This is a genomic window from Actinospineispora spinosispora DSM 44797 (genome assembly GCF_000429025.1).
Taxonomy (GTDB): domain Bacteria; phylum Actinomycetota; class Actinomycetes; order Mycobacteriales; family Pseudonocardiaceae; genus Pseudonocardia; species Pseudonocardia spinosispora.
This window is the reverse complement of sequence record NZ_KE386835.1, coordinates 400,151-457,821: the sequence shown is the minus strand read 5'-3', so window position 1 is coordinate 457,821 and position 57,671 is coordinate 400,151. Positions and strand designations below refer to the sequence as shown.

The following is a 57,671-nucleotide window of genomic DNA, read 5'->3' as shown; positions in this document are numbered from 1 at the left end:
TGTCGCAGATGCTGCAGTGTCTGCGACGCAGCATCAGAGTCTGCGAAGTGTCGCCGGTGCCGCTGCACGTAGGCTTCGCCGGTGTCTGATCGGATTCCCCGCGCTCGGCGTCGGTTGTTGTTGGTGCATTCCCATCCGGACGACGAGTCGATCACGACCGGCGGCACGATCGCGCGCTACTGCGCCGACCCTGACACCCACGTCACGCTCGTGACCTGCACCCTCGGCGAGCAGGGCGAGGTGATGGTGCCGGAGCTGGAGGGGCTGGTCGCGGAGCAGGCCGACCAGCTCGGCGGCTACCGGATCGGTGAGCTCAGAGCCGCTGCCGCCGCGCTCGGACTGTCGGACCAGCGTCTCCTCGGCGGTATCGGACAGTGGCGCGACAGCGGCATGGTGGTCGCCGACGGTGTGCACGCCGCCGCGCCGCCGCCCGAGTTGCTGCACCCGAGGGCACTGTCCTCCGCCGAGGCCCGCGATGCGCAGATCGCCGCGCTGGCGCGGATCATGGACGAGGTGCAACCGCAGGTCGTGGTCGGCTACGACCCGGGCGGCGGATACGGGCATCCTGATCACGTGCGGGCACACGAGATCACCATGGCCGCCTCGGCCGCGACGAGCAGTGTGCGCAAGATCTACTGGACGGTCACCCCGCACTCCGACATCCAACGCGGGCTCGACGAGCTGGTCGGCGCCGAGCAGGAGGGTCTGCCGTGGCGGCTGGCGAAGGCCGGTGAGCTGCCCAGCGTGCCGGACCAGACGATCAGCACCAGACTGGACGTCGAACCGTGGCTGCCGGCGAAGGTCGCGGCGCTGCGCGCGCACGCCACCCAGCTGACCGTGTGGCAGTCCGGTACCCGGCTGGCGTGGGCGTTGACGAACGAGATCGCCCAGCCGCTGCTCCGGAACGAATGTTTCACGCTCGTCGACACGGACGGTTCGCCCCGGCCGGTGACCGGTGAGACCGACCTCTTCGACGGAATCGAGGTGCGATGAACGCCCACGACACCCTGGACGACTGGGCGCCGCCGGACGAGCGGATCAACGACCTGATGATCCTGGGCCTGCTCGTCGTCGACGCGGTGCTGCTGGCCATCCTGGAGCTGGTCTTCGTCACGTTCATGATCGGTGCATACCCGGTTCCGATCAGCGCGCTGGTCGCGCTGGTCACCACCCCGTGGCTCATCCGCAGGGCCGGTGAGCTGTCCGAGGGCACCCTCGGCGCGAGCGGGCCGATCCTCGCCTGGGCGGTCACCATCTGTGTCCTAGGTCTCCTCGGGCCGGGCGGAGATGTGATGCTTCCCGGCACCTGGCCAGCATTGTTGCTGGTCATCGCCGGTTTGGTGCCTGGCGCCTACGTGCTGGGTCGAGTAATCAAGGAGAAGCAGGGCTAGCCTGCGGAGCGTGACTACACAGACGGACAGCCCGGTCGACTGGGTCGGCGAGCACATCAAGCGGTACGTCGAGTCAGACGGCGCCGAGGGCCACGACTGGCGCGGTTACCCCACGCTGTTGCTCACCACCACGGGTCGCAACACCGGCGCCCAGCGCCGCACCGCGCTGATCTACGGCACCGACGGTGACCGCTACCTCCTGGTCGCCTCGCACGGCGGCGCGCCGGAGCACCCGAACTGGTACCGCAACCTGCTGGCCAACCCCGAGGCGCAGCTGCAGGTCTGGGCGGAGAAGTTCACCGTGACCGCACGTACCGCGCGCCCGGAGGAGAAGCCCACCCTGTGGCGCAACATGATCGAGGTCTACCCGCCCTACGGCGAGTACCAGGGCAACACCGACCGCGACATCCCGGTCGTCATCCTCGAACGCGTCTGAACCCTCGTGAGTGTTGAGTGTGGCCATAGCCACACTCAACACTCACGAGGTCGGGGGGGCGTAGGTACTGGTAGCGGTGGTGGACGGTGAAGCCGAGCCGCCGGTAGAGCGCGATCGCGGGCTCGTTGTGCTCGGAGACCTGCAGTACGCACCACTCACCGCCCCGGGGGCGGGACCAGTGCGCGGCAGCGGCCATCAGCGCCGTGCCAAGGCCGCGCCGGCGGTACCGGTCGTCGACCTCGAGCCGGGAGATGAACAGGTGGTCCTCCAGCACGACGGCTCGGACGGCGCCCACCACCTCGCCGTTGGTCCGCGCCGTGCCGAACCCGGTGTGCGTGACGTCGGGTGCGAGTAGAACCTGACGCTGCGGCTCGCTGATCGGATGGTCACCGGACAGCTCCCACCAGCCGTCACCGGGCTCGTCGTCGATGCTCAGCGTCATTCTCGCGACGGACCCGTCCGGGAGTTCATCCAGCGGGGCGACCAGCACCGCGACGTTCGCGCCGGCCGGATGGTCGGCGTGCAGCACCCAGCCATGGCCGGTGATCGCGCGCTGCCACGGGGTGTCGATCGCCACCTGCACCAGCGGGCGCAGTTCGTGCGCATGCGCGAACTCGACGACCTGGGACAACGCGTCCGCGATCGGCACACCGGGATCACCGACGGCCAGCGCCGAATTCGCGCGACCGGTGAACCCACCGGCCGCCCGGAGCCGCCACCCGCCCAACTCGCGGACCAGCGGCGCGGGCCAGGCGTCGGCGCACAGGTACTCCAGCCGCGCGATCGCACCCAGCGACGCGCGTCGGGGTCGCGCCGGTGGAATCGCCCGGACCGCAACGACCGCATTCCGCTCGACCCGCACCACACCGCGCCGCGTGTGCACCAGCACCGCGACCGGCCCATCGTCGGTCAGCTCGCCGACCGAGTCGGTGAACAGCGGTCGGCCGTCGTCCGTGGCGACCCGGTGCCGCAGTGCGACCCGCCGCCCGATCAGTTCGTCCACGCTGGCCACCCGACAGATCTTGCCTCACCGACATCGTCTGAGTCACAGTGATTGAGGACCACCTCAGTGCACAAAGACTGATATGAACAGACATACTGACGCGTAGAACTGTGATGAGTGCGCAGCAACCCCACCGCATGGAGTAAACGCCGTGACCTATGTGATCGCCGAGCCGTGTGTCGACCTCCTCGACAAGGCGTGCATCGAGGAGTGTCCGGTCGACTGCATCTACGAGGGCGGGCGGATGCTCTACATCCACCCCGACGAGTGTGTCGACTGCGGAGCTTGCGAGCCGGTCTGTCCCGTGGAGGCCATCTACTACGAGGACGACGTGCCGGACCAGTGGAAGGACTACACGAAGGCGAACGTCGACTTCTTCGCCGAGCTGGGTTCGCCGGGTGGCGCGTCCAAGGTCGGCAAGATCGAGCGCGACGTCTCGCCCGCCGCCGAGCTTCCCCCGCAGGAGCACGACGAGTGAGCCACGAGTGACGGAAGCCCGACGACTGCCGGACTTCCCCTGGGACTCGCTCACCGACGCAAAGGCTCGAGCCGCCGCCCACCCGGGCGGCATCGTGGATCTGTCCGTCGGTACCCCGGTCGACGAGGTACCGACGGTCATCACCTCGGCAGCCGCCTCGCAGCCCGCGCAAGCTCCGGGATACCCCGCCACCTGGGGGACCCCGGAGCTCCGGTCGGCGGTCACCGATGCGATGCACCGCCGCTACGAGGTGTCCGGGCTCGACCCGGACGCGGTGTTGCCGACCATCGGGTCCAAGGAGATGGTGGCCTGGCTGCCGACCCTGCTGGGGCTGCGCCCCGGCGACGTGGTCGGAGTGCCCGAACTGGCCTACCCGACCTATGAGGTGGGCGCACGCCTTGCCGGCGCGGACGTGATCCGTGCCGATTCGACGTTCGCCCTGGGTCCGGGACCGGTCCGGTTGCTCTGGCTGAACTCCCCGTCCAACCCGACCGGCCGGGTGCTGCCCGCCGAGCACCTGCGCAAGGTCGTGGACTGGGCGCGGGAGCGCGGCACGATCGTGGCGTCCGACGAGTGCTACCTGGCGCTGTCCGATCCCGGTGACGGTGCCGTGTCGGTGCTGCACGAGTCGGTGAGCGGCGGTGACCCGACGGGCCTGCTCGCGGTGCATTCGCTGTCCAAGTCGTCGAACCTCGCGGGTTACCGCGCCGGGTACGTCACCGGTGACCCCGCGCTGGTCGCACAGCTGCTGGAGGTGCGCAAGCACGCCGGCATGATCGTGCCGAGGCCGGTGCAGACCGCGATGGTCGCCGCGTTGACCGACGACGACCACGTGCACCGGCAGTGGCAGCGCTACCGCTCCCGCCGGGAGCGGCTGCGTGCCGCGCTCGTCGGGTTCGGGCTGAAGATCGAGCACTCCGAGGCCGGGCTGTACCTGTGGGCGACCGCCGGTGAGCAATGTCGGTTGACCGTGGGCCGTCTCGCGGAGCACGGTGTCCTGGTGGCACCTGGAGAGTTCTACGGCCCCGCCGGAGCGGAACATGTCAGGGTGGCGGCGACCGCCACCGACGAACGGATCGACGAGGCGGTACGCCGGCTGCAGCCGCCGGAGTGACCGGGCTCGACGAGCGCCCCACGAGTCAGGCGGGGCGACCGCCGGTCCGCGCCGCGATGGTGCTGCTCGGGATTCTGCTTCTCGCGGTCAACCTGCGCGCCGGGTTGTCCGCCTATCCGCCGCTGCTCGAAACGGTCCGCGACGCCCTCGGTATCTCGGCGGGCGCCGCCGGGCTGGTGCAGTCCAGCGCGCTCGTGATGATGGGTGTGGGTTCGTTCGTCGCGCCGTGGCTCGGCCACCGGCTCGGCTGGGAACGTGCGCTCGGTGCGTCGGTGGGGGTCGTGGCCCTCGGGAGCCTGCTGCGGATCGTCCCCGCGCTCTGGTCGCTGCTCGCCGGCAGTCTGCTCGTCGGGCTGGGTATCGGTCTCGCCGGTGTGCTGCTCGCGGGTGTGGTGAAGCACCACATGGCCGACCGGGCGGGCACGGTGACCGGCGCCTACTCGGTGTCGATGCTGATCGGCGCGACCGTGTCCGGTGCGGCCGCGGTCCCGTTGGCCGTGGGACTGGGCGGTTGGTCGGTCTCCATGGCGGTCTGGGCGGCGCCCGCCGCGTTGGCGACTGGGCTGTGGTGGCCGCTCGCCCGCAGGTTCCGCCGCACGACGGAGGAACGTTCGGCAGGTTCGCGGCTGCCGTGGCGCAACCGGTTCGCGCTGCTGGCGACGCTGTACATGGCGATGAGCTCCAGCCAGTTCTACGGCTGGCTCACCTGGCTCTCGCCGTACTACGAGGCCCTCGGCTGGACGAACCAGCGGGCCGCGCTGCTGCAGGCACTGTGGACCATCGTGCAGCTCCCGGTCGCGTTCGTGGTGTCCGCGCTCGCCGAACGACGGCGCCGCTGGGTGTTCTGGGTGTCTTCGACGCTGATCTGCGGGCTGGTCGGCCTCGTCGGCGCGCTGGTGTTCCCGCAACCGCCGATCATCGGCGCGTGGGGTTGGGTCGTGCTCAACGGCATCGGCGCCGGTGCCAGCTTCGCACTGGGCCTGTCGATCATCTCCTGGCGGAGCCGGGACGCGGCGAGCGCCGGTGCGGTGACCGGGCTGGCGCTCGGCATCGGCTATCTGACGGCGGCCGCGGCGCCGCTGGTGATGGGCCTGCTGCTCGACCTGACCGGCGGTTTCAAGGTGCCGTTGGGTCTGCTGGTCGCGGCGGCCCTGCTGCAGCTGCTGGCCACGGTGCTGATCGGCAACCCGCCCCGCTCGGTCCCAGACGAACCAGCGGCGCCGCCCTGCTGCTAGCTGTGCGTCCGGCGCATCTCCGATGACTTCGCACACCGTGGTGTCGCGTCGCACACGTCCGGACATGTGCGACGCGACACGACGGTGTGCGAAGTGCGCCTGCCGGCGTCAGCCCGCCGCGGTGTGCGTGGCCGCGGCCCAGGCTTCGAGCGTGGCGCGGGCCGCGCCGCTGTCCACCGCTCGGGACGCGACCGCGAGCGCCGCCCGGAAGCGCTCCAAGAGCGGCTGCTGGAACCGGGTGGGTTCAGCGGACAGCTCGGCCGCGACGATCCCGGCCGCCGCGTTCAACAGCACGACGTCCCGCACCGCGCCGCTGTCGCCGTCCAGGACCGTGCGCGCCACCGCCGCGTTGTACTCGGGCCCCTCGCCCAGGAGAGCCTCGATCGGGACCAGGCCGATACCGAGGTCGCGCGGATCGAGATCGTGTTCCCTGATCGCGCCCTGGCTGACCTCCCACAGGTGGCTGTGTCCCGTGGTGGTGAGCTTGTCGATGCCGTCGTCGCCCCGGAAGACCAGCGCGGTCGCGCCCCGGGTCTGGAACACACCGGCGATGAGCGGCGCCCGGTCGGCATTGGCAACACCCACGGCCGACGCCTCCGGACGTGCCGGGTTGCACAGCGGCCCGATCACGTTGAACAGGGTGGACACGCCCATCTCCCGGCGAATACCGCTGACGTGGCGGAACCCGGGATGCAGCAGCCCGGCGTTGGCGAAGGTGATGCCGACGGTGTGGAACACCTCGGCAGCCTGCGCCGCACTGAGATCGGTGCGGACACCGAGCGCGGAAAGGAAGTCCGAGGCGCCGGAGGAGGAGCTGGCCTTGCGGTTGCCGTGCTTGACGACCGGCACACCGGTCGCCGCCGCGACGATCGAGGCGACCGAGGAGATGTTGAGCACCGCGCCGTACGGGTCACCGCCGGTACCGACGATGTCCAGTACCGAGGACGGTACGTCCAGCCGCTCGGCGGCACTCAGCACGGCGTCGCGGAACCCGACGATCTCGTCGACCGTCTCGCCCTTGACCCGCAGGCCCATCAGGAACGCCGCGATCTGCGCCGGCGTCGCGTCACCCGCGATGATCTGCCCCATCGCCCAGGTGGACCACTGGATGGACAGATGCGAGCCGGTCGCCAGCGTCTCGAGAACGCGGGGCCAGCTGATCTCGGAAGCCACTCCTCAGAGCTCTTCGGCCCGCTCCACGACCTTCAGCCAGGCGTCCCACCACAGCGTGCGCAGGTGCTCCGCGCGCGTGTACTCGCGTTCGATCATGCGACCGGCGACGAGTGCGACCGAGGGGGTGATGTCGGTGTGCAAGCGCGCGACGATGTCGCGGACCCGGTCCTGCGCCACACAGGCGTCCTGGTGGTCGCCCAGCACCTCCTGCAGCCCGGCGGTCGCCGACAGCAGCCTGCGCACCGGACGGCCGAGCGCCGGTTCGGCCAGCTCACCGGTGTAGCGCAGCCGCTTGCCCTTGATCCGCAGCGCGTGCAGCACCGCGTCCGGCGGGTTCTCGCCCGCCTTACGGACCGCCTTGGCCAGCGACCGGTACTCGGCGCGCACCAACTCGACCAGCTCCGGACGGTTCTCGGTGGCCGACCGGCTGGGCAGCGGCAGGCGGATCGCATCCGCGAGCTGCTCCAGCAACGTCGTGTAGCGGGGTGCGTTGAGCGCCGTGAGCATGTCGCGGCGGGCGAGCATGTACTCCTCGTCCAACGCGCCGATCAGCGTCTCGGCCGCCGCGGGATCGTCGCCGGGCAGATCGGCGGCCAAACCACGCAGCCGGGGCAGAAGTACGTCCAGGTCACGCACCGGACCGAGGGACCGGCCCAGCCACCCCAGCTCGGCGCGCAGCCCGTCGGACCACTCGGCATCCAGCAGCGGACGCGCGGCCTTCAGCGCGGCACGCATGCGACGCACCGAGACACGCATCTGGTGCACGTCCTCGACGTCGGCGCCGATGCGGGCCCCGGGGTCGTGGGACAGCAGAGCGCGCAGCCGGGTGTCCAGCGCGACCCTGACGTGATGCACGGGGGAGTCGGAGGGCGCCGCGGTGAGCGGCTCGGGCAGCCGCAGCAGGGCGTCCAGCGACGTTGCGCGATGACCGAGGCGCGAGGTGCGCAGCGGGATCGGCGGGATGCGGGTCGGTGACATCACCGTTCCAGAGTAGGAGGGATGAAGAATCAGTCGTTGGCGTGCAGCGTCGCGTTGAGCTCGACGGTCTGCCCGGCGCGTGGACGGACCTCGACCGCGCCGGTCAGCGAGTTGCGCAGGTACAGCAGACCGGACTCACCGGACAACTCCGAGGCCTTGACCGCCGAACCATCCGGAAGAGTGATCTTGGTGCCGGCGGTGACGTACAGACCGGCCTCGACGACGCAGTCGTCGCCGAGGGAGATGCCGACACCGGCGTTTGCGCCGATCAGGCAGCGGTCGCCGACCGAGATGACCTCTTTGCCGCCGCCGGACAACGTGCCCATGATCGATGCGCCGCCGCCGACGTCCGAGCCGTCACCGACCACGACCCCGGCGGAGATCCGCCCCTCGACCATCGAATGGCCGACGGTGCCGGCGTTGAAGTTGACGAAGCCCTCGTGCATGACCGTCGTACCCGACGCCAGGTGCGCGCCCAGCCGCACGCGGTCGGCGTCAGCGATCCGCACGCCGGACGGCACGACGTAGTCGACCATCCTCGGGAACTTGTCGACGCTGTAGACGGTGACCGGACCACGGGCTCGCAACGCGGCCCTGACCAGCTCGAAGCCGGCGACGGCGCACGGCCCGTGGTTCGTCCACACGACGTTGGCGAGCAGGCCGAACTGGCCGTCCAGGTTGACCGTGTGCGGTTGCACGATGCGGTGGCTCAGCAGGTGCAGCCGCAGGTAGACGTCCTGGGCGTCGGCGGGCGGCTGGGCGAGCGAGTCGATCGAGGTGCGTGCCTCGACCAGCTCGACGTCCCTGGCCTCGTCCCGGCCGAGCAGCGCCCGCAGGGCGGCCGGGAGCTCCGGCGCGGGGCCGTCGCCCAGTTCCGGATTCGGGTACCAGGTGTCCAGGACGGTGCCGTCCGAGGCCAGTGTGGCGATACCGGCGCCGTGCGCGCCTTCCGTGAGATGCACGGAAGGCACGCTATCTCAGCGACGTCGGCGCGCGGTCGACCGGTCAGCTCTGTGAGCTGGCCAACTCCGCTTTGACCTCGGCGAACGACGGGTTGGTCGCGGTCCGTCCGCTCGGGTACAGCAGCGTCGGGACGGTCTGGTTGCCGCCGTTGACCTTCTCGACGAAGTCGGCGGCCTCGGCGTCGCGCTCGATGTTGATCTCCCGGTAGGTGATGCCCGCCTCGTCCAGCTGAAGCTTGAGCCTGCGGCAGTAGCCGCACCAGGTGGTCGAGTACATCGTCAGTTCGCTCATACAACCTCCAACGTCGGAGCCCGCGCGGAGCTTCCCGAACGCGAGCGGAGCCACAACCTGCCGCTACTGAGCCTTCCAGTCCGCGTTCGCGCCGCAGATCACCAGGCAGGGCATCCCGCCCGGGACCTGTCCGGCCAGCCAGGCGGCCAGCGGCGCGGCGGCCGCTGGCTCGACCGCGATGCGGAGCTCCTCCCACAGCCGGTCCCGCGCCGACAGCAGCTGCTCGTCGCTGACCAGCAGCGACTCCACGTCGTGGCCGCGCAGAACGGCCAGCGGCAACTCACCGATCCGGCTGGCGCCCAAGGCCGACGCGGCGATCGAGTCGACCGGGGAGTCGACCGGGGTGCCGGCGGCCAGCCCGTCGTGCACGGCGCGGCAGTTCGTGGGCTCGACCGTGACCGTCGTGCGGTCGCCGATCGCCAGCGCGGTGCCGGCGGCCAACCCACCGCCACCTGCCGCGACCACGACCGAGTCGACCTCGGGGGCGTCCTCGACGATCTCGACGCCCAGGGTGCCCTGGCCCGCGACCACGGCCGCGTCGTCGTAGGGGTGGACGAACCGGTGCCCGGGCTGGGCGGCGAACTCCGAGGCGGCCTCGGCGGCTTCGGCGACGGTGCTGCCGTGGCGGATCAGCCGGGCGCCGGCCGCCTCGATGTACCGGGCCTTCATCGCGGGCACCGACTCGGGGACGAAGACCGTCGCGGCCATGTCCAGCAGCGCGGCCGCGGTGGCGACACCGAGGCCGTGGTTGCCACCGGACGCGGCCACCACGTGATCGGTGGGCGAGCCGGTGAGCAGGCCGTTCAGGGCGCCGCGCAGCTTGAACGAACCACTGCGCTGGAGGTACTCGAGCTTGAGCACGAGTGCGCGGCCGTCGATCTCGGTGTGCATCACAGGTGTCCGTCGTGCGTAGCGCCCGATTCGCTGGGCTGCGGCGTGGACGTCGGTTGATGTCAGTACCGGAGCGACAGTGGTCATGAACTCCATGATGGTCCGCGTCAGCAATAACCAAAAGCGAGTACATTTGACCAGCCATTAGCAGTGCTTAATGCTGGACGCATGGAGCTGGATGCCGCCAGGCTGCGCGTTCTCGTCGAGGTCGCGCACGCCGGTTCGATCGCGGAGGCGGCCCGGCGGCTGAGCTTCACCCCGTCCGCGCTGTCCCAGCAGATCGCCAAGCTGGAGAAGGAGCTCGACACCCGGTTGCTGGAGCGCCGGGCGACCGGGGTCCGGCCCACGCCGGTCGGCGCGATCCTCGTCGAGCACGGCGAGCGGGTGCTCGGCGAGCTGCGCGCTGCCGACGCCGCCGTGCGCGCGGCCAGGGAGGACCTTCCGCAGCGGCTCGCGCTCGGTGCGTTCGCCACAGCGGGCAAGGTCCTGGTGCCCGCCGCGCTGGCCGCACTCGAACAGCGCTACCCGCGCGCCGAGCTGTCGCTGCTGGACCTCGAACCGCCGGACGGATACGGCCTGGTGACATCGGGCGACCTCGACGCACTGATCACCCACCGCTATCCGGGGGTGGCGCCGGTACCGCACCCCGGCCTGGACCGGTCGCTGCTGCTCGGCGATCCGCTGCGGGTCGCCCTGCCCGCCGGCCATCGGTTGCGTGACGCCGGGGAGATCGACCTGGCGCGGCTGCAGACCGACAGCTGGATCTCCGGTGCCGTCGGAGTGGCCAGCCGTACCGCGCTACGGACGTTGACCAGGGCGCTGTCGATCGAACCGAGGGTCGCCTACGAGACCGCCGACTACCACGTGACGTTGGCGCTGGTCGGCGCCGGACTGGGTGTTGCGCTGGTGCCGGCGAGCATGCTGGGTGACGTCGATCTCCGGCGCGTCTCGATCCACCGGTTGCGTGGCCGCACCCCGGTGCGCGAGGTCAGCATCGTGCACCGGCGCCGCCCGCCCGCGCTCGTCCAGGAGCTCGTGTCGCTGCTGCGCGCCTCGGCGGACGACGTGAGCCGGGCCGCCGAACGGCTGTAGGACCGCCTTTCTGAGAAATTATTATATTACGTATGTCACTGCTGTCACTCTCGCTACAGTTGCTGACGTTCGGGCGCCCCGACGAATCCGTTCGAAGAACGAACCGGTACGAGGGGAAGAACATGGCTGAAGAATTTGCCGCGCCGTGGTGGGGGCTGACGAAGTTCTGTGATCCTCTGCGGATTCCACAGGCGATCAAAGTGCACTCATGGGGGAATCAGGATGACCTCGTCATCAGGATGGTGCGCCAAGAGGTGAAATTGCATTCGCAGTTGCCGTCGAGTGCGGTCTGGGCTTACGAGGGGCAATTTCCCGGGCCGACGATCGACGTGAGATCCGGCGAGCGCCTGCGTGTGCGCTGGACCAACGACATCGAGGGAACGGTCCCGCTCGTCGGAGTGAAGGGGCCGCTGGACAGCGGCCCGACGAGCCGCCCGGGGCAAGAGCGTGACAAAGCCGGTTACGAGGTCATCGAGGCGCTGCCGAAGCTCCCCGGCTGGACCGTGACCCATCTGCACGGGGCGCATACCAATGGCGGCAACGACGGTTGGGCGCACAACGCGGGCTTGCGGGGCAGCTCGCAGCTGGTCGAGTATCCGAATCACCAGCGTTCGATGGCGCTCTGGTACCACGACCATGCGATGGCGGTCACCCGGTTCAACGTGCTTGCCGGGCTGGCGGGCATGTACCTGGTGCGGGACGACGAGGAGGAAGCACTCGACCTGCCGAGTGGCGACTACGAGATCCCGCTGGTGCTGTGCGACCGCAACCTCGACACGGATCCGACGACCGGTGCACTCACCGGACGACTTCTGTTCAAGGTTCCGATCGCTCCGCCGATCACAGCGGGCGATCCAGAGGTGCTGATCCCATTCGATGGACCGTTCAACCTCGTCAACGGCTGCATCTGGCCCTATCTGGAGGTAGAGCCACGCTGGTATCGGTTCCGCCTGCTCAACGCATCGAACTCGCGGATCTACCGGCTGAGGCTCGTCGGCGACGCCGGCGCGCCAGCGAAGGATGCAGCATGGCTGATCGGTACGGACGGCGGCCTGCTCCCGGCGCCGGTGCCGTTGTCCGACGATGGGCTGTTGGTCGCCCCGGCCGAGCGATTCGATCTGCTGATCGACTTCAGTGGTTTCCAAGGGCAGGCTCTGCGGCTCACGAACGCGGATGCCGGCGACGTCGAGCCCGACCTCATGCAGTTCCGGGTAACTCAGGAGGAGGTGCACGACCGTTTCGAGCTGCCCGAGACGATCTCGGCTTCGTACACCTCATTGGCCTCCGGTACGGCTCTGCCGTCCGATCACGACGAGGTGTGGGTCGCGCTGCTGGAGAACAGGATCGGCCACCCGGAGATGTGGGATCTCGCGGAGGTGCCGGCGCATGAGCGAGTCCCTGAGGGGCCCGGGATCATCCAGGTCGAGGACTCGAACATGACACCACCGATGGTGCGCACCTTTCGCATGATCGGCAGGATGTTCGACGACACGGTCGGAGTGCGTATCGATCATGGCCGGTGGGCGGTGTGGAACATCGTTCACGTCGGCGCAAACGTGACTCATCCGATCCACATTCATCTGACCGAATTCCAGATTCTTCATCGCCGAACCATTAAGTCGTACTTCGATGTGGCGGCCGAGCGGACGACCAAGCCGGTGACGGTGGTGAACGAGGTTCCGCTGGAGAAGTACGAAGCGGGGTGGAAGGACACGATCATCGTCAATCCCGGACAGTGGGTGAGCGTCGCTGGCCAATTCGAAGGTGGAACCGGCGAGTTCATGTTTCACTGCCATATTCTCGACCATGAGGACGAGGGAATGATGCGACCGTTTGTCGTGCGGCCGCGCGAGGTTACCGATCTCGATCCGATGGGGCACATGATGTAGTCACTCAGCTGTGCAGCCGGGCGCCCTTGACCGCCTTGTCGACGGCGTTGCGGGGGCCGTGCAGTGCGATGCCGACCAGGTCGAGCTGGTCCGTCGGCACCGCGCGCACGGCCGCCCGGTTGTCGCGGTCGTTACCGGTGCTGAACAGGTCCGAGGTGAACACCGACATCAGGTAGCCACGCTGCAACCACCGGCCGTGTGCCGAGGTCAGCGTCTCTTTGCCGCCCTCGAACACGAGCACGGGCTGACGGAACATCGGCAGGTAGAGGGTGTTGTCCGCGTCCTCGTACGGCTCGCCGATCAGCTCGGGGTTCTTCGCCGCGATGCCGCTGACCAGGAACGCGGTCACGTTCAGGCGCTGCCAGGTCGCCAGGTCGTCGCGCAGCAGGACGGCGATCTTCGTATCGAAGCGGATGGGTTGTTCGTCGGTCATGCCCTCACGATGCTCCGCGAGGAGCGCCCGGTCTTGTACGTTCTTTGCTTGTAGACGGAGCGGAGCGGGTGAGCGCGTGGCGTCCGGACGTGCCGGGTGTCGCGGAGGTGTTCCACGCCCGTTTCATCGACCACGCCTACCCGCTGCACACCCACGACGCCTGGTCGCTGCTGATCATCGACGACGGTGCGGTCCGCTACGACCTCGATCGCCACGAGCACGGGGCGCTGACCTCGCTGGTGACCCTCCTGCCGCCGCACGTGGTGCACGACGGACGGGCCGCGACACCTGCCGGGTTCCGCAAGCGCGTGCTGTACCTGGAGTCGGACGTGCTCGGCGAGCACCTGATCGGTCGTGCCGTCGACCGGCCGGGCTGGAGCGATCCGGTGCTGCGGCAGCGCATCCACCAGCTGCACCTGGTGCTGGCCCAGCCGGGGGAGGACTTCCAGGCGCAGGCCAGGCTGGCGTTGATCCGCGAACGGCTCGGTCAGCAGCTGCGCGGCCAGGTTCCCGACTGGCGGCCGCCGCACCGCGACCCCGGGCTCGCCGAGCGGCTGAGGCAGCTCCTCGACGAACGGGTCACGACCGGCCTGACGCTCGACGAGGCCGCCGCCGCGCTGCACAGCCATCCCACTCACCTGGTCAGAGCGTTCACGAAGGCGCACGGAGTCCCGCCGCACCGCTACCTGACCGGCAGACGGATCGACCTCGCGCGCAGACTCCTGCTGGACGGAAGACGCCCCGTCGAGGTCGCCACGGCGTCGGGTTTCTACGACCAGGCCCACCTGACCCGCCACTTCAAGTCGATGCTCGGCACGACCCCGGCCCTGTTCGCCACCCGCTCCCCCCGATGACACGAATGTGGCTTTAGGGACGTTGAGCGTCCCTAAAGCCACATTCGTGCCGTCCGGGGCGCGCCCGGGTGGCGGGTGGTCGGTGGTTCGGGGGAGGGCTTGAGAGGATGGGGGCATGTCGGCCTCCGTTGTGTCCCTGTCCCAGCACACGCCGGAACTGGACGACGAGCAGCAGGCCGCCGTGAATGCGCCGCGCGGGCCGGTGTGCGTGCTCGCCGGAGCGGGGACCGGCAAGACCAGGACCATCACCCGGCGCATCGCGCACCTCGTCGACGACGGACACGTCGCGCCAGGTCAGGTGCTTGCGGTCACCTTCACCGCACGCGCCGCCGGTGAGCTGCGCACCCGGCTGAGGGCACTCGGTGTCGGCGGTGTCCAGGCCCGCACGTTCCACGCCGCCGCGCTGCGCCAGCTGCGCTACTTCTGGCCCCGGGTGATCAGCCAGGACCCGTGGCAGCTCATCGAGGGCAAGCTGCGGGTCGTCGGACAGGCGGCGCACCGGGTCGGCGCGGACACCAACTCCGAGTCGCTGCGAGACCTGGCGGGTGAGATCGAGTGGGCGAAGGCCAGCCTGATCACCCCGGAGCGCTACCCGGCCGAGGTCGCCAGGGTCCGCAGGGACGTTCCGACGGACGCCACGCTGGTGGCCAAGGTGTTCGCCGGCTACGAGGCGCTCAAGACCAGCCAGCAACTGCTCGACTTCGACGACCTGCTGCTGCAGACCGCAGCGGTGCTGGAGGCCCGCGAGGACGTGGCGCGGGAGTTCCACGAGCGGTACCGCTGCTTCGTGGTCGACGAGTACCAGGACGTCACCCCGCTGCAGCAGCGTCTGCTCGACGCGTGGCTCGGCGAGCGCGACGACCTGACCGTCGTGGGTGACGCGAACCAGACGATCTACACGTTCGCCGGCGCCACCCCGCGCTATCTGCTCGACTTCGCCCGCCGGTTCCCGGAGGCGACCGTCGTCCGGTTGCAGCGCGACTACCGTTCGACGCCGCAGGTGGTCTCCGCGGCGAACACGGTCATCGCCGCCGCGCGCGGCCAGGCCGCGGGCACGCGGCTGCGGCTGATCGGCCAGCAGCCCTCGGGACCCGAGCCGACGTTCGCCGAGTACGACGACGAGAGCGCCGAGGCCGCCGCCGTCGCCGCGAAGATCAAACGGATGATCACCGACGGCATCCCGGCCAGCGAGATCGCGGTGCTGTTCCGGGTGAACGCCCAGTCCGAGGTGTACGAACGCGCACTCGACGAGGTGGGTGTGCCGTTCCAGGTGCGCGGGGGCGAGCGCTTCTTCGCGCGACCCGAGGTGCGGCAGGCCATGCTCGCGCTGCGTTCGGCGGCCCAGTCCCCTGAGCAGCTGCCGCCGGACGCGGTGACCCTGCGAGACCAGGTCCGCGCGGTGCTCGTGCCGCTCGGCCTGACCGATGAGCCAGCGGCGGGTACCGCGGGGCGCCAGCGCTGGGAGTCGCTGCGCGGCCTGGTCGGGCTCGCCGAGGAGATGGCGCAGGTCCACCCGGAGACCGACCTCGGGCGGTTCTCCGCCGAGCTGACCAGCAGAGCGGACGCCTCGCACCCGCCGACCGTGCAGGGCGTCACCCTGGCGTCGCTGCACGCGGCGAAGGGGCTGGAGTGGGACGCCGTGTTCCTCGTCGGCCTCGCCGACGGCACGCTGCCGATCCAGCACGCCGACGGCGACGAGGCCAAGATCGAGGAGGAGCGCAGGCTGCTCTACGTCGGGGTGACCAGAGCGCGCCGGCACCTGTCGATGTCCTGGGCGCTCGCCCGGTCGAACGGTGGACGCCGTCGGCGGCGCAGCCGGTTCCTCTACGGGCTGATCCCTGAAGGCCACCCCACCGCGCGCGTCGCGTCCGGAAAGGGCGGCGCCAAGCCGAGATGCCGAGTGTGTGGTACATCACTCTCCGGCGCTGAGGCGTTGAGTCTGCGCCGGTGCCCGGACTGTCCGTCCGATGTGGACATCGACCTGCTCGACCGGCTCAAGAGCTGGCGCAGCGCAGCGGCCAAGAAACAGCAGGTCCCGCTCTATGTGGTGTTCACCGACGCGACCCTCACCGCGATCGCCGAACACCGCCCGTGCGACAACGCGGGGCTCGTCTCGATCCCCGGAATCGGCGCCGCGAAACTGGAGCGCTACGGCCCGGATGTGCTCTCGCTGGTGGTCTCGGACGACGTCTGAGGGCGTCCGGGAGAACTTTTTCCCCAGAAAGCCCGAAACTCGGTTGCTTGCACGACACAGGTACTTCTAAGGTCGATCTCGACAGTTCCCGACGCCCTCTGGGCGTCGACGTGATTCGGGAGGGGGTAGCCGCAGTGATGACGAATCTCCTGCACGGCGCCTACAGGCTCCCGGTCATCGAAGGTCCCTCCGTCAGCGGTCCCGGCAACGGCACCGGTGTGAGCGGCGCGGCTTTCAGCGCCACCGGTCTGTTCGCGGCACTGCCGAAGCTGCGCAACCCGCGCATGTCCGCGGCTGCCGACCCGCGCCAGTTGACCCACATCAAGGCTGAGAAGCCGCCATACGTGTCCGCTCCGGAGCGATGCCCTTGACCTGCTCAAGGCGCTCTACCTCGGTTCAACCGAAGGCCGCGGACCCGTACTGGGACCGCGGCCTTTTTGTTTTGCCAGGTCACAAGAACACAAGTTTCCCCGAAGTTTCACCGCACAACGCAGAAGGAGGAGTCGTCGTGCTAGTGCGGAACGTTCCGTTGGACGGCGGAGCGCTGAGAGAGAACCAGCCGTCGGCAACTGACGGAGACCCCGTCGCCGGCCTGGGTGGATTGCTGGACGCCGCACCCGGCGTCGATCTGTCACTGCCCTGTAGGGAAGCCGAGGACGCGGACCTGTGGTTCGCCGACACCCCGGCCGAGCTCGAGCGGGCCAAGAGCCTGTGCGCGGGGTGCCCGTTCAAGGTCGAGTGCCTGGACGGTGCCCTGAGCAGGGGCGAGCCCTGGGGTGTCTGGGGTGGCGAGATCATCCAGCGGGGCAGTGTCATCGCTCGGAAGAGGCCACGGGGCCGGCCGAGCAAGGCCGCGCTGGCACGGGACAGGGCGCTGGCGGCAGCCGGCGCGCCGCTGTAGAGCACAGCGGCCAGGAAAGGAGTTCTCCGATGAAGACAACCGATTTCGTCATGCAGTCAGAGGTACAGAGCCAGGTCTGCACGACCGGCAAGCCGACGGGAGTCCGTGAGATGTTGCTGTACGAAGCCCTGGCCAGAGTGCGAATGCGCGAGGCCGAGGAGACAGCCCGCCGCGACCGGATGGCAAGGAATCTGGTCGCGGTGCGCCGGTGGACGTGGCTGGCCCGGTACGCAACCCAGCGTGCCGAGCGGCTGTCTCGTTAGGCTGGATTGCTTTGGCCTGTTTCGCGCGCGGTATTTTTCTGTGACCACCCCGGCTCGCGTAAACGCTCGCTGGGGTGCTCCCAGAAAAGAAGGCTCGAGGGCTCGCCCGGGCGCGCGCTTGGGGGAACCCCAAGTGCAGCCCTGGCAGCTGGGTGGGTGGTTGCGGACATTCACTGCCCGGCCTTCGCCGGAACTCCTTCGGAGACTCGCGGAGCCGGCTTTACAGATGCAGGTACATCCGCAGCTGGTTAAGGACCCGTGAGTGTTTTGGGCTGCCCTGGCAGCCCAAAACACTCACGGCTCCTCGTTGCCTGCGCGGGTGTGCGTCGTGGGTTGCGCATCACGCCCGCAGCCCCCAGCTTGCACCGGGAATGTGGCGAGGCACGGTGCATGGTGGCCCCGCGCAGGTGCCCGGAGGGGTTCCGCCGAAGGCGGGTAGTGCATGAGTGGCGGCTCCCAGGCCGGGGCACGAAGCGCGCGCGTCGCCGAAGGCGACATTTTTCCGAGTGGGCCCCCGAAGGGGGTCCGCGAGGAAAAACCCCAGGCAGCGAGCCGTTAGGCGAGCCGCCTGGATCGTTCCCGGTCGGCCCGAAGGGCCTTCCGGGAACGATGGCGCGCGAGTACAGGCCTAGGATTCAGTGATGGTCGGCTGCCAGCGGCCGACGATGCCGCGCAGCGGGACTTCCGCGCCGAGCTGGCACATGACTGCCAGCGTGCCGAACGTGACCCGGTGGACCAGTAGGTGCTGCGGCGGCAGGTTCAGTGCACGGCCGGTCTTGAAGTCGGGGCTGCGCAGGTCACCGACACGTTCGGCCTGGCCCTGCAGCCAGCCCCGGCTGAACTTGAAGCTGTCGGTCAGCAGTGGCTCCGCGAACGGAGCCAGGTAGGCGAGCACGTCATCGGGGTCCAGGCGCATGCCCTCGCGGACGAAACCTTCGGTGCGCAGCAGTTCCATCAGCTCGGTCGACTCGCCGCGCAGCGCCATCCTGGTCATCCGCTGCAGCACGATCGGCGAGCCTTCGGGCAGCCGGGCGACCGCACCGAAGTCGATGACCGCGAGCCTGCCGTCCGGCATGAGCTGGAAGTTGCCGGGGTGCGGGTCGGCGTGCAGCAGACCCGCGCGGGGCGGCGACGCGTAGTGGAACTCCGACAGCAACCGGCCCGCCGAGTTCCTGGTTTCCTGGTCACCGTCACGGATGATCACGGACAGCGGGGTACCGGTGATCCATTCGCTGACCACGGTCTTCGGCGCGGACGCGATGACCCTGGGCACCCGGATCTCCGGGTCGTCCGCGAACGCCTTGGCGAACGCGCGCTGGTTGTCGGCCTCGTCGCGGTAGTCGAGCTCCTCCGCCATCCGGTCGCGCAGCTCCGCGATCAGCGGCTTGATCTCCATCCCGGGTACGAGCGGCTGCAGCAGCCGGCTGAACCGTCCCAGCTGGCGCAGATCGGCCAGCAGCGCCTCGTCCGCGCCCGGGTACTGGACCTTGACCGCGACATCGCGGCCGTCGTGCCACACCGCGCGGTGGACCTGTCCGATGCTCGCGGACGCGGCGGGCTCGTCGTCGAAGTCGGCGAACCGCTCGCGCCAGCCCCGGCCGAGCTGCTCGGACAGGACCCGGTGGACGTCGGTGGCCGGCATCGGCGGGGCCGAGCTCTGCAGCTTGGTCAGTGCCTCGCGGTAGGGCCCGGCCAGTTCGTCGGGTACCGCCGCCTCGAAGATGCTCAGCGCCTGGCCGAACTTCATCGCGCCGCCCTTGAGCTCGCCGAGCACGGTGAACAACTGCTCGGCGCTGCGGGCGGACATCGTGGCGGAGATTTGCTCGCCGTCTCCGCCGATCAAGCGCCGGCCCCATCCGGCTGCCGCGCGTCCGGCGGCTCCGAGTGGCAGGCTGGCCAGCTTGGCGGTGCGTTGCACACCGCTACGGGGGATCTCGCTCACGCCCATGATTGTCTACCTCTCAGCCGCGGTCACGCACGTTGCGGGTGTCCCGACGGGTTGGTCTTCGCCGAGAAGTCGCCCCCCATCGCTGGTCGAACCGTCGCTGTCCCCTTTCGTGTGACCTGCGCCGCACCCGCAGCGCGGATGGGGCTCCCACGCGCGCCGGCGGATGTCTCCGCGCCGCATGTCGAGCTCGAGGACGGCGTCGAGAACCGGTGGGGGCTCGCTCGCGGACACCGTCGAGTCCAGTGCGAGCAGTGCCTGTTCGACCGCCAGCGCCGCCGTCGCGGCTATGGTCGCGGGGCTGCCCGAGCCCGACCGGTCGACCAGCGTCGCCGCCACCGACGGCCAGGCGGCGTCCCGGGCGGAGTGCTGCAGGTCCAGGCAGCGCAGGCACGCGGTCCGGCCCGGCAGGACCAGCGGCCCGACGAGCCCGAGCCCGTCGGACGCCCGGACGACCAGCTGGGTGACCCCGTCGGCGAGCAGATCCTGGTGCCGCGCCGGGCGGGGCCGCAGGAGGTCGGTGAACACGACCAGGTCGGGCCGGGTCGGCGACGGCTCGGTGTGCACGACCGTGCGCGGCGCGACCCTGCCGATCGCCTCGGCCGTCGCCTCGCCGCGCGGGAGGCCCAGCTCCGAGATCGAGAGCGTGCCCAGGTCCTCGACCGACACAGCACCGCGTGTGCGCAGCTCGAGTGTGCCCACCCCATCGACGGCGAGCCCGACGGCCACCGGCGCGAACAGCGGACCCGACCCTTCGACCACCACGCGGGCGGCGCGGCGTGCGATGACCAGCCGCCGCGCCAGGTCCGCGTCGAGCAGCGCACCTTGCCGGAACAGCTCCTGGAGCAGCACCAGTGACTCCTCGGGCGTGCAGCCGTCCGCGACCGCGCGCTGGACCAGGTCGAACGGTGTCACGGGTTCGCCCGGTGTCAGCGATCGCACGAACCGCAGCAGCTCGGGGCTCAGCCCGGCCGCCTCGACGCCCTGGTGCTGTCCCAGGCCGAACTGCACGGCGTCGGAGGCCCGCTGCAGCAGCGGATGGTGCGGCCGAAGGACTACCGAACTCGGCAGCACCGTCCCGGCGTCAGTTGCCATCCGCCGATGGTCCCAGCGACGCTCCTGCCCCACGTCCGTTCCGCCGAAGCCGTGTGCACTAGCGAACGCACACCGCGCACCTCGCTGCCACACTGCGCCATGTGCACAGTGCGCGGCGTGACGGGGAGGTGCGCGGTGTCGGCGGAGGTTACTTCTCGGCCGGCGGGTCCTCGTCCTTCGACTCGGGCTCGGCGAGCTTGTCCTCGCTGGGGGTCTGCTTGCCGGCGGCCTTCTCGGCGGCCTCGGCACGGGCGATCTCGGCGATCGGGTCGGTGTCGTCGCTGATCAGCGTGCTGGCGAGGTAGTCCTCGGGGCTGTCCAGATCCTCTTCGGTGGGCAGGAAGTCCCAGTGCGACCAGATCTCGTCGCGCCTCTCCTGGCCGCGCTCCTCGGTGATCCGCCGCCACAGGTGCGCCGCGGACTGCAGCTGACGCGGACGCAGCTCCAGCCCGACCAGCGTGGCGAAGGTCTGTTCGGCCGGCCCGCCCGAGGCGCGACGGCGGCGCAGCGTCTCGCGCAATGCCTCCGCACCGGGCAGCCGATCGCCCAGCGCGTCGCTGACCACGACGTCCACCCAGCCTTCGATCAGCGCGAGCAGCGCTTCGAGCTTGCCGAGCGCGGTGAACTGCTCCTGCGTCTTCGGCGGCTCGAACAACCCGGACTGCATCGCGCCCTCGATCGACTGCGGGTCGTTCGGGTCGATCTGCCTGGCGATCTCCTCGATGCGCGAGGTGTCGACCTTGATGCCCCGCGCGTACTCCTCGACCGCGCTGACCACCCGGGCGGTCAACCAGGGTGCGTGCGCGAAGAGCCGCAGGTGCGCGGCCTCGCGCGCGGCCAGGAAGACCATCACCTCGCTGGACGGCCGGTCGAGGCCGGTGGTGAACGCCTCCACAGCGGCGGGCAGCAGCGCGGCCGTGCCGGTCGGGCCGAGTGGGATGCCCACGTCGGTCGAGCTGAGCATCTCGGTGCCGAGCTGGGCGAGACCGGCGCCGAGCTGGCTGCCGAACGTCAGGCCGCCCATCTGACCGAGCATCGCCAGCATCGGTCCCGCCGCCTGCTTGGCCTCGTCCGGGAGCCCTTCGAGCCACGCGCCGGAGACCCGCTGGGCCACCGGGTCGCACAGCTTCTGCCAGATCGGCATGCTGGCCTCGACCCAGTCCTTCGGCGACCACACGGTGACCGTGCGGGTGCCGGTGGGGAACGCCGTGACCGGGTCGAGCCACAGCTCGGCGAGCGAGAACGCGTCCTCGACGGCCTTGCGCTGCTCGGCGGTCGGGCGCGAGGACGAGGTGAGCTGCTGCACCGCGATCTGCTTGGCCAGGTCGTAGTTGACCGGGCCGCTCGACGTGCCCGCCTGGCTCAGCATCTGCCCGAGCTGGCTGAACATCTGGCCGAGCTGGCCCATGTCGAAGTTCCCGCCTCCCGGGCCGCCCGGCATCCCGGGCATGGGGAACCCGCCCGGCATGCCGGGGATCCCGCCCATGCCGAAACCGAACGGGTCGGCCGGCCCTTCAGAAGAGCCGCCGCTGCCCGATTCTCGGTCCTTGCGGTCCCGATCCTTGTCTCGGTCCTTATCCCGGTCCGCCGGGCCGAATCCGAACGGCGTGTCGCTCATACCACCACCGTACGCGGCGGTGCCGACGAAACCTCAGGAGATCAGCCGTAGGCTAAACCGGTGAGTCGTCGCACGTTAACCATGATGGTCGGCCTGGTTCTGTTACTGGTGGTCTGCGTCATCGGTGTGACGGTGCCGGTGCCGTTGGTGGCCATGGGCCCCGGGCCGAGCATCGACACGCTGGGTCAGGTCGACGGCAAGTCCGTCGTCTCGCTGAACGGCAGGCAGTCCTATCCGACCACCGGGCACCTCAACATGACCACGGTGACCGTCACCGACGGTCTGACCGCGGTGAACGCCGTCCAGTTCTGGCTGTCCAGCCAGCATCAGGTCATCCCGAGGGCGCTCATCTATCCGCCGGGGCTGACCGAGGCGCAGGTGACCCAGTCGAACAACGAGCAGTTCTCCAGCTCGGAGAACCTCGCGCAGGCCGCCGCGCTCAAGTTCCTGAAGGAGCCGGTCAAGGTGACGGTCAGCGAGCTGACGACCGACGCGCCCGCCGGCACGGTGCTGAAGACCGGGGACCGGCTGATCACGGTCAACGGCCAGACCGTCACGTCGGCTGGTCAGGTCAGGGAGATCCTGGCCAAGACGCGGCCCGGTGACCAGGTCCCGATCACCTACCAGCGTGGCGCGGCACCTCCCGCGAACGGCACGGTGACCGTCGGCCTGCGCCCCGGCTCGCCACCGGAGCGGCCGCAGGGCTTCTTCGGCATCGTCCCGCAGGCCGAACCGCTCGCCCCGTACCAGATCAACGTCGCGCTCGATGACGTCGGCGGCCCGTCAGCAGGCTTGATGTTCACGCTGGCGATCATCGACAAGATGACACCGGACGACCTGACCGGCGGCAAGTTCGTCGCCGGCACCGGCACGATCGACGAGTCGGGCGCGGTCGGCGAGATCAACGGCATCCCGTTCAAGATGATCGGCGCGAAGGAGGCGGGCGCGACGGTCTTCCTGGTGCCCGCCAACAACTGCGCCGAGGCGAAGAGCGCCGTGCCGGACGGCATGCAGCTGATCAAGGTGGCCACGCTGACCGACGCGGTCAACGGCCTCGAGGCGTTGAAGGCGGGCAAGCCGGTACCGGGCTGCTGACGCGACCGATACTGTGCCTCCTGTGGGTGCGACGACGGAACGACTGGCCCGGCACCTCCGGCGCGCGGAGGCGGCCCAGGTGACCTATCCCGACCTGGAGGGCACCCGCCGGGCAGTCCTGCCGGACGGCTACCACCACGTCGAGCGGCGGGTGCGTGTCGGGCACGGGGACGAGGTCTTCCACGATGCGCGCACCACGGTGTTCACCTGGGGCATGCAGCGCCGCGCCGGCCTGACCGTCTTCCCCGCCGACATCCCGCCCAAGCCCGAACACACCGTCCTGGTCGTCACCGGGCTCGGTCCGATCAAGATCGTCGCCCCGTGCCGGATCATCTACACGGTCGACGAGTCGGACCGGACCGGCTTCGGCTACGGGACCCTTCCCGGTCACCCCGAGTCCGGCGAGGAGGCCTTCCTCGTCGAGCGCGACCAGCAGGGTGATGTGTGGGCGGTGGTGCGGGCCTTCTCCCGCCCGGCGACCTGGTACTCCCGCCTCGGCTCCCCGGTGGCCCGCCTGGTCCAGCGCAAGGTCACCAACGACTACCTGCGCGCCTTCGAGTAGCCACCCGTGTTCAGGCGTCGATGTCCAGGGTCCTGAGTAGCGCGTTGACCATGTTGGGGGCCAGGTCGGGGTGCTCCACCAGCTCGTCCGGAGTGTCGCCGGTGCCCTTCAGGCGCAGCAGGCAGCAGTACTGACCCGAGCGCAGCACGCCGACCACCAGGCGGGCGTCGCGGCGGTCGGGATGTTGCTGGGCGACCCGGACGGCGACCTGGTTCAGCTCGTCGGCGTCCACGTCGGCGACCGCCTTGTCCAGCTCCGCCTCCGCCTCGGGCGGGAGTACGACGATCTCCTGCGCGAGCGCGCAGCCGATCACCTCATCGGGCCAAAAAATTCCGGCCAGTGTCTCGGCGAGATCGTCGTCGGTGAGCGGTTCCTGGGCGATCGGGGTCAACCCCTCCGCGGCGGGTAGACGCTCGGCGAGGTCGGGCTCGGCCGCGACCAGCTCAATCGTGGGTACCAGGGCAAACAGCTGAGTGGGCTGGTCCCAGCCGGCCTCGGAGAGGAAGTCCTCGACCTCGCGCGTGGCCGCCGGGAGCCACGCGGACCAATCAGACGGGGTGTTCTCACCGATTTCCATTGGCGACATCCTCCCATCCGCCTCGGGAACTGAAACGACCATCTCTAGAGTTGGGAGGACAACTGACATGTGATCCGTGCCCAACGCGAGGCGATTGGCGCCAACACGGCTGCGCGGCACAGCAGGACAACCGAAACTCTGGAGCGTGCGTTGTGGCGATGTCGCCCCCGACTGGGGCTCCCGCGCTGTCCCGGCGAACTCGATTGCTGCTCATCGTCGGCGGGGTGGTGCTGGTAGCGCTTCTCGCCGGCTCGCGACTGCTCGACTTCTACGTCTATTGGCTGTGGTTCGGGGAGGTGGGTTATCGAGAGGTGCTGAGCACCATCGTGCTCACCCGGATCGCGCAGTTCGTCGTAGTGGCCGCTGTGTTTGCGGGATTGACAGCGGCGACGCTCGCGGTGGCATTCCGATCCCGGCCGGTGTTCGTTCCGGTCAGTGGTCCGGAGGACCCGGTCGCCCGATACCGAACCGTCATCATCCAACGCCTGCGGGTCTTCGCGATCGGCGTTCCGCTGGTCATCGCGATCATCGCCGGCCTCGCGGCTCAGGGTGACTGGCAGACCACGCAGACCTTCCTGCACAGCACCTCGTTCGGTGTCGCCGACCCGGTGTTCGGTGCCGACGTCAGTTTCTACGCGTTCCAGCTGCCGTTCTACCGCTGGGCGCTGAACCTGCTGTTCGTCGCGGTGGCGCTGTGCTTCGTGCTGGCTCTCATCACCCACTACATCTTCGGTGGTATCCGGCTGACCGGCCGGGCCGGCCAGGTCGCGGTGGCCGCGCGGGCCCAGCTCGCGGTGCTCGCCGGGATCTTCGTGCTGCTCAAGGCGGTCGCGTACTGGTTCGACCGCTACGGCCTGCTGCTCCACCCCTCCGGCGACGGACGGGTGTTCGCGGGTGCCAGCTACACGGACCTGAACGCCGTGCTCCCCGCGAAGATCATCTTGTTGTTCATCTCGTTGATCTGTGCCGCCGCGTTCTTCGCCGCCGTGTTCCGCCACAACCTGCAGCTCCCCTCGATCTCGATCGCGCTGCTGGTGCTGTCGAGCGTGCTGGTCGGCGCCGCATGGCCGGCCGTGCTCGAGCAGTTCGTGGTCAAGCCGAACGCGAACGTGCGTGAGGCACTGCCGATCCAGCGCAACATCACGGCGACCCAGCAGGCCTACGGGCTGATCCCGGGCGAGCAGGTCAAGTACGAGCCCTACACGGGCATCTCGACCAAACCGCCCGCCGAGGTCCGGCAGGACTCCGACACGATCCCGAACCTGCGGGTGCTGGACCCGAGCCTGCTGTCCAAGACCTTCACGCAGCTGCAGCAGCGCAAGAACTTCTACGGATTCCCGGAGAAGCTGGACATCGACCGTTACTCGTTCAACGGTCAGACCCAGGACTACATCGTGGGCGCGCGCGAGCTGAATCCGAGTCAGCTCGCCGGTAACCAGACCGACTGGATCAACCAGCACATGGTCTACACCCACGGAAACGGTTTCGTCGCCGCTCCCGCGAACAAGGTGAACTCGCCGCTCGACGAGGGCGGCGGCCAGGGCGGTTATCCGGACTTCATGGTGACCGACACGAGCGGCACCATCGGCCCGATCAAGGCCGATCAGCCTCGCATCTACTACGGCGAGCTGATGGGCAACAACTATTCCATCGTCGGCTCACCGCAGGGTGTTCCGCCGCGTGAATACGATTCCGACACCAGCGCTTCCACCTATACCGGTAAGGGCGGCGTGTCGATCGGCAGCCTGTTCAACCGGTTGGTGTTCTCGTTGTCCTACGGCGAGCGGAACATTCTGTTCAACGGCTCGATCAACGAGGACTCGAAGATTCTGTTCGTCCGTGATCCGAGCAAGCGGGTCGAGCAGGTCGCACCGTGGCTCACCCTGGACGGGGACCCGTACCCGGCTGTGGTGGACGGCAAGATCCAGTGGATCGTCGACGGCTACACCACGCTGGACGACTATCCGTACGCGGAGCAGACCTCGCTCGGGGACGCGACCCAGGACACGCTGCCCGGGGTCCGGCGCCAGCCCGACCGCACGGTCAGCTACCTGCGCAACTCGGTCAAGGCCACCGTGGACGCCTACGACGGCACCGTGACGCTGTACGCCTTCGACGAGAAGGACCCGGTGCTCAAGACGTGGGAGAAGGTGTTCCCGGGCACGGTGAAGCCGGCGTCGGAGATCAGCAAGGACCTGCGGGACCACTTCCGGTACCCGGAGGACCAGTTCAAGGTGCAGCGTCAGCTGCTCGCCAAGTACCACGTGGCGGACCCGGGTGAGTTCTTCACCACGACCTCGTTCTGGGACGTCCCGAACGACCCGACCGAGGCGAGTCCGTCGCCGAACACGGCGGAGCCACAGCCGCCGTACTACGTGCTGGCGGGTTTGCCGGGTCAGGAAGGCGCCAGTTTCCAGCTGACCAGCGCGATGGTCGGTCTGCGGAGACAGATCTTGGCGTCCTACATCTCGGTGAGCTCCGATCCGGCGTCCTACGGCAAGATCACCGTGCTGCAGCTGCCGGCTGACACACAGACGAGAGGCCCGCAGCAGGTCCAGCAGCAGCTGGTCTCGTCGCCGACCGTCAGTACCGCGATCAACCTGCTGAAACAGGGGCAGACGCAGACCTCGTACGGCAACCTGCTGACCTTGCCGATCACCGGTGGCGGTCTGTTGTACTTCGAGCCGATCTACATCGAGAGAGCGGGGCAGGCGGAGACGTCCTATCCGCAGCTGGCCCGGGTGCTGATCGCGTACGGCGATCGCATCGGCTTCCAGCCGACGGTGAGTGCCGCGCTCGACGAGGTGTTCGGCGCGGGAGCCACCGCGTCGGCGCCGAAGCCGAACCCGGGTAGTTCGCCGGTGATCGGTGGGACCGGCGGGGCGGCGTCCGCGGGGATGCAGGCGGCGGTCTCGGACATCAACAACGCGCTGAGCAAGCTGCGCGCCGCTCAGCAGTCCGGTGACTTCCAGGGTCAGGGCACGGCGCTGTCGGACCTGGACAAGGCGGTCAAGGAGTTCAACCAGGCCAGCTCGAGCCAGCCGGCCGCTCCGGCCGCCGGTCAGCCCGCACCCGCGCAGCCCGCCCCGGCCGCGCCGGCTGCTCCGGCGCCGGTCCCGGGGAGCTGATCGGACAGGTGACCCACCCCGCGTTGCCCGATTGCCGGTGTGTAGGCTGGTAATTGCAACGCGGGGTGGAGCAGCTCGGTAGCTCGCTGGGCTCATAACCCAGAGGTCACAGGTTCGAATCCTGTCCCCGCTACCACTCGAATCGGCCCCTGGCGATAACTCGCCGGGGGCCGATTTGCGTTATGCGGAAATATCGATCACGACCGACGCATAGCGGGGGTGGTCGATGTCGACCATTGGTCGGTGTGTAGGCTGGTAATTGCAACGCGGGGTGGAGCAGCTCGGTAGCTCGCTGGGCTCATAACCCAGAGGTCACAGGTTCGAATCCTGTCCCCGCTACTACCCGAATCGGCCCCTGGCGATAACTCGCCGGGGGCCGATTTGCTGTGTCGGGATTTGCTCGCGACACCTGCTCGTGGGGGCCCGTGCACGGCCCGTTGGTCGGTGTGTAAACTAGTAATCGCATCGCGGGGTGGAGCAGCTCGGTAGCTCGCTGGGCTCATAACCCAGAGGTCACAGGTTCGAATCCTGTCCCCGCTACTACAGCAAAATGGCCCCCGGCATCACGCCGGGGGCCATTTTGCTGTGCGCGAGTGGTCAGCCGCGCGGGTCCGGCAGACCGAGCACCAGGACGGCCAGCGCCGCGGCGACCAACGCCTGCACGCCGCTCACGACGAGCAGAGCGTGCTGAAACCCGAGTGCGTCCGGAGCACTGAGCCCGACGAACAGGCTCCCGAGCAACGCCACCCCGAGAGCCAGAGCCGTCTGCTGGGTGGTGGTCAGCATCCCGCTGCCCACGCCCGCGCTCCCGGCCGGAACCTGCGACAGGACCAGCCGGAACAGCGTCGGTGCGATCAGCCCCTGCCCGACCCCGAACAGCACCGTGCCGGGCATCAGCTCCAGCACACCGAGTCCTGGCCAGCCGACCAGCGCGGTCCCGGCCAGGATCACGAGCGACACGACCAGCAGCAGAGCACCCGCGACCAGCACCCGGCGGCCGTAGCGGTGCACCAACCGGCTGGTGACCAACGTCGCGGCCAGGAACGCCACCGCGAGCGGGGTGAGCGCCAGCCCGGAGCGCAGCGGTCCCAGGTGCAGCCCGTTCTGCAGTACCAGCGCGTAGACGAACATGAAGCCGCCGAAGCCGGCGAAGAACGGCAGCGCGATGACCAGCCCGCGCCGCATCGTCGGGACGCGCAGCACCGAGGGCGGCAGCAGCGGCACCCGGCCCCTGCGCTCCACCCGGAGCTCGACCGCGACGAACAGCGCGAACACGAACGGCGACGCCGAGAGCAGGACCCAGCACCAGACGGGCCAACCGAGTCCCTGGCCCTCCATCAGCGGCACCAGCAGGGTCAGCAGCGAGACGCCGAACAGCCCGGTGCCGAGCAGGTCCACGCCGATCGGGTCGCTCGCGCGGGTCTCCGGCAGGGTCCGCTGGGCCAGCACCATCGCGACCAACCCGATCGGCACGTTCACCAGGAAGATCGGCCGCCACCCCAGGCCGGCCACGTCCGCCGAGACCAGGACACCGCCGAGCAGCTGGCCGATGACCATCGACAGGCCTCCGGTCGCGCCGTAGTACCCGAGCGTCCTGGCCCGTCGTTCGCCGTGGGTGGTCGCCTGGATGATCGACAACACCTGGGGCACCAACAACGCGGCCGCCGCACCCTGTGCCGCCCTGGCGAGCACCAGGACGAGCGCGTTCGGGGCCAGACCGCAGGCGAGCGAGGTCACGGTGAACGCGGCCAGCCCGACCGTGAACAGCCGGCGCCTGCCGAACGCGTCGCCGAGCCGGCCACCGATCACCAGCAGCAGCGCGAACCCGATGCCGTACCCGGCGACGACCCATTCCAGGGTCGCAGGGGATGCCCGCACATCGGCCTGGATCGTGGGCAGCGCGACGTTGACGATGAACAGATCGATCGGCGCGAGTGCGGCGCCGAGCAGCAGGGTGAACAACCCCGGGCCGGTGAGCGAAGTGGCTGAGGTCGTGGGATCGCCCGACCCGATGTGCAGTGCGGGACGCGTGGTTGGAATCGTCACGACTACTACGTTCCGACTGATCCGACACGGGTACCAGGTGCGCTTTATCCAGGTATCCGGTGATACCTGGCTTCCGGCGCGCGGACCGCTGCGCGGTCCGCGCGGACCGCTGCGCGGTGACGCCGCGCACCCAGCGTGCACTTCACACACGTCCCGACCTGTGCGAAGTGCACGCTGGGGTGTGCGAAGTCGGCCCCGAGGGTGTGCGGTGCCAGGTATCAGGTGGTACCTGGTTATCGGGGGGAGGTGGTGTGACAGTGGAGGACGTGGACAGCGCGGTGGTGAGCCCTCGGGTGAATGGACCGGACGTGCGCGGGCCCGGCGCGATCCGGCGTGCCGAGCTCGCGGGATTCCTGCGCAGCAGACGCGAACGGATCAGCCCGGAGGAAGTGGGGCTGCCGCTCGCCGGTCGACGGCGCACCCCGGGGCTGCGCCGTGAGGAGGTCGCGCAGCTCGCCGGTGTCGGGGTCACCTGGTACACCTGGCTCGAGCAGGGGCGTGACATCAGGGCGTCGGAACAGGTGCTCAGGGCGATCGCCGGCACACTGCGGCTGGACCCGTACGAATGCAGCCACCTGTTCGCGCTGGCCGGAGCACCCGAGCCCGCCGCCTACCAGGAATGCGCTGCCGTGTCCCCGGCGATCCACGCCATTCTGGCGAAGCTCGCGCCGATGCCCGCCGTGGTGCAGAACGCGCGCACCGACATCCTGGCGTACAACCGCTCCTACAACTGGCTGATGGAGATCGACGACCTGCCGTTCTCCGAGCGCAACTCGTTGCTGCAGTGCTTCACGAACCCGGCGTGGCGTGCCCGGCTGCACAACTGGGAGCAGCGCATGCCGGTCGCCGTCGCGGAGTTCCGGGCCCAGATGACCGAACACGTCGCCGAGCCGAGCTGGAAGGCACTGGTCAAACGGCTGCGCGAGGCGTCCAGCGAGTTCGAGGTGCTGTGGACCCAACACGAGGTGCAGCCGATGCGCAACCACGCCAAGCAGTTCCGGCACCGGGACGCCGGGCTGCTCAGTTTCGACTTCACCCATCTCTGGCTGGGACAGCGTTCGCAGCTTCGTCTGACCACGTACACCCCGGCCGACACCGCGACGGCCTCGGCGTTGGAGGCATGCGCATTCCCCGAGTGAGACCTCGCAGAGCTACGTGTCGCGTCGCAGACACTGCAGCATTTGCGACGCGACATGAACTTCTGCGAAGTGGCGTCGTCTAGTCGCCGCCTACCAGGCTCAGGAAGCGGTTGATCACCTCGGCGCCGCGTGCCGGGTCCTGCAGCATCCACCAGTGGCCGAGGCCCTCCAGCACCTCGGTGCTGGCGCCCGCCCGTGCGGCGGCGCGGCGGCGAAGCTCGTCCGAGCCGACGTAGTGGTCCTCGGTCGCCAGGATGTTGAGCCCGGGGCGGGAGGCGGCAGCGGGCAGGTTCTCGCGGAACGGCTTCAGGTGCGGCGCGGTCGCCGAGCGGTACAGCGTCAGGATGCAGCGGCCCATGTCGTCGTTCTGCCAGTCGGCCATCTGGCGCGCGGCATCCGCCGGCATGCCCAGCGCGCCGAACCGTTCGACCTTCTCCTCGACGGTCGCGTTCATCATCGTGTCGACGAGCCGTTCCCCGGCCTCGGGCGTCTGCCACACCTGGGCGAGGTCGTGCCAGACGTACTCCTCGTCGTACAGCCCGACGACGTCGACGATCCAGCTGCGGATCAGGTCGGGGCGGCTCAGCACGACGTTCATGACGTGCCCGCCGCCCCAGTCGTGCCCGATCAGGTGCACCGGCTCGCCGAGCTTCTCCAGCTCACCGGCCAGCCAGTCGCGGTACTCCAGCATCGTGGCGCCGAACCCGTCCGGCACGGGGGCGCCGAATCCGGGCGGTGACAGGCAGATGACGTCATCGCGGCCCAGCTCCTTGATCAGCGGGCCCCAGATCGCCTCGGTCTCCGGGTTGCCATGTACCAGCACGACTGTCATGTCGTCGATCTTGGCATGTCACGAGCCGTGGTGGGTCCCTCGATCGTGGCCATGATGGGCCAGTTCGTCGTGCGCCTCCGCCGCTCGGCTGGCCGGCTCGACGTGGACGGTCGCCGACGCCAGCCGGGGGACCGCGTGCACCAGAGCGTGCTCGACCCGGTGCGCGATGCGGTGGGCGTTCTCGACGGACTCGTCCGGCCGGACCGCCACCGCCAGCTCGGCGTGCAGCCGGTGCCCGATCCACCGCATGCGCAGCCGGCCGGAGCCGAGCACCCCGGGCACGTCGGCCGCGGTCCTGGTGGCCAGCGCGACCGAGTGCGGGTCGACCGCGTCCATCAGACGGTGCAGCACGTCACGCGCCGCGTCCTTGGCGACGAACAGGATCATCACCGAGATGAGCAGGCCGATCACCGGGTCCGCGAGTGGCAGGCCGAGCGCGACACCGGCCGCGCCGAGCACGACGGCGAGTGAGGTGAAGCCGTCGGTCCTGGCGTGGATGCCGTCGGCGACCAGAGCAGCCGACCCGATCCGTCTGCCGACCCGGATGCGTAGCCGAGCCACGACCTCGTTGCCCACGAACCCGACCAGGCCGGCCAGCGCGACTGCCCAGAGATGGGTGATCGGCTGTGGGTGCAGCAGCCGATGGATCGCCTGGTAGCCGGCCAGCGCGGCGGAGGCCGCGACCACCAGCACCACGATCACCCCGGCCAGGTCCTCCGAGCGGCCCAGACCGTAGGTGTAGCGGCTGGTCGCCGGACGCCGCCCGAGCAGGAACGCGACCGCGAGCGGCACAGCGGTCAGCGCGTCCGCGATGTTGTGGATCGTGTCGCCGAGCAGCGCGACCGAACCGGTCACCGCGACCACGACGAGCTGCAGTGCGGCGGTCAGCGCGAGCACGCCGAACGACCAGCCGACCGTGCGCAGCCCCAGCGAGCTGGTGCGCAGAGCGTCGTCGACGCGGTCGGCGCTGTCGTGGCTGTGCGCGCCGAGAACGTCCCGGACGCGGGCCCATCGACCGTGCCCATGGCCGTGTCCATGAGAGTGCCCGTGGCCGTGGTGTTCGCTCATACTTGCGATAGTCCGCTGCTCAAGGCCAATATGCAACCATGCGCGCGCACAACGACATGGCAACGGCAAGTGCTGTGCGACAGCCCGATGACGGCAGTGACGGCGAGGTGCTCGCAGTCGCCGCTCAGGTGCTCACACATCTCGCCGACCCCACCAGGCTGAGCTTGATCCGGCTGCTTGCCGGCGGCGAGCAGGATGTCGGTACCTTGACCGCGCAGGTCGCGGCATCCCGGTCGTCGGTCTCCCAGCACCTGGGGCGGCTACGACTGGCCGGCCTGGTGAGTTCGCATCGGGAGGGACGTCGAATGCTCTATCGGGTTACCAGCGGTCACCTGGTGGCACTGGCCGATCAGGCATTCGGGTATGCCGAGCACCTGGTCAGAGCAGTGCCCGACCATCATCGTCACCCTTCCGTGTGAGTCGAGTAACTCATACCTAAGTCAGTCGTTAACATGGGTAAGTACCCTCACACGAGTGGAGCAAGTTGTGCTGCGTTCCTTTGGGGTGGTAGGCGCGCTCGCCGCCGCGGCCCTCGCGCTGGTCATCGGCATCATCGCGTTCAATGCCCACTCCAACGACTCGAAGAACCGGCCGTTCGCCGGTGGTCCGCAGTCCGGTGTGGCCGACCACCCGGTCGCGGTGTCCATGCAGGACCCCCGGGACCCGAACCAGTACCGCTACACCAACGCGCTGCCCGCTGACAACGGCGGCCAGGGCGGCATCTCCGCTCAGCGTGGCGGCAGCGGCCCCGGTGGCGCGGTCACGACGTCCTTCGGTGGAGCATCCGCGCAGGCACCGCAGGCGACTCCGAACCGCAGCTGCGGCGTGGTCTCCGGTCTGCTGGCGACGCTGGGTGGTCTGCTCGGCGGCAGCGGTACCTGCTAACCGGACACATCCGTCAGCCGTGAGTGTTCCGAGTTGCCCCGGCAGCCCGGAACACTCACGGCTTTGGTGTGTCCGGGGCGGATAGGCTGCCGGCTGTGCAGGCCTGCCCGCCGCCCGATCCGAGCATTCAGCCGATCCGGCCGATGCTCGCCGCCGACGGTGCGATGCCGGCCGGGTCGGCGTGGGCGTTCGAGTTCTACTGGGACGGCCTGCGCACGATCGCCTATCTGACGCCCGGACGGGCCCGGTTGCTGAGCGGTTCGGACCGGTCGATCACCGCCGGCTACCCGGACCTGGCCCCTCTCGCGCTGCTCGCCGACCGGCACGGCCCGCTGGTGCTGGACGGGAAGATCGTCGCGCTCGACCGGCTCCAGCGGCCGAGCACCGCGCTGCTGCGGCAGCGGACCGCCGCGTCGAAGCCGTCACCGGCGCTGCTGGGCAAGGTCCCGGTCGCGTTCTATCTGACCGACCTCCTCTACGCCGACGGGCAGTCCACGCTCGACCTGCCGTTCCGCCGTCGCCGCGAGCTGCTGGGGGAGCTGAACCTCGACGGTCTCCCCGCGCAGCTGCCGCCGTTCTTCGTCGACACCGACGGTCAGACGGTGCTGCACGCGGCGCAGCTGCACGGCCTGTCCGGGGTGCTCGCCAAACGGCTCGACTCGCGCTACCAGCCGGGCAGGCGGACCCGGGCGTGGGTGCAGACCCTGCCCCGGCAGAACCAGGACGTCGTGCTGGGCGGCTGGATCCCGAAAGCACACGGCGCCGAACCGGGCGCCCTGCTGGTCGGCGTGCCGGGAGCGTCCGGGCTGCGTTACGCGGGCCGCGTGGGGACCGGGCTCGACCGCTGGGCCCGCGCGGAGCTGAGTGAACGGCTGGCCGGGCTGGGCAGCGCCGACTGCCCGTTCGTCGATCCGCCCGCCGACGTGGTGGACGTGCGCTGGGTGACTCCGGCGCTGGTCGGCGAGGTGTCCTACCGGCGGCGCGGGATCGACGGGCGGCTGCGGAACGCGAGCTGGCTGGGTCTGCTTGCCGACGCGCACCCGGCCAGCGTGAGCGGCCCATGGGTGCTCGGCGAGGCGACGTCCGACGCCGAGGCTCGGTCGGGTGCCGGTGACCTGGCCGCGCTGGACGAGGCGGTCCGGCTGGCGCAGGCCGAGGTGCGGGCGCTGCGGGCCCAGATCTCACCGCACTTCGTCTACAACACGCTCACCACGATCGCCTCCTACATCCGCACCGACCCGAACCGGGCGCGCGAGCTGCTGCATGAGTTCGCCGCCTACACCCGCTACTCGTTCCGGGCCGGCGGTGAGGCGACGACACTCGGCGCCGAGCTCGCAAACGTCGATCGTTACCTCGCGGTCGAGGGCGCCCGGTTCGGTGATCGGCTGCACGTGGTGCGCCGGGTCGACCCCGAGCTGCTCGATGTGCCGCTGCCCTTCCTCGCGGTGCAGCAGCTGGTGGAGAACGCGGTGCGGCACGGCATCGAGGGCACGCCGAGCGGCGGCACGGTGTCCATCACGGCCCAGGCCGGCCGGAAGGGGTGCGTCGTGACGGTCGCCGACGACGTGGGAATGGACCGGGAACGCCTGGCCGACACCGTCGCCGACGTCCGGGAACGGCTGGCCGCCGCACCCGGGCCGCCCGCCGCGCTGGAGGTGCGCACCACCCCAGGGGACGGGACCACGATCACACTGCGACTGCCTCGATAGCGGGGGAGACTGGCCCGGTGACGGAACAGCGCTGGGTGCGGCTCGAAGGTGTGGAGAACGTCAGGGACCTCGGCGGTCTGCCACTGACCGGGGGCGGCCACACGCGGTTCGGGCAGGTGCTGCGCAGCGCGCGGCTGCACGAGCTGACCGAGTCGGACGTCGAGTTCCTGGTCGAGAAGTTCGGCATCCGCACGGTCATCGACCTGCGTTCGCCGAAGGAGGTCGACCGAGACGGACCGACCCCGATGGAACGCGCCGGAGTGCGCACCGAGCACCTGACCGTGCTGCCGACCGGGCAGCGGCCGATCCCGAGGGACGACGAGGACCCGAAGCTGTTCAACTACCGCGGCTACCTCGCGGACCGTCCGGAGAACATGCTGGCCGCCGTGCGGCTGCTCACCGAGCCGGACGCCGGTCCCGCCCTGGTGCACTGCGCGGCGGGCAAGGACCGGACCGGGGTGTTCTGCGCGCTCGTGGAGGACGCCGTCGGGGTGCGCAGGGAAGCGGTCATCGAGGACTACGCGCTGTCCAACGAGGCCCTCGAAGCAGTGCTGCGCCGAGGCGTCGGCACCGAGTACCAGATCGACCCGGCCGACATCGACCTCTACCGCTGCCCGCCCCAGGTCATGACGGCTCTGCTGGCCGACCTGGACCCGGACGGCGCCGCCGAGGGCTGGCTGCTGCGCCACGGCATGCCGTCGGACGAGCTCGCCACCCTGCGGGCGCGTCTGACCGAGTGACGCTCAGCGACTGGCCAGCCAGGCCGCGCTGACCGTGATGGCTTCCTTGAACCGCGCGGAGAGCCGCCCGGTGAGCACCGCCTGGACCGGGCTGTCGTCGGACCTGGTGAACTGGGTGACGCCGTCGCGGCGGCCCAGGCTGATGTTCTGCCACACGTAGCGGATCCGGATCGGCTTCGACCGGTGGCCCGCGTGGGTCCTGGCGATCTCGGCCGCGGCGTACCGGCCCATCGGCAGGCCCGTCTGGCAGGACATCCGAGTCTCCCGGCCATCCGGTGTCGGTGCGGCCGCCGCGTCCCCGACCCCGTACACGTTCCGATGCGACGTCGAGCGCAGCCGGTCGTCCACGAGCAGCCGGCCGCGTCGATCGGTGGCCAGCCCGGCCGCCGTGGCCAGCCCGGATACCGCGAAGCCCGCCGTCCACACGACGACGTCCGAGGGCACCCGCCTCGTGTCGTCGAGCACCACGCCGTCCCCGCCCACCCGCGTGACGCGGCTGTCCCGCAGCACCTCGATGCCCATCCGGTCGAACACCCGGCGCACGTGGCGACGCGCCCGTTCGGAGAGCCACCCGCAGAACTGGCCGGAACAGACCAGCGTGACGCGCAGGTCCGGCCGGGCCTCGGCGATCTCGGTGGCCGTCTCCAGACCGGTGAGACCGCCGCCGACGACCAGGACGGTGCCGTTCGGGTCGAGCGCGGACAGACGCGCCCGCAGCCGTTGCGCACCGTCGAGATCGCCGACGGTGAACGCGTGGGTGCCGACCCCCGGCACATCGTCGACAGCGGTGCCGCTGCCCAACGCGTACACGAGCGTGTCGTAGCGCAGGTCCCGGCCGTCCAACCGCACCTCTCCGGCGCCCGGGTCGATGCCGACGACCGGGGCGACCACGAGACGGACCCCGGTCCCGGCGAGAACGGCGCTCAGCGGCCGGTCGGGTAGCGGCTGCCCGGTGGCCAGCTGGTGCAGTCGGACCCGTTCGACGAACCGATCCGTGCGGTTCACCAGGGTCAGCTCGACGTCGGCGGGCCGCAGCAGCCGGGCCGCGCGGGTGGCTGCGCCCAGACCTGCGTACCCGGCGCCGAGGATGACGATGCGATGGGTCATGAACAGGGAACCGGGGACAGGCTCAAACCGTGACAGCCGGGCGAGTGACGGTGGTCACTCCAGCTGAGCGGTCAGGTACCTGAGCTTGGCGGGATTGAGGACCAGACGGATGCGGCTGACCAGTCCCGCGCTGATCTCGGGAACCAGAACCGCCAGCACCGTGCCGTCCAGCCGGGGCAGCACGGCGGTGCCGCCGTTGATCTCCGCGATCTCGACCGTGACCCGGACGGCCTCCGGCCGGTGCGCTATCCCCAGCAGGTAGCGCAGCACCGCGGGCCTGCCGGTGATCGGGCGACGGGCCGCCGTGGTCGCCCCGCCGCCGTCGGCCCAGGACACCACGTCCTCGGCGAGGAGCTGTTCGAGCGTGGCCACGTCGCCGTGCAGGGCCGCGTCGAAGAACCGCCGCACGAGCGCCTGGTGCCGCTCTGGGTCGTTCTCGAACCGCACCCGCTCGGCGGCCACGTGCTGACGTGCCCGGTGGTGCAGCTGACGGGAATGGTCCTCGGCGATGCCCAGTACGTCGGCGATCTCCCGATGACGGTGCCCGAAGGCGTCGCGCAGCACCAGCACCGCCCGCTCCAGCGGGCTGAGTCGTTCCAGCAGGAGCAGCACGCCCATCGAGACGGACTCGCGCTGCTCGACGGTCTCCAGGGGGCCGAGCGCACCGGTGGCGGTGAGCACCGGCTCGGGCAGCCAGGGTCCGACGTACCGTTCGCGCCGTGCCCGCGCCGAGGTGAGCCGGGTCAGGCACAGGTTGGTGGCGACCTTGGCGAGCCACGCCGAAGGCGCCTGGATCGTCTCGTGGTGCGCGCCGTGCCAGCGCAGATAGACGTCCTGCACGACGTCCTCGGCCTCGGTCGCCGAACCGAGCATCCGGTACGCCAGCCCGAACAGGCGAGTGCGCTGCCCCTCGAACAGGGCGACCTCGGACGCTGGTATTGCCACGGCGGTCGATCATAGGCAGCGTGTGTCGGACAGAGGCTGACGCGCGAAGTTACTGACGAGTATGTCAAGGTGGGTAGCACCACGTCGGGCATCCGCAGGGAGGCGGTCCGGATGGACCTGAGCTACACCGCTGATGAAGAGCGGTTCCGTGACGAGTTGCGCGCCTGGCTGAGCGCGAACATCCCGGAGGAATGGGCCAAGCCCGGGTTCTGGGGGACGCTGCCGGACAACGAGAGCTTCGAGCTGCGCCGGGACTGGGAACGGGAGAAGGCGCTCGCCGGGTTCGCCGGCATCCAGTGGCCCACCGAGTTCGGCGGCCGGGGCGGCACACCGGGCATGAAGGCCATCTACGACGAGGAGATGGTGCTGGCCCGCGCGCCGCAGACGGTCAACCCGCTCGGTCTGACGTTCCTCGCGCCCACGGTCATGGCGATCGGCACCGATGAGCAGCGTAAGGAGATCATCGGGCCGATGCTGCGCAACGAGGTCATCTGGTGCCAGGGCTTCTCCGAGCCCGGCGCAGGCTCCGACCTCGCGGCACTGACCACGAAGGGTGTCCGCGACGGCGACGACTTCGTGATCAACGGTCAGAAGGTGTGGACGACCAACGCCGTGCACGGCGACAAGATCTTCACGATGGTGCGCACCGAGCCCGGCTCGGAGAAGCACCGAGGCATCTCGATGCTGCTGATCGACATGAACCAGCCGGGCGTCGAGGCCCGACCGCTCAAGCAGATGAGCGGGGCCAGCGAGTTCGGCGAGGTGTTCTTCACCGACGCGCGGGTGCCGGCGAGTGCGTGCCTCGGCGAGATCGGCGACGGCTGGCGCACCGCGATGCTGTTGCTGTCCTTCGAGCGCGGCGCGTCCGGGATGTCGCAGTACACCGAGTTCCGCCGCCAGTACGACGAGATCGTCGAGGTGGCGCGCACGCTCGGGCGCGACCAGGACCCGGTGCTCCGGTCGAAGCTGGCCAGGGTCCTCACTGAGCTGGAGTGCCTGCGCTACCACGCGATGCACGTCCTGACGCAGGTCGAGCAGGGCCGTGACCTGGGCTTCGAGGCGTCGATGACCAAGTTGCAGTGGTCCGAGACGTTCCAGGACCTGTGGGAGGTCTTCGATGACGTGCTCGGGCCGGACGCGACCGTGGGCGAGCCGGTCCCCGGTCTCGACCTGTCCGCGATGCACGCGCAGGCGATGTGGTCCCGCTCGGTCACCATCTGGGGCGGGTCCTCGCAGGTGCAGCGTTCGATCGTGGCCGAGCGTGTGCTCGGTCTTCCCAGGTAAGGGGGCCTCGACATGTTCTTTGCACTGACCGATGACCAGCGCGACTTCGGTGCGGCGGTCCGGGACTTCCTGTCCGGCAAGTTTGACCTCGAGGCGGTGCGCGCGGTCGTCGAGGACCCCGACGGCGACGGCAACCCCGCTGTGCTGTGGAAGGCGATGGGAGAGCAGGGCTGGCTCGCCGCGCTCGTGCCCGAGGAGCACGACGGGCTGGGTCTCGGCCTGGTCGATGCACAGGTGATCGCCCGTGAGCTGGGCGCCGGGGTCGCGCCGGGGCCGTGGCGGGGCACCGTGCTCGCCGCCGAGGCGATCCGGCTGGCGGGTTCGGCGAGCCAGCAGAAGCAGTGGCTGCCTCGGTTCGCCGCCGGTGAGGCCGTCGGAGCGCTCGCGCTGCGTGGTTCCGCCGAGGAGGGCTGGCCTGCCGTCGAGTACGCCGACGTTGCCGACGCGCTCGTGGTCGCCGACTCGTTCGGGCTGCGATTGCTTCGCCAGGACGAGGTGACCACCCGCAGGCTCGCCAGCTTCGACGGAACCTCCCGGCTGTCGACGGTCACCCTGGCCGACGGTGTCGGCGAGCCGCTGCCCGGCGCCACGTCCGAGGTGCGTGACGAGCTGGCCGCGCGGGCGGCGGTGCTGGTGGCGGCGGACCTGGTCGGGATCGCACGCGAGGCGTTGACCCGGACCGTGGACTACGACCGGGAGCGCAAGCAGTTCGGTGTGCCGGTGGGTTCGTTCCAGGCGATCAAGCACACCATGGCGGACCTGCACGTGGGCGTCACGATGGCCGAGCACGCGGTGCTCTACGCGGCGAACGCGCTGGACACCGGTTCGGCGGCCGACGATGCGGTGGCGCTCGCTGTCGCGGTGGCGAAGTCGAAGGCGAGTGACACCGCGCAGCTGGTGACCGGCGCGATGATCCAGTACCACGGCGGCATCGGCTACACCTGGGAACACGAGGCGCACTTCTACTACAAGCGCGCCAAGCGTCTGTCCGGTGCCTACGGCACGGCCGACGCCCACCGCGAACGCCTGGCCCAGCTCACGATCGGCTGACTTCCCTCGTGAGTGTTGAGTATGGCCATAGCCATACTCAACACTCACGAGGTCCTGGTTCTCGGTGTGCGGGGTGCCGGCCGCCGCCGCGGGTAAAGAGTTACCGGTTGGCTTCGGGGGCTGCTTAGTCTCGAGTGGTTGTGCGTGACCACGTCGGGGGGCCCAGTACCGCGAGCGGTGTCGGCTCGCGGGGCTTCCGGCGGTTGACGGCCGTCTGGTCCACCTCGATGGTCGGCGACGGTGTCCGGATCGCCGCGCTGCCGCTCTTCGCCGCGGTGAGTACCCGCGATCCGCTGGCCGTGTCCGCCGTCGCGGTCGCCGAGGTGCTGCCCTGGCTGCTGGTCGCCCTGCCGGCGGGTGCACTAGTCGACCGGTGGCAGCCGCGCTGGGTGCTGGTGGCCGCGCACGGGCTGCGCGCTGTCGTGACGCTGCTGCTCGCCGGTGCCGTGGCGACCGGTGTCGCGGGCGTGTGGGTGCTGGTCGTGGCGGCGTTCGTCGTGACGGCCGCCGAGACGTTCGCCGACCCGGCCGCGCAACGGTTGTTGGTGCAGCTCGCCGGACCCGATGACCTGGAGAAGGGCAACGGGCACTTCGTCAGCATCGAGACAGCCGCGCTGGACGTCGCCGGACCGCTGATCGCGGGCGCTCTGTTCCTGTGGCAGCCGGCCGTGTGTTTCGCGCTCGACGGGCTGTCGTTCCTGGTGGCGGGCCTCGTCGCGGCGGGGTTGCCGCGTTCACCCCGGACCTGGTCGCCGGTCAGCGGCCTCGGCGGCGAGGTCCGCGACGGCGTTCGCTACCTGTTCCGGCAGCGCGGTCTGCGGATCCTGGTGACGGCGGTGCTGTGCGCGGCGGTGGCGGTCGCGGCCGCGAACGCGGTGATGGCGCTGTACGCCGTCGAGGTGCTCGGCATCGCTCCCGCCGCCGTGCCGACCCTGTGGGTGGCGATGGGCGTCGGCACACTCGTCGCCGCGCGCATGGTGCCCGGGCCGGCGGCGCGATTCGGGGACGGACCGGTGATGGTGGCGTCGATGGCGGTGCTCGCCGCCGGGTTCCTGCTGCTCGGCGCCGTGTCCTGGTCTCCCATCGGCTGGCTCGCCTACGTGCTGGTCGGGCTGGGCTCCGGTGGCTGGAACGTCCTGTCCGCGACCCGCCGCCAACGGCTCACCTCGGCACCGATGCTGGGCCGCGTCACCAACGGCTACCGGGTTCTGACCTGGGGGCTCATGCCGATCGGCGCCGGGCTCGCCGGCCCGGTGGCCGAGCTGACCAGCCCGTCGGTCGTCTACCTGTTCGCCGGCGGGCTGCTCGCCGTGAGTCTGCTGCTGCTCGCCCGGCCCCTGATCCGAACCGGCGTCCGTCCGGCGTCGGAAGTCGAGCACGGGAAGGAGGCAGCCACATGATGGGCACCCGCGTCACCTGATAATCCGTCTCCGACCCATGCCCCGTGGATCATGGTCGAACGTCATGATCCGCGGGGCATGGCCTAGAGTCCTTCGGCGTGAACGCCGCTGAACTGGTCGGGCTGCTGGCGGAGCCGGAGCGGCTCCGGGTGGTCGCCGCGCTGGCGCTCGGCGCGCGGACCCCCGACGAGATCCTCGAGGCGTCCGGCCTGCCCGCCAAGGACGTGGCGAGCGCGCTGCGGCGGCTGCATTCCGGCGGGCTGGTCGAGGACGCGCCGGACGGCTACCTGCTGCGCAGCGAGCTGTTCAAGCAGGTCGCCAGGGACGCGACCGCGCCGCCGGTCGTCGAGAAGCTCGGCTACGCCGATCCGAAGGTCGAGCAGCTGGTCCGCACGTTCGTGCGGGACGGCAGGCTCGTCGGCCTGCCAGGGCAGCGCGGCAGGCGGCGGACCGTCCTCGAGCACCTGGTGACGTCGTTCGAGCCGGGCGTGCACTACTCCGAACGCGAGGTGGACACGGTCCTGCGGGCCTGGTCGGAAGGCGGCCCGGTCGACTACGTGACCTTGCGCCGCTACCTGGTCGACGAGAGCCTGCTCGACCGCGACGGCGGCGAGTACTGGCGCTCCGGCGGCTGGATCGACGTCTAGGAGCCCGACCGGCGCCGGGGACGCGTCGACGGCGTCGCCGACAGCGGGTCCTCCGGCCAGTCGTGCTTCGGGTAGCGACCGCGTAGCTCGGCGCGGACCTGTGGATATCCACCGGTCCAGAAGGACGTGAGGTCCGAGGTGACGGCGGCCGGGCGCCCGGCGGGGGACAGCAGGTGCAGCAGCACCGGCAAGCGGCCACCGGCGACCGTCGGGCTCGCCGTCCAGCCGAACACCTCCTGGACCTTCACCGCGAGCACCGGCTGGTCACCCGAGTAGTCCAGCGCGATGCGGGATCCGGTTGGAACCTGGAGCCGCTCCGGTGCCAGCTCGTCCAGCTCGGCGGCCTGTCTCCAGTCGAGCACCGAGCGCAGCACGGTGCCGGCATCGATCCGGGCCAGGTCGGCCCTGGAGCGAGCGGAGCCGAACGGGCCGCTCCACCAGCGGTCCGGGTCGGCGAGCAACGCGTCGTCGGTGACGTCCGGCCAGGACTCACCGAACACCCGGTGCAGGGTGGTGAGCCGGTCGCGCAGTCGTCGCGCGGTATCGGTCCAGCGCAGCAGACCGGTTCCTTCGAGCCTCAGACCGTCCAGCAGCGCGGCCCGCAGCGCCGCGCCGTCGGGGTTCGCCAGCCGCTTCTGGGCCAGCACGATCGCGCCCAGCTTCCGGACGTGCCGCGCGACGACGTCGCCGCCGTCCCACCGCACCTCGTCGCCTTCGGTGAGCAGCGCGGGCGCCGCCAGCTCGGCGAGCTCACGGTCGGCGACGGCGGCCAGCCGTGCCCGTGCGTTCTCCGCTCCCGGGGTCCGATCCGCGACCGCCACCGCGAGCCACTCCGCCGACGCGAGCGGACTGCCGGCCGGCAGCTCCACCCCGGTCCCGCCCGCCATGAGGAACACCCCACCCCCACCCGCACGCCGCCGGGCCAGCCGCTCCGGATACGCCAGCCCCACCACCAAGGCCCCGCTCCCACCACCATCCCGCGGCACATTCGTGCCATGGGGGGAGCGGAGTTGGTTGGTGAGGCGGGTGGTGGCCTTGCGCCAGAGTGGTGCGGCCGGGGCTGTGCCCGCGCGCAGGCGGGACAGCTCCACGTCGATCTCGGCGCCCTTGGCCAGGGTGTCGTCGTCCAGCAACGCCACCACCTCGGCGGCGGCCCTGGCACCGACCAGTTCCGCGCCGTCCAGCAGCGCGCGGGCGAGCCTCGGATGCAGCCCGAGGCCGGCCATGCGCTTGCCGCGATCGGTGGCGGCACCCCGTTCGTCGATCGCGCCGAGCGCCCGCAGTACCTGCTGGCCGGCGCGCAGCGGACCGTCCGGCGGGGCGTCCCACCAGCGCAGACCGCTGCCGTCCGGGGTGCCCCAGCAGGCGAGGTCCAGCGCGAGCCGGGTCAGGTCGGCGGCGCGGATCTCCGGTTCCGGATACCGCGCGAGCAGCTCGCTCTCCGGCCAGCAGCGGTACACCCGCCCGGGCGCCTCCCGGCCGGCACGCCCGGCTCGCTGGTCGGCGACCGCGTTCGACACCCGGACGGTCACCAGGCCGGCCAGCCCACGTCGATGATCGACCCTCGGTGTCCTGGCCAGCCCGGCATCCACCACGGCACGCACCCCGGGCACCGTCAGGCTCGACTCGGCGACGGCGGTGGCGAGCACGACCCGGCGCCGAGGTCCCGGTCGCAGCGCCGTGTCCTGCTCGTCGCGCGGCAGCCGCCCGTGCAGCGGCAGGACGTCGGCGTCCAGCCCGGACAACGCGGCGGCGGTGCGTCGAATCTCCGCGACACCCGGCAGGAACGCGAGCACGTCACCGTCACCGTCGGCCAGCGCGGTCCGCACGGTGCGGGCCACGCAGGCCTCGATCTTCTCGCCGCGCAGCGGAGGCTGGTACGCCGTGGTGACCGGGAAGGTGCGCGCGTCGACCTCCAGCACCGGGGCGTCACCCAGGATCGCGGCCAGCCTGCCGGTCGCCACGGTCGCGGAGGTGGCCAGCAGCCGCAGGTCGGGGCGCAGGCCCGCGCGGGCGTCGAGCAGCAGCGCCAGCAGCAGGTCCGCGTCGAGGTGCCGCTCGTGGCACTCGTCCAGCAGGACGGCACCCACGCCGGTCAGCTCCGGATCGGCGGCCAACCTGCGCAGCAACAGCCCCGACGTCACGACCTCGACCTGGGTGCGCGCGGAGACCTTCGAGTCGCCACGCACCGAGTAGCCGACGCTCTGCCCGACCGGTTCGCCGAGCAACGCCGCCATCCGCGCGGCGGCGGCCCGCGCCGCCAACCGGCGCGGCTCGGCGACCAGCACCCGACCGTTGTTCTCCGCGCCGAGCGCGAGCGGCACGAGCGTCGTCTTACCGGTCCCGGGAGGCGCCACCAGCACCGCCGTCCCGTGCGCGGCGAGCGTCCCGGTCACAGCGTCCAGCGCCTCCCGAACGGGGAGCTCAGGAAGCGTCGTCGGCAGTCGCACTGAGGCCAAGTTTCATGATCATCACCGTCTGGCGGCTGATTTTCGGCCCCGAAACAGCCATCACGCGGTGGTGATCTTGGTGCGCGGACTGCCGCACCTGTGCGGGGTGCGGTCGCTGTGTGTTGGAGGGAGTCACTGGGTGTAGCCGGCGTGGACGTAGTCCCAGTCGGCTAGGCCCTTCGCGCCGAAGTTCGCCAGGGTCGAGCGGACCGCGAACGCGCCGGTCTGCGGGTAGAGCGGCAGGTCGTGGACCTCCTCCCAGATGACCCGGTCGATCTCGTTGCCGATCTCGATCCGCTTCGCATCGTCCAGCTCGGCGAACCCCTTGGCGAACAGCGGACCGATCCTCGGGTCGTACACCCGGCCGAAGTTGTTGCCGATGTCGGTGCCCGTGGGCTCCTGGAAGACGTTGAGGCTGTTGGAGAACGGCGCCGAGTTCTGCACCCACTGGAACGTCGTCAGGTCAAAGTTGCCCACGTTGACGTAGCTGGGGAAGAACTGGTTCAGCGGGACGGCGTTCAGGACGACCTGCACCCCGATCTGCGCGAGCTGGTCCAGAACGATCTTGCCGACCTGCTCGGCGATCGGGTTGCCGCTGGAGATCAGCATCGTGAGCTGAAGCGGCTGGCCGTCCTTCGCACGGACGGCGGTCGGCGACGGTCGGACCCAGCCCAACGCGTCCAGTTGCCGGCCGGCGGCGGCCTGGTCGAAGTGCTGCGGTCCCGAGTTGTCCCGATACCCCGTGGAGCCGATCGGATAGATGTGGTTACCCATCGGGGTCAGCATCGGGACGATCGGGCCGATGATCCGCTGGGCGATCGCGCGGGTGTCGATCCCCCTGGCGACCGCCTGACGCAGGCGCACGTCCGCGAGTCGCGCGTTCGGCGCGCCGTTGAACGTGATGTGCAGGTACTGCTTCGGCGTCGCCTGCCGGACCTCGGCGCCGGGAATCGTGCGCGCCCGCTGGTACAGGTCGACGTCCGAGCCGATCTCGTAGATGTCGATCTCGTTGTTCGCCAGCCGGTCGGCGAACGCCTGGCGGGCGGTGGCGGTGAAGATGACCCGGTCCAGCCGGGGTTTGTCACCCCACCAGCGCTCGTTGCGGACCAGCGTGATGGTCTTCGCCACCTGGTCGACGGCGCCGACCTTGAATGCGCCCGCCGTCTCCTTCGGCGCCGCGAGCCAGCCGGTGTTGAAGGCCGAGGGATCGGAGTTGGTCTCCTCGGGGTAGAGCGCATAGAACAGGCCCTGCCACTCCGAGTACGGACGGGCGAAGGTGACCAGCACGTCCTTGTCGGTCTCGCCGCGTTCGACCTTCGCGACCTGGTCGTAGCCGGACTTGTCGGCGACCAGATACGCCGGATCGTGCGCGTTGTTGGCGCTGACCTGAGCAGCGAAGTCGCGCCAGTCGATCGGCCGACCGCTCGACCACACCGCCTTGTCGTTGACGTGATAGCGCACGACCTGCGGCGACGTGGAGATCACCTCGGCGGACGTCACGTAGTCGGTGTTCAACGCCACGCCGCCGTCCGGCGCGTCCTTGAACGCCTGCGGCATCAGCGCGGACGCGACCTGTCGGCCCTCGTCGTCGTGACCGTCGATCTGGTTCCAGTTGTAGTTGTTCGGCAGATAGTCGACCGCGATGCGCAGGTCACCGCCGTCGCGCAGGGTCGCGGGGTCCTTCGGGTTGATGTCCTGCGTGCCGTGGCTCGGCGTGCTGAGCCGGTCACCGCCGCTGCCCCCGCAGGCGGTCAGGACCAGGGACGCGGCGACCAGCGCGACGACGAGCCGAACTCTCACTTCAGGAACCCCGCATCGATGTAGTTGCGATCGGCGAGCCCGAACGTGCCGAAGTTGGCCAGGTTGCCGCGCACCGCGACCGCGCCCGGACGGGTGTAGATCATGACACTGTGGGCCTGCTGCCACACGAGCTTGTCGATCCGGTTGCCGATCTCCGCTCGTTTCGTGTCGTCGAGCTGGGTGATGCCTTGGTCGTACAGCGCATCGATCTCCGGCGTGCCGATGCGCCCGTAGTTCTCCCGGACGTTGTCGCCGATCGGGCTGCCGTAGATGTTCACCGAGCTGCTCAGCGGGCTCGAGGTCGTACCCCAACCGAAGAACGCCAGGTCGAAGTTGCCGGTCGTGATGTTCGGGAACAGCTCCGCGACGCCGAGCTGGTGCAGCTCGACCGTGACGCCGATCTGGGCGAGCTGGTTCTGGATCGCCTTGGCGATGTCCTGGTTGGTGGGGGACTCTCCGAACACCAGCCGCAGCGTCAGCTGCTTGCCGTCCTTCTGCCTGCCGGCCCCTGCCCGGACCCAGCCGAGCGAGTCGAGGGTCTGCTCCGCCTTCGCCCGATCGAATGGCAGCTCACCGGCGTGGTCCTGGTAGTACTTGGACCCCGGGTTGTACAGGTGGTTGCCGTTGGGCTTGGCGTCCGGCTCGATCTGGCCGATCATCTGCTTGGTGATCGCCGTGCGGTCGATGCCCTGCACGACAGCCTGACGCAGCGGCAGATCGGAGAGCAGCGCCCCGCCGGCACCGTTCATCGTGACCTGGTAGCTGTACTGGGACGGGGCGTCACGGACGACGGCACCGGGTGTGGTCTGAGCGCGGCGCAGCAGGTTGAGATCGGCGCCGATCTCGTAGTAGTCGAGCTCGTTGTTGGCCAGCGCATCGGCCTGTGCGCTCTGCTCGTACTGGGTGAAGATGATCCGGTCCAGTTTCGCCGGGGTGCCCCACCACTTCGGGTCCCGTTTCAGCGTGACGGTCTTGCGGGTCTGGTCGATCGAGTCGATCGTGAACGGCCCCGCTGTGACCGGCAGTGTGGACTTCCACGCCGTGTTGAACGCCTCGGGGGTCGAGGTGAGCGAGGACGGTGCGAACGGGCTGAATAGGCCCTGCCACTCGGCGAACGGCTTGCCGAACGTGACGACGGCCTGTTTGTCGTCGACGCCTCGGGTCACCGAGGTGATGTCCTGGTAGCCGACGGTGCCCGAGACCAGGTAGGCGGGGTTGCTGCCGTTCAGTGACTTCCAGTAGGACTCGAAGTCACGCCAACTGAACGGTGTGCCGTCGCTCCAGGTGGCCTTCGGGTTGATCGTGTAGGTCACCACCTGCGGTGCCGTGGAGGTCAGTACGGCCGAGGTCAGGTAGTCGTGGTTCAGCACCACGCCGCCGTCCGGCATCGTGGTGAACTGATAAGGCAGCGTCGCCTCGGTGATGGCGAGGATGTCGCTGTTGGTGCCGTCGACCTGGTTGTAGTTGTAGTTGTTCGGGAAGATGTCGATCGGCAGCCGCAGCGTGCCGCCGTCCCGGATCTGGTCGCGCGGGTGCGGGTTGATGTCGATCGGGTGGACCGTCCGGTCCTGGACCGCCGACCCGCCGCCGCAGGCCGTCAAGGCCAGCGCGCTGACGGCGAGCAGCACGATCAGCCGCGCCCTCACTTCAGAAACCCCGCGTCGATGTAGTTGCGGTTGGCGAGCCCGAAGGCCCCGAAGTTGGCGACGTTGCTCCGGATCGCGACGGCGCCGGGCCGGGCGTAGAGCATGACGCTGTGCGCCTGCTGCCAGATCAGGCGATCGGCGTTGTTGCCGAGCTGCGCCCGCTTGGCGTCGTCCAGCTCGGAGATGCCCTGCGTGAACTGCGCGTCGATCTCTGGTGTGCCGACCCGTCCGTAGTTCTCCTGGACGAGGTTGCCGATCGGGCTGCCGTAGATGTTGAACGAGTTGCTCAGCGGGCTGCCGTTGTAGCTCCAGGCGAAGAACGCCATGTCGAAGTTGCCGGTCGTGATGTTGGGGAACAGCTCGGTGACCGGTAGCTGGTGCAGCTCGACGGTTACCCCGATCTTCGCCAGCTGATTCTGGATCGCCTTGCCGACGTCGACGTTCGTGACCGCCTCGCCGAACACGAGGCGAAGCGTCAGCTGCTTGCCGTCCTTCTGCCTGACCGCGCCGTTGCGGACCCAGCCGAGCGAGTCGAGTACCTGCTCGGCATGCGCCGGGTCATAGGGGAGCGCCCCGGCGTTGTCCTGGTAGTCCTTGGTGCCCGGCATGTAGAGATGGTTGCCGTCCGGTTTCGCGTCGGGCTCGATCTGGCCGATCATCTGCGTGGTCACCGCGGCGCGGTCGATGCCCTGGGCGATCGCCTGGCGCAGTCTCGCGTCGGACAGCAACGCGCCGCCACCGCCGTTCAGCGTGACCTGGTAGCGGTATCCGGAGGGAGCGTCACGGACCACTGCCCCCGGTGTGGTCTGTGCTCTGCGGAGCAGGTTGAGGTCGCTGCCGATGTCGAAGGCGTCCAGCTCGTTGTTCGCCAGCGCATCGGGCAGGGCGCTGCGGTCGTACTGGGAGAAGATGATCCGATCCAGCTTCGCCGGCGTGCCCCACCACTTCGGGTCCCGCTTCAACGTGATCGTCTTGCGGGTCTGGTCGATCGACTCGATGGTGAACGGCCCCGCGCTCACCGGCATGCTGGTCTTCCACGCGGTGTTGAAGGCGACCGGCGTCGAGGTGACCGACGCGGGCATGAACGGGCTGAACAGGTTCTTCCACTCGGCGAAGGGCTTGCCGAACGTCACGACCGCCTGTTTGTCATCCACTCCCCGCGCGACCGAGGTGATGTCCTGGTATCCGGTCGTCCCCGAGGTCAGATAGGCCGGATCGCGCCCGTTCTGCGATTTCCAGTACGCCTCGAAGTCCCGCCAGCTGATCGGCGTGCCGTCGTTCCAGGTGGCCTTCGGGTTGATCGTGTAGGTGACGACCTGCGGCGAGGTCGAGGTGACCTCCCCTGACGTGAGCAGGTCCCGGTTGATCACGTCGGTGCCGTCGGGGGCCAGGGTGAACGGCCACGGCAGCAACGCCTCGGACAGGTTCGAGATGTCGCTGTTGGTGCCGTCGATCTGGTTGTAGTTGTAGTTGTTCGGGAAGATGTCCAGCGGCAGCCGCAGCGTGCCGCCGTCCCGGACGTCGTCGCGGGGGTGCGGGTTGACGTCGATCTGCTGAGTGGTCTTGGTCAGCGTCGACGTCCCGCCGCCACAGGCAGCCAACGCGACCGCGCTGACCGCGAGCAGCACGGCCAACCGCGCCCTCACTTGACGAACCCGGCGTTGACGAAGTCGATGTCCGCGAAGCCCGGCGCCCCGAAGTTGGCGAGTGTGGAGCGGACCGCGTAGGCGCCGGTTCCGGGATAGAGCGGCAGGTGATGGACCTCCTGCCAGATCAGTTTGTCGACCTTGTTTCCAATGTCGGCCCGCTTGGTCTCGTCGAGCTCACGGATGCCTTGTTCGAACAGTGCGGTGATCTCTGGACTGAAGATGCGACCGTAGTTCTGCTGCACCGCATCGCCGAGTGGCTCGGCGTAGAGCCCCCGGCTGCTGCTGAACGGGGTGGAGGTGCTTTGCCAACCGAACCCGATCAGGTCGAAATCACCGGAGTGGATCGCGTCGTTCTTCTGCGGGCTACTCAGTCTGATCGAAGTCGTGCCTACTCCGATCTGGCTGAGTTGATCGGCCACGGTGCGATCGATCAAATCGCCGATCGGGTTCGCCGCGTCTCCGACCTGTCGCAGTTGAAGCGGGCGACCGTTCTTGACACGGATCGCGGTTGGCGCCGGCCGGGTCCAACCGAGCGCATCGAGCTCGCGATTGGCCGCGGCCTGATCGAAGGCCACCACACCCGAGTTGTCCTGGTAGTGAGCCGCGCCGTACGCGTAAATGTGGTTGTCCAGGGTGAACGCCTGGGGCACGATCTGGCCGATCAGCCGACGCGCGATCTCATGGCGATCGATTCCCCTGGCGATAGCCTGCCGCAGCTGCACATCGGACAGGATCGCCCCGGGCGCTCCGTTGAACGTGATCTGGTTGTAGAGCCGCTCAGGCGATTCGCGGATCACAGCGCCGGGTGTGGTCTGCGCGCGGCGCATCAAGTCGACGCTCGATCCAATCGGATAGAAGTCCAACTCGTTGTTGGCCATCGCGTCGGCGAGTGCGGAGCGGTCAACGACTTTGAAGATGATGCGATCCAGTTTGGCGGGCGTGCCCCACCAGCGTTCGTTCCTGCTCAGGGTGAGTGTCTGGGCTGTTTGATCGAATGCGGTGACCTTGAATGGTCCCGCTGTTGCCTGGAACTTCTTGACCCAGCTGCTGTTGAAGGCAACCGGGTCGGAATTGGTTGTCACCGGGTACAACAAACTGAACAGCGCCTGCCATTCGGAGAACACTCGGGCAAAGGTCACGACAGCCTGCTTGTCGTCCCTGCCCCTGGCTACCGATGAGATGTCTTCGTAGCCCGTCTTGCTGGCGATGAGGAAGGCCGGGTTGCTCCCGTTGAGAGCTTTCCACTGTGCTTCGAAGTCACGCCAGGTGATGGGGGTGCCGTCACTCCAAACAGCCTTCGGGTTGATCGTGTAGGTGACGACTTGCGGTGACGTTGAGGTCAGCTCCGCAGAGGTCAGGTAATCCGGATTGAGGCGGAACCCACCGTCCTGTGTGCTCGGAAAAAGGTTCGGCATGAGCGCGGTCTCGACGAGGAACCCTTCGACATCGGCGCCGTCGAAGTGGTTGTAGTTGAAGTTGCTCGGCAGGTAGTCCAGCGGGAACCGCAGATCGCCGCCATCGCGAACCTGGTCACGGGGCTTCGCGTTGATGTCGCTGTGCCCGGCGCCCTGCCCCGCGCTGCTCAGCTGGCCGCCGGAGCTGCCGCCGCACGCGGCGAGGAAGAGCGAAGCGGCGAGCAGGCTGCCGCCCTGTAAGGCTCGGCGTCGGTTGATCACTTGAGGTACCCCGCGTTGATGTAGTCGACGTCGGCGAAGCCGGGCGCGCCGAAGTTGGCCAGGTTGGAGCGCACCGCGTAGGTCCCGGTGCTCGGATACAGGGGCAGGTGGTGGACCTCGGCCCAGATCAGCCGGTCGATGCGGTTGGCGATCGACGCTCGTTTGCCGTCGTCCAGCTCCGCGAGGCCCTGGCTGTACAGGGCGTCGATCTCGGGGCTGTAGATGCGGCCGTAGTTCTGTTGCACGTTGCGGCCGTCGGGTTTCGCGTACAGGCCGCGGCTGCTGCTGAACGGGGTGCTGCCGTTCTGCCAGGCGAACGTGGTGAGGTCGAAGTCGCCTGCCCGGTACTGGTTCGACAGCTGGGTGAGCGGGACCTGCCGGATGTACACGTCGACGCCGATCTGGCGCAGCTGGGTGCGGACGAGCTCGTTGATCTGTTCGCTGACCGGGTCCGGCGTGCCCTCGACGAGCTGGAGCCGCAGGGGTCTGCCGTTCTTGATGCGGATGGCGTTCGGGGCGTTCTGCACCCAGCCGAGCGCGTCCAGTTCCTGACCGGCGGCGACCGTGTTGAACGGCAGGACGTCGGAGTTGTCGCGGTAGCGCCTCGAACCGAACGCGTAGATGTGGTTGCCGTCGGCCTGCGGGTTCGGCACGATCTGGCCGACCAGCTGGGTGGCGATGGCGACCCTGTCGATGCCCTTGGCGATGGCCTGGCGCAGCGCCTGGTCGGCCATGACGCTGCCGGGGGAGCCGTTGAACGTGATCTGGTTGTACTCGCGGTCCGGTGACTGCCGGATCGTGATGCCGGGCAGCGACTGAGCGCGTTTGAGCAGGTCGACGCTGGACCCGATCTTGTAGAAGTCGATCTGGTTGGCGGCCAGCGCGTCCGGCAGGGCACCCCGGTCGAGCACCCGGAAGATGATCCGGTTCAGCTTTGCCGGTGCGCCCCACCAGTTGTCGCTGCGCTTCAGGGTGATCGTCTTGGTTGCCGGGTTGATCGAGTCCAGCTGGAACGGGCCCGCTGTGTAGGGCATCCGGTTGATCCAGCCGGAGTTGAACAGCGCCGGATCGGAGTTGGCCGCCGCCGGGTACAGCGGGCTGAACAGTCCCTTCCACTCCGCGTAGGTGCGGGAGAAGGTGACGATGACCTGCTTGTTGTCGGTCCCGGGCTGGACCGAGGCGATGTCTCGGTATCCGGTCTGGCCTGCCGCCTGGTAGGCCGGGTCGCTGCCGTTCAGCGCGCGCCACTGCGCGTCGAAGTCGTGCCAGGTGATCGGGGTCCCGTTGCTCCAGACGGCCTTCGGGTTGATCCAGTAGGTGACCGTCTGCGGTGTGGTGGACGTGACGCTCGCCGAGGTGAGGTAGTCCGGGTTGATCCGGGTGCCGCCGCTCGCGGTGCCGGAGAACAGTGTCGGCAGCACAGCACGGACGACGCTCGCGGTCTGTTCGGTGGCGCCGCTGAACTGCAGGTAGTTGAAGTTGTCCGGCATCCTGTCCAGCGGCCAGCGCAGGTCACCGCCGTCACGCACCTCGTCGCGCGGTTTGACGCCGATGTCGCTGACCCCCGCCCCGGCTCCGGCTCCCGACGGTGGCGGGAGTCTGTGACTGCCCGAGCAGCCGGCCAGCGCGAGCAGCGCCGCGACCGCAACGACAATCAGGCGGGCGTTCACACAACCTCCTTGACCCGCGCGTGATGGCAGGCGACTTCATGATCGGACTCGACATCGGGCGGGGCGGCGCGAGGGGGTTGCTCGTCGATGCACAACTGCTGGGCCAGGGGGCCCAGCGTGGTGAAGAGGGGACAGCGGGTGCGGAACCGGCAGCCCGACGGGGGATCGGCGGGGCTCGGCAGGTCGCCGCGCAGCAGGATCCGTTCGCGGCCACGTTCCACGGCGGGGTCCGGGATCGGGATCGCGGACAGCAGTGCCTGCGTGTACGGGTGGTACGGCGAGCGGAACACCGAGTCGACCGATCCGATCTCGATGATCTTGCCGAGGTACATCACGGCGACCCGGTCCGCGAGATGACGCACGACGGACAGGTCGTGCGCGACGAAGAGGTAAGCCAGCCCCAGGCGGTGTTTCAGCTCGTCGAGCAGGTTGATCACCCCGGCCTGGATCGACACGTCCAGCGCGGACACCGGCTCGTCGAGGACCAGCACCTTCGGTTCCAGCGCGAGCGCGCGGGCGATGCCGATGCGTTGACGCTGACCGCCGGAGAACTCGGCTGGGTAGCGCTCCGCATGCTCGGGACGCAGTCCGACCAGCCGCAACAGCTCGCGCACGCGCTCGGTCCGACGCTGCGTGGGCACCCCGTGCACCTGCATCGGCTCGGCGATCACGTCGCCGATCGGCAGGCGGGGGTCGAGCGAGGCCATCGGGTCCTGGAAGACGACCTGCAGGTCCCGCCGGATCGCGTGCTTCTCGGCGCGGCCCAGGCCGGTGACGTCGCGGCCGAGCACCTCGATGCTGCCTTCGGTCGGCTTCCCCAAGCCGAGGATCTCCATCAGCGTGGACGTCTTGCCGCAGCCGGACTCGCCGACCAGCGCGAGCACCTCACCGGTCCGCAGCTCGAACGACACGCCGTCCACCGCGCGGACCGTGCCCACCTGGCGGCGGAACACGGTGCCCTTGGTGAGCGGATAGTGCCTGGCCAGGTCGGTCACCTTGAGCACGAGGTCGTCATTACGGGGCGTGACGTCGGCTGCGACCTCCGGGGACACCCCGAACAGCTCGGCCGCGTCCGGCTCCGACTCGACCAGCTCACCCGCCCGCCAGCACGCGGTGCCGTGCCCGTTGCCCTCGAGAGCGGGTTCCTCCTCGCGGCACTGGTCGACGGCCAGCGGGCAGCGCGGCACGAACGGACAACCCGGTTCGAGATCGACCATCGACGGCGGCTGGCCCTCGATCGGCACCAGCGGTTCGCGCCGGTCGGCGTCCAGGCGGGGCAGCGAGCCGAGCAGCCCCAGCGTGTAGGGCATGCGCGGCGCACTGAAGATGTCGTCGACCGGCGCCGTCTCCACGACCCGCCCGGCGTACATCACCTGCACCCGGTCGGCGACGCCGGCCACGACACCCAGGTCGTGGGTGATCAGCAGCAGCCCCGCGCCGGTCAGCTCCCGCGCGGTGCGCAGCACGTCGAGCACCTGGGCCTGCACCGTCACGTCCAACGCGGTGGTCGGCTCGTCGGCGATGATCAGGTCGGGGTTGTTGGCGATCGCGATGGCGATCACCACGCGCTGGCGCATGCCGCCGGAGAACTCGTGTGGGAACGCCTTCGCGCGGTCCGCAGCGCGCGGGATACCGACGACGTCGAGCAGCTCGACGGCCCGTTGCGCCGCGGCCTTCTTCGACATCGCACCCTGGCTGTGCACGAGCAACGCCTCGGCGACCTGGTCGCCGACGGTGAAGATCGGGGTGAGCGCGGACAGCGGATCCTGGAACACCATCGAGATCCGCTTACCCCGGATGCGCGACATGGCGACGTCCGAGCGGCCCAGCAGCTCCTCGCCCCGGAACCGGATGGAACCGGCGACCTCGGCCTGCGGCGGCAGAAGACCCATGGTGGCCAGCGCGGACACCGACTTGCCCGACCCGGACTCGCCGACGATGCCGAGCACCTCGCCGGCCCCGACGGTGAAGTTCACCCCTCGGACCGCGCGCACCTCGCCGGCCTCGCTGGGGAACGACACCCGCAGGTCGCTGACCTGGAGGATCGGTTCGCTCATCGGGCGGCCCGCTTCGTGCGCCGGGCCCTGGTCGACGTCGGGTCCAACGCGTCGCGCACCGCGTCGCCGAGGAAGTTCACCGCGAGCACCGTCACGATCAGCAGCCCGGCGGGGAAGCTGAACAGCCAGGTGAACGTGAGCGCCGAGTCCGTGCCGGACGCGATCAACGTGCCCAGCGACACGTCCGGCGGCTGGATGCCGAAGCCGAAGAAGCTCAACGAGGTCTCCGCGAGGATCGCCACACCGACACCGACGGTCATGTCGATGATCAACAACGATGCCATGTTCGGGATGATGTGCCTGGCGATGATCCGCCACGCCGGCATCCCCATGAACTTCGCCGCCAGCACGTACTCGCGTTCGCGCAGCGTCAACGTCATGCCCCGCACGATCCGCGACATGATCATCCAGCCGAACGCGGACAGCAGCAGCACCAGCAGCAGCCACGACTTGCCCCGGAACGCGGGGCTCAGGATCGCCACGATGAGGAACGACGGCAGCACCAGCAGCAGGTCGACGACCCACATCGTGACGCGGTCGGTGACGCCGCCGAAGTACCCGGCGATCGTGCCGACCACCGACGCGACCGCCGTGGAGATGACCGCGACCAGCAGACCGATGAGCAGCGACTTCTGCAGCCCGCGCATGCACTGCGCGAACAGGTCCTCGCCGAGCTTCGTGGTGCCGAACCAGTGCTGCGGCGACGGCAGCGTCAGCAGCGCGTTGTCGTCCTGCATGCGGTAGTCGTAGGGGTAGAACAGCGGCACGATGAACGCGCCGAGGAACAGCAGCGCGAGCACGATCGCGCCCGCCATGCCCAGCCGGCTGCGCGACAGGCGGCGCAGGACCAGCCGGCCGCGGGTCGCCGAGGTCGCCCCGAGCGTCTCGTCCGGTGCGACGCCGTCGCCGGTCAGCTCGGTGGCGGAGGTTCCAGCGGTACTCATCGGTTCACCTCACCCGCACCCGGGGATCGAGCGCTGCGTAGATGACGTCGGACAGCCAGCCGGAGATCAGCACCATCACCGCGATGAACAGCGTCACCGTGGCGATGATGTTGGCGTCCTGCGTCTGCACCCCGACGATCAGCCAGTCACCCATGCCGAACCAGCCGAAGATCCGCTCGGTGAACACGCCGCCGGTCACCAGCAGGCCGAACCCGAACGCGAACAGCGTCGCCATCGGGATCAACGCGGTACGCAGTCCGTGCGTGAACAGCGCTTTCCGCCTGGTCAGGCCCTTGGCCTGCGCGGTGCGGAGGAAGTCGCTGCCGAGCACGTCGAGCATCGCGTTGCGCTGGTAGCGGCTGTAGTAGGCGATCAGCCCGAGCGCGATGGAGATCGTCGGCAGCACCAGATGTTGTATTCGGTCGACGAGTATCTCCCCGAAACCGCCGGTGAAACCGGTGGTGGCCTCGCCGTTGAACGCGAGCAGCTGGGTCCCGGCCGCCTGGTTGACGGGTAGCCACGCAACTTTCAGCAGCGTGCCGATCACGAACACCGGTGTCGACAGGATCAGGAACGACAGGAAGGTGCTGACGTGGTCGAAGATCTTGTACTGCTTGATCGCCGCCGCGACACCGAGCAGAACCCCGAGCACGACACCGATGATCGTGCCGAGCAGGAACAGCCGCAGGCTGATGCCGACCCGCCTGCCCAGCTCGTCGATGATCGGCGCACTCAGCACGGTGTGGCCGAAGTCGCCGTGGATGACGCCCTGCGCCCACGTGGCGAACCGCACCGGGATCGGCTGGTCCAGGTGCAGCTCGAGGCGCTTGGCCTCGATCGTGCTCGGTGGCGGAGGTGGTTGACGTTGCGACAGCGCGTCCAGCGGGCGGAACGTCATGGACGCCAGCGCGTAGGCGAGGAAGGTCGCCAGCACGCACAGCACCAGATAGTTCGCCAGCCTGCGCGATAGGAATCCGGCCATGGGCGCCTCGCTCCTCGTCCGAGCCGACAATCCAAGCAAAAGCCGGATCAGTATCCGGATTCACACTCGCCGTCGACGTCCGCTTCAGCAGTCCTAGCCCCAGCCCCCGTCCACTGCGCGGGAGTATAGGTCGCTGCCCGAGTGGGCCACCTGAGTGGGTGGCGACCACTGTGGACAGCACTGGCGGGACCGTGGCACGGTGGCCGTGTGACGGACGTGAATCTCGGGATGATCCTGTGAGCGGGCTGATGAGTCACTCGGTGAACGCGACCGCCGCCGCGTTGCTGGGGCTGCTGCACACCGGCCCGATGACCGGAGGGCAGATGGTCGCCGCCGCGGCTGAGAG

The 57,671-nt window shown here is 69.5% G+C and carries 51 protein-coding genes and 3 tRNA genes (1 of these 54 cut by a window edge); 29 read left to right on the top strand and 25 right to left on the bottom strand.

Going from position 1 to position 57,671, the window contains the following annotated elements; all coding sequences use genetic code 11:
• Positions 1–81 precede the first annotated feature (81 nt).
• The 3 genes from mshB to G406_RS0135800 are packed head-to-tail and all read left to right on the top strand — an operon-like array spanning position 82 to position 1,827.
• On the top strand, positions 82–993 hold the full coding sequence (gene mshB, locus G406_RS0135810; RefSeq protein WP_245607335.1) for an N-acetyl-1-D-myo-inositol-2-amino-2-deoxy-alpha-D-glucopyranoside deacetylase: 912 nt from the start codon (positions 82–84) through the stop codon (positions 991–993).
• Positions 990–1,391, top strand: a complete 402-nt coding sequence (locus G406_RS0135805; RefSeq protein WP_051343138.1) for a hypothetical protein — start codon at positions 990–992, stop codon at positions 1,389–1,391. Before mshB ends, G406_RS0135805 begins: the two co-directional genes overlap by 4 nt.
• Positions 1,392–1,401: 10 nt before the next feature.
• A complete protein-coding gene (locus tag G406_RS0135800) occupies positions 1,402–1,827 on the top strand; it encodes a nitroreductase family deazaflavin-dependent oxidoreductase (protein ID WP_037080263.1) in 426 nt (141 codons plus the stop codon).
• Here the strand turns inward: G406_RS0135800 and G406_RS52010 are convergent.
• Positions 1,808–2,839 carry a GNAT family N-acetyltransferase gene (locus G406_RS52010; RefSeq protein WP_051343137.1) on the bottom strand — a complete coding sequence of 344 codons (1,032 nt, stop codon included), beginning with the start codon at positions 2,837–2,839 and terminating at the stop codon, positions 1,808–1,810. The genes G406_RS0135800 and G406_RS52010 overlap by 20 nt on opposite strands.
• Positions 2,840–2,981: 142 nt before the next feature.
• On the opposite strand from G406_RS52010, the gene fdxA reads away from it, so the two are divergent.
• From fdxA to G406_RS52005, 3 genes are read left to right on the top strand one after another with little or no spacing between them, the layout of a single operon-like run.
• Entirely contained in the window at positions 2,982–3,308 is a 327-nt protein-coding gene (gene fdxA, locus G406_RS0135790) for a ferredoxin (RefSeq protein ID WP_028937552.1), read from the top strand.
• A 7-nt stretch (positions 3,309–3,315) separates the two neighbouring features.
• The gene (gene dapC, locus G406_RS0135785; RefSeq protein ID WP_028937551.1) at positions 3,316–4,422 is read left to right on the top strand and encodes a succinyldiaminopimelate transaminase; all 1,107 of its coding nucleotides are present in this window, start codon (positions 3,316–3,318) and stop codon (positions 4,420–4,422) included.
• Positions 4,419–5,657, top strand: a complete 1,239-nt coding sequence (locus G406_RS52005) for an MFS transporter (protein ID WP_245607334.1) — start codon at positions 4,419–4,421, stop codon at positions 5,655–5,657. The genes dapC and G406_RS52005 overlap by 4 nt, the downstream gene beginning before the upstream one ends.
• 108 nt (positions 5,658–5,765) lie before the next feature.
• On the opposite strand, the gene trpD is transcribed toward G406_RS52005, so the two are convergent.
• The 5 genes from trpD to G406_RS0135755 all read right to left on the bottom strand — a co-directional run bounded on the left by trpD (position 5,766) and on the right by G406_RS0135755 (position 10,040).
• Positions 5,766–6,830: an anthranilate phosphoribosyltransferase gene (trpD, locus tag G406_RS0135775; protein ID WP_028937550.1), complete on the bottom strand. Its 1,065-nt coding sequence runs from the start codon at positions 6,828–6,830 to the stop codon at positions 5,766–5,768.
• Between the two features lie 3 nt (positions 6,831–6,833).
• Positions 6,834–7,808: a CHAD domain-containing protein gene (locus G406_RS0135770; RefSeq protein ID WP_084216627.1), complete on the bottom strand. Its 975-nt coding sequence runs from the start codon at positions 7,806–7,808 to the stop codon at positions 6,834–6,836.
• Between the two features lie 29 nt (positions 7,809–7,837).
• Complete coding sequence (dapD, locus tag G406_RS0135765; protein WP_028937548.1) at positions 7,838–8,779, bottom strand: 2,3,4,5-tetrahydropyridine-2,6-dicarboxylate N-succinyltransferase; 942 nt, start codon at positions 8,777–8,779, stop codon at positions 7,838–7,840.
• 34 nt (positions 8,780–8,813) lie between these two features.
• The gene (locus G406_RS0135760) at positions 8,814–9,062 is read right to left on the bottom strand and encodes a mycoredoxin (protein ID WP_028937547.1); all 249 of its coding nucleotides are present in this window, start codon (positions 9,060–9,062) and stop codon (positions 8,814–8,816) included.
• 63 nt (positions 9,063–9,125) lie between these two features.
• Positions 9,126–10,040, bottom strand: coding sequence for a serine/threonine dehydratase (locus G406_RS0135755; RefSeq protein ID WP_156935331.1), 915 nt, complete (start codon positions 10,038–10,040; stop codon positions 9,126–9,128).
• Positions 10,041–10,121: 81 nt separating this feature from the next.
• Here G406_RS0135755 and G406_RS0135750 point away from each other — a divergent pair, with 81 nt between their 5' ends.
• Both G406_RS0135750 and G406_RS0135745 read left to right on the top strand, forming a co-directional pair.
• The gene (locus G406_RS0135750; RefSeq protein ID WP_028937545.1) at positions 10,122–11,045 is read left to right on the top strand and encodes a LysR family transcriptional regulator; all 924 of its coding nucleotides are present in this window, start codon (positions 10,122–10,124) and stop codon (positions 11,043–11,045) included.
• A gap of 32 nt (positions 11,046–11,077) precedes the next feature.
• Positions 11,078–12,934: a multicopper oxidase family protein gene (locus G406_RS0135745; RefSeq protein WP_245607333.1), complete on the top strand. Its 1,857-nt coding sequence runs from the start codon at positions 11,078–11,080 to the stop codon at positions 12,932–12,934.
• Positions 12,935–12,938: 4 nt separating this feature from the next.
• Here G406_RS0135745 and G406_RS0135740 read toward each other — a convergent pair whose 3' ends face one another.
• Positions 12,939–13,367: a DUF2000 domain-containing protein gene (locus G406_RS0135740; RefSeq protein ID WP_028937543.1), complete on the bottom strand. Its 429-nt coding sequence runs from the start codon at positions 13,365–13,367 to the stop codon at positions 12,939–12,941.
• 68 nt (positions 13,368–13,435) lie between these two features.
• On the opposite strand from G406_RS0135740, the gene G406_RS0135735 reads away from it, so the two are divergent.
• The 5 genes from G406_RS0135735 (at position 13,436) to G406_RS57500 (ending at position 17,579) form a co-directional block, all read left to right on the top strand.
• On the top strand, positions 13,436–14,221 hold the full coding sequence (locus tag G406_RS0135735; protein ID WP_051343136.1) for a helix-turn-helix transcriptional regulator: 786 nt from the start codon (positions 13,436–13,438) through the stop codon (positions 14,219–14,221).
• A gap of 115 nt (positions 14,222–14,336) precedes the next feature.
• Entirely contained in the window at positions 14,337–16,415 is a 2,079-nt protein-coding gene (locus G406_RS0135730) for an ATP-dependent DNA helicase UvrD2 (RefSeq protein ID WP_051343135.1), read from the top strand.
• A 137-nt stretch (positions 16,416–16,552) separates the two neighbouring features.
• The gene (locus G406_RS0135725; RefSeq protein WP_028937540.1) at positions 16,553–16,786 is read left to right on the top strand and encodes a hypothetical protein; all 234 of its coding nucleotides are present in this window, start codon (positions 16,553–16,555) and stop codon (positions 16,784–16,786) included.
• Positions 16,787–16,923: 137 nt separating this feature from the next.
• Complete coding sequence (locus G406_RS59200; protein ID WP_028937539.1) at positions 16,924–17,316, top strand: WhiB family transcriptional regulator; 393 nt, start codon at positions 16,924–16,926, stop codon at positions 17,314–17,316.
• A gap of 29 nt (positions 17,317–17,345) precedes the next feature.
• A complete protein-coding gene (locus tag G406_RS57500; protein WP_051343134.1) occupies positions 17,346–17,579 on the top strand; it encodes a hypothetical protein in 234 nt (77 codons plus the stop codon).
• A 628-nt stretch (positions 17,580–18,207) separates the two neighbouring features.
• Here the strand turns inward: G406_RS57500 and G406_RS0135710 are convergent.
• The 3 genes from G406_RS0135710 to G406_RS51990 form a co-directional block, all read right to left on the bottom strand.
• Entirely contained in the window at positions 18,208–19,521 is a 1,314-nt protein-coding gene (locus G406_RS0135710) for an ABC1 kinase family protein (protein WP_028937538.1), read from the bottom strand.
• A 12-nt stretch (positions 19,522–19,533) separates the two neighbouring features.
• Positions 19,534–20,619 carry a TOMM precursor leader peptide-binding protein gene (locus tag G406_RS54885; RefSeq protein WP_051343133.1) on the bottom strand — a complete coding sequence of 362 codons (1,086 nt, stop codon included), beginning with the start codon at positions 20,617–20,619 and terminating at the stop codon, positions 19,534–19,536.
• Between the two features lie 148 nt (positions 20,620–20,767).
• On the bottom strand, positions 20,768–22,237 hold the full coding sequence (locus G406_RS51990; RefSeq protein WP_037080258.1) for a zinc-dependent metalloprotease: 1,470 nt from the start codon (positions 22,235–22,237) through the stop codon (positions 20,768–20,770).
• A gap of 60 nt (positions 22,238–22,297) precedes the next feature.
• Between G406_RS51990 and G406_RS0135695 the strand changes: the two genes are divergently transcribed.
• Both G406_RS0135695 and G406_RS0135690 read left to right on the top strand, forming a co-directional pair.
• Positions 22,298–23,332 carry a YlbL family protein gene (locus G406_RS0135695; protein ID WP_245607332.1) on the top strand — a complete coding sequence of 345 codons (1,035 nt, stop codon included), beginning with the start codon at positions 22,298–22,300 and terminating at the stop codon, positions 23,330–23,332.
• A 22-nt stretch (positions 23,333–23,354) separates the two neighbouring features.
• Positions 23,355–23,894, top strand: a complete 540-nt coding sequence (locus tag G406_RS0135690; protein WP_245607331.1) for a DUF1990 domain-containing protein — start codon at positions 23,355–23,357, stop codon at positions 23,892–23,894.
• 10 nt (positions 23,895–23,904) lie between these two features.
• Here the strand turns inward: G406_RS0135690 and G406_RS0135685 are convergent, their stop codons facing one another.
• Positions 23,905–24,471, bottom strand: coding sequence for a PPA1309 family protein (locus tag G406_RS0135685; RefSeq protein ID WP_156935329.1), 567 nt, complete (start codon positions 24,469–24,471; stop codon positions 23,905–23,907).
• Positions 24,472–24,629: 158 nt separating this feature from the next.
• On the opposite strand from G406_RS0135685, the gene G406_RS51985 reads away from it, so the two are divergent.
• The 4 genes from G406_RS51985 to G406_RS0135665 all read left to right on the top strand — a co-directional run bounded on the left by G406_RS51985 (position 24,630) and on the right by G406_RS0135665 (position 28,139).
• The gene (locus tag G406_RS51985; RefSeq protein WP_051343188.1) at positions 24,630–27,599 is read left to right on the top strand and encodes a UPF0182 family protein; all 2,970 of its coding nucleotides are present in this window, start codon (positions 24,630–24,632) and stop codon (positions 27,597–27,599) included.
• A gap of 59 nt (positions 27,600–27,658) precedes the next feature.
• A tRNA-Met gene (locus G406_RS0135675) sits at positions 27,659–27,735 on the top strand.
• A 129-nt stretch (positions 27,736–27,864) separates the two neighbouring features.
• Positions 27,865–27,938: transfer RNA gene (locus G406_RS0135670), tRNA-Met, on the top strand.
• 127 nt (positions 27,939–28,065) lie between these two features.
• Positions 28,066–28,139: transfer RNA gene (locus tag G406_RS0135665), tRNA-Met, on the top strand.
• 57 nt (positions 28,140–28,196) lie between these two features.
• On the opposite strand, the gene G406_RS0135660 is transcribed toward G406_RS0135665, so the two are convergent.
• Positions 28,197–29,618, bottom strand: coding sequence for an MFS transporter (locus tag G406_RS0135660; RefSeq protein WP_051343187.1), 1,422 nt, complete (start codon positions 29,616–29,618; stop codon positions 28,197–28,199).
• A gap of 293 nt (positions 29,619–29,911) precedes the next feature.
• Here G406_RS0135660 and G406_RS0135655 point away from each other — a divergent pair, with 293 nt between their 5' ends.
• Positions 29,912–30,784, top strand: a complete 873-nt coding sequence (locus G406_RS0135655; RefSeq protein WP_425414670.1) for a helix-turn-helix transcriptional regulator — start codon at positions 29,912–29,914, stop codon at positions 30,782–30,784.
• Positions 30,785–30,863: 79 nt separating this feature from the next.
• Here the strand turns inward: G406_RS0135655 and G406_RS0135650 are convergent, their stop codons facing one another.
• Together G406_RS0135650 and G406_RS0135645 are read right to left on the bottom strand one after the other, a co-directional pair.
• Complete coding sequence (locus G406_RS0135650; RefSeq protein WP_028937532.1) at positions 30,864–31,616, bottom strand: alpha/beta fold hydrolase; 753 nt, start codon at positions 31,614–31,616, stop codon at positions 30,864–30,866.
• 18 nt (positions 31,617–31,634) lie between these two features.
• Entirely contained in the window at positions 31,635–32,684 is a 1,050-nt protein-coding gene (locus G406_RS0135645) for a cation diffusion facilitator family transporter (RefSeq protein WP_028937531.1), read from the bottom strand.
• A gap of 38 nt (positions 32,685–32,722) precedes the next feature.
• On the opposite strand from G406_RS0135645, the gene G406_RS0135640 reads away from it, so the two are divergent.
• The 4 genes from G406_RS0135640 to G406_RS0135625 all read left to right on the top strand — a co-directional run bounded on the left by G406_RS0135640 (position 32,723) and on the right by G406_RS0135625 (position 36,018).
• Positions 32,723–33,103 (top strand): ArsR/SmtB family transcription factor, encoded by a 381-nt coding sequence (locus tag G406_RS0135640; RefSeq protein ID WP_028937530.1) that lies wholly within the window; start codon positions 32,723–32,725, stop codon positions 33,101–33,103.
• Positions 33,104–33,158: 55 nt separating this feature from the next.
• Positions 33,159–33,569 carry a hypothetical protein gene (locus tag G406_RS0135635; RefSeq protein ID WP_156935328.1) on the top strand — a complete coding sequence of 137 codons (411 nt, stop codon included), beginning with the start codon at positions 33,159–33,161 and terminating at the stop codon, positions 33,567–33,569.
• A 68-nt stretch (positions 33,570–33,637) separates the two neighbouring features.
• Entirely contained in the window at positions 33,638–35,278 is a 1,641-nt protein-coding gene (locus G406_RS54880) for a histidine kinase (protein WP_211241369.1), read from the top strand.
• A 17-nt stretch (positions 35,279–35,295) separates the two neighbouring features.
• On the top strand, positions 35,296–36,018 hold the full coding sequence (locus tag G406_RS0135625) for a tyrosine-protein phosphatase (RefSeq protein ID WP_037080256.1): 723 nt from the start codon (positions 35,296–35,298) through the stop codon (positions 36,016–36,018).
• 3 nt (positions 36,019–36,021) lie between these two features.
• Here G406_RS0135625 and G406_RS51970 read toward each other — a convergent pair whose 3' ends face one another.
• Positions 36,022–37,125: an NAD(P)/FAD-dependent oxidoreductase gene (locus tag G406_RS51970; RefSeq protein WP_037080253.1), complete on the bottom strand. Its 1,104-nt coding sequence runs from the start codon at positions 37,123–37,125 to the stop codon at positions 36,022–36,024.
• Positions 37,126–37,179: 54 nt separating this feature from the next.
• Entirely contained in the window at positions 37,180–38,070 is an 891-nt protein-coding gene (locus G406_RS0135615) for an RNA polymerase sigma-70 factor (protein WP_028937527.1), read from the bottom strand.
• Between the two features lie 69 nt (positions 38,071–38,139).
• Between G406_RS0135615 and G406_RS0135610 the strand changes: the two genes are divergently transcribed.
• The 4 genes from G406_RS0135610 (at position 38,140) to G406_RS0135595 (ending at position 42,451) form a co-directional block, all read left to right on the top strand.
• Complete coding sequence (locus G406_RS0135610; protein WP_245607330.1) at positions 38,140–39,354, top strand: acyl-CoA dehydrogenase family protein; 1,215 nt, start codon at positions 38,140–38,142, stop codon at positions 39,352–39,354.
• A 12-nt stretch (positions 39,355–39,366) separates the two neighbouring features.
• Positions 39,367–40,404, top strand: coding sequence for an acyl-CoA dehydrogenase family protein (locus G406_RS0135605; RefSeq protein ID WP_028937525.1), 1,038 nt, complete (start codon positions 39,367–39,369; stop codon positions 40,402–40,404).
• A gap of 140 nt (positions 40,405–40,544) precedes the next feature.
• Positions 40,545–41,804: an MFS transporter gene (locus G406_RS51965; protein ID WP_037080250.1), complete on the top strand. Its 1,260-nt coding sequence runs from the start codon at positions 40,545–40,547 to the stop codon at positions 41,802–41,804.
• Between the two features lie 98 nt (positions 41,805–41,902).
• Complete coding sequence (locus G406_RS0135595) at positions 41,903–42,451, top strand: DUF2087 domain-containing protein (protein WP_028937524.1); 549 nt, start codon at positions 41,903–41,905, stop codon at positions 42,449–42,451.
• Here G406_RS0135595 and hrpB read toward each other — a convergent pair.
• From hrpB to G406_RS0135550, 9 genes are all read right to left on the bottom strand, one after another.
• Positions 42,448–44,901, bottom strand: a complete 2,454-nt coding sequence (hrpB, locus tag G406_RS0135590) for an ATP-dependent helicase HrpB (RefSeq protein ID WP_211241368.1) — start codon at positions 44,899–44,901, stop codon at positions 42,448–42,450. The genes G406_RS0135595 and hrpB overlap by 4 nt on opposite strands.
• A 132-nt stretch (positions 44,902–45,033) precedes the next feature.
• Positions 45,034–46,701, bottom strand: a complete 1,668-nt coding sequence (locus G406_RS0135585; RefSeq protein ID WP_028937522.1) for an ABC transporter family substrate-binding protein — start codon at positions 46,699–46,701, stop codon at positions 45,034–45,036.
• The gene (locus tag G406_RS0135580) at positions 46,698–48,347 is read right to left on the bottom strand and encodes an ABC transporter family substrate-binding protein (RefSeq protein ID WP_028937521.1); all 1,650 of its coding nucleotides are present in this window, start codon (positions 48,345–48,347) and stop codon (positions 46,698–46,700) included. Before G406_RS0135580 ends, G406_RS0135585 begins: the two co-directional genes overlap by 4 nt.
• Positions 48,344–49,993, bottom strand: a complete 1,650-nt coding sequence (locus tag G406_RS0135575) for an ABC transporter family substrate-binding protein (RefSeq protein WP_028937520.1) — start codon at positions 49,991–49,993, stop codon at positions 48,344–48,346. The genes G406_RS0135580 and G406_RS0135575 overlap by 4 nt, the downstream gene beginning before the upstream one ends.
• Entirely contained in the window at positions 49,990–51,672 is a 1,683-nt protein-coding gene (locus G406_RS0135570) for an ABC transporter family substrate-binding protein (RefSeq protein ID WP_051343131.1), read from the bottom strand. Before G406_RS0135570 ends, G406_RS0135575 begins: the two co-directional genes overlap by 4 nt.
• Entirely contained in the window at positions 51,669–53,342 is a 1,674-nt protein-coding gene (locus G406_RS0135565) for an ABC transporter family substrate-binding protein (RefSeq protein WP_037080247.1), read from the bottom strand. The genes G406_RS0135570 and G406_RS0135565 overlap by 4 nt, the downstream gene beginning before the upstream one ends.
• Positions 53,339–55,399, bottom strand: a complete 2,061-nt coding sequence (locus G406_RS51960) for an ABC transporter ATP-binding protein (RefSeq protein WP_037080244.1) — start codon at positions 55,397–55,399, stop codon at positions 53,339–53,341. Before G406_RS51960 ends, G406_RS0135565 begins: the two co-directional genes overlap by 4 nt.
• Complete coding sequence (locus G406_RS0135555) at positions 55,396–56,343, bottom strand: ABC transporter permease (RefSeq protein WP_028937517.1); 948 nt, start codon at positions 56,341–56,343, stop codon at positions 55,396–55,398. Before G406_RS0135555 ends, G406_RS51960 begins: the two co-directional genes overlap by 4 nt.
• Before the next feature lie 4 nt (positions 56,344–56,347).
• On the bottom strand, positions 56,348–57,325 hold the full coding sequence (locus tag G406_RS0135550) for an ABC transporter permease (RefSeq protein ID WP_028937516.1): 978 nt from the start codon (positions 57,323–57,325) through the stop codon (positions 56,348–56,350).
• A 248-nt stretch (positions 57,326–57,573) separates the two neighbouring features.
• Between G406_RS0135550 and G406_RS0135545 the strand changes: the two genes are divergently transcribed.
• On the top strand, positions 57,574–57,671 hold the 5' end (the start) of the coding sequence (locus G406_RS0135545) for a PadR family transcriptional regulator (protein ID WP_028937515.1). Its footprint extends 421 nt past the window's final position; the window shows 98 of its 519 coding nt (coding positions 1–98); its start codon is at positions 57,574–57,576; its stop codon lies beyond the right edge, outside the window.

Excerpts from the sequence above, each read along its gene's own strand:
- G406_RS0135805 (WP_051343138.1), top strand. The coding sequence starts at position 990 with ATGAACGCCCACGACACCCTGGACGACTGGGCGCCGCCGGACGAGCGG.
- G406_RS0135770 (WP_084216627.1), bottom strand. The coding sequence starts at position 7,808 with ATGTCACCGACCCGCATCCCGCCGATCCCGCTGCGCACCTCGCGCCTC.
- G406_RS0135760 (WP_028937547.1), bottom strand. The coding sequence starts at position 9,062 with ATGAGCGAACTGACGATGTACTCGACCACCTGGTGCGGCTACTGCCGC.
- G406_RS0135755 (WP_156935331.1), bottom strand. The coding sequence starts at position 10,040 with ATGACCACTGTCGCTCCGGTACTGACATCAACCGACGTCCACGCCGCA.
- G406_RS0135750 (WP_028937545.1), top strand. The coding sequence starts at position 10,122 with ATGGAGCTGGATGCCGCCAGGCTGCGCGTTCTCGTCGAGGTCGCGCAC.
- G406_RS0135745 (WP_245607333.1), top strand. The coding sequence starts at position 11,078 with ATGTCACTGCTGTCACTCTCGCTACAGTTGCTGACGTTCGGGCGCCCC.
- G406_RS0135740 (WP_028937543.1), bottom strand. The coding sequence starts at position 13,367 with ATGACCGACGAACAACCCATCCGCTTCGATACGAAGATCGCCGTCCTG.
- G406_RS0135730 (WP_051343135.1), top strand. The coding sequence starts at position 14,337 with ATGTCGGCCTCCGTTGTGTCCCTGTCCCAGCACACGCCGGAACTGGAC.
- G406_RS0135725 (WP_028937540.1), top strand. The coding sequence starts at position 16,553 with ATGACGAATCTCCTGCACGGCGCCTACAGGCTCCCGGTCATCGAAGGT.
- G406_RS57500 (WP_051343134.1), top strand. The coding sequence starts at position 17,346 with ATGAAGACAACCGATTTCGTCATGCAGTCAGAGGTACAGAGCCAGGTC.
- G406_RS54885 (WP_051343133.1), bottom strand. The coding sequence starts at position 20,619 with ATGGCAACTGACGCCGGGACGGTGCTGCCGAGTTCGGTAGTCCTTCGG.
- G406_RS51990 (WP_037080258.1), bottom strand. The coding sequence starts at position 22,237 with ATGAGCGACACGCCGTTCGGATTCGGCCCGGCGGACCGGGATAAGGAC.
- G406_RS0135685 (WP_156935329.1), bottom strand. The coding sequence starts at position 24,471 with ATGGAAATCGGTGAGAACACCCCGTCTGATTGGTCCGCGTGGCTCCCG.
- G406_RS51985 (WP_051343188.1), top strand. The coding sequence starts at position 24,630 with ATGTCGCCCCCGACTGGGGCTCCCGCGCTGTCCCGGCGAACTCGATTG.
- G406_RS0135650 (WP_028937532.1), bottom strand. The coding sequence starts at position 31,616 with ATGACAGTCGTGCTGGTACATGGCAACCCGGAGACCGAGGCGATCTGG.
- G406_RS0135645 (WP_028937531.1), bottom strand. The coding sequence starts at position 32,684 with ATGAGCGAACACCACGGCCACGGGCACTCTCATGGACACGGCCATGGG.
- G406_RS0135640 (WP_028937530.1), top strand. The coding sequence starts at position 32,723 with ATGCGCGCGCACAACGACATGGCAACGGCAAGTGCTGTGCGACAGCCC.
- G406_RS51970 (WP_037080253.1), bottom strand. The coding sequence starts at position 37,125 with ATGACCCATCGCATCGTCATCCTCGGCGCCGGGTACGCAGGTCTGGGC.
- G406_RS0135605 (WP_028937525.1), top strand. The coding sequence starts at position 39,367 with ATGTTCTTTGCACTGACCGATGACCAGCGCGACTTCGGTGCGGCGGTC.
- G406_RS51960 (WP_037080244.1), bottom strand. The coding sequence starts at position 55,399 with ATGAGCGAACCGATCCTCCAGGTCAGCGACCTGCGGGTGTCGTTCCCC.
- G406_RS0135555 (WP_028937517.1), bottom strand. The coding sequence starts at position 56,343 with ATGAGTACCGCTGGAACCTCCGCCACCGAGCTGACCGGCGACGGCGTC.
- G406_RS0135550 (WP_028937516.1), bottom strand. The coding sequence starts at position 57,325 with ATGGCCGGATTCCTATCGCGCAGGCTGGCGAACTATCTGGTGCTGTGC.